The following is a 40,944-nucleotide window of genomic DNA, read 5'->3' as shown; positions in this document are numbered from 1 at the left end:
CGCCCCCGCCCCCCCCGCCCGCCCCGCCGCCCCGCCCCGGCCGGCCCCCCCCCCCCCCCCCCCCCCCCCCCCCCCCCCCGCCCGCGCCCCCCCGCCCCCCCCCCCCCCCCCCCCCCCCCTGGTCGGCATCACCGGCCTGGAGGGCAGCGTGGGCGTCGTCATGCTCGCCGACGCCGTGCCGGAGCGGGTCGGGCCCCGCGTGGTCGACGCGGCCCGCGAGGTCGCCGACGCCCTGCGCTGACCCCGGCCGGCGGACGCGGCCGCGGGCGGCGCGGTCCGCGTGGTCCGGGTCGGTAGATTGGCCGGGTGCTCTCTCGCCTCACACGTCTGCCGCGCCCCACCGCCCTGGCCGTCTGCGCCGCGCCCGTCCTCGCGCTGTTCGCCGTCGCGGCCCTCGCTCCGCTGCCCTTCGTGGTGGCCGTCCCGGGGCCCACGGCCGACGTGCTGGGCTCCGACCAGGGCAAGCCGGTGATCACCGTCACCGGCGCCCCCGTCCGGGAGACCAAGGGCCAGCTGCGCATGACCACCATCCGGGCCACCGGCCCCTCCTCGACCATGCGGCTGCACGAGCTCGTCGACCACTGGTTCAGGAGCGACGAGGCGGTCATGCCCAGGGAGTCGGTCTACCCGTCGGGCGGAAGTGACAAGGAGATCGAGGAACACAACCTGGAGGAGATGAACCAGTCGCAGTCGGCCGCGGAGGCCGCCGCGCTCGGCTTCCTCCACAAGGACCCCAAGTCCGTCAAGGTCGACCTCAATCTCGCCGACGTGGGCGGCCCCAGTGCCGGCCTGCTGTTCACCCTCGGCATCGTCGACAAGATCGACGGCGACGGCAGCGGCGGCGACCTCACCGGCGGCCGCAGCATCGCCGGCACGGGGACGATCAGCGCGGACGGGAAGGTCGGCGCGGTCGGCGGCGTCGGTCTGAAGACCCAGGCCGCCCGCCGCGACGGGGCGACGGTCTTCCTCGTCCCCAAGGCCGAATGCTCCGACGCCAAGTCCGAGCTGCCCGCCGGGCTTCAGCTGGTTCCCGTCACTTCGCTGACGGATGCGGTGAACGCGCTGCGGGCGCTGAACCGGGGTGAGGGCGTTCCGGCCTGTTGACGGGGGCCGACGGCTTGGCGTCCATCTGGCGCCAGGCCGGGAAGAGGACCGGGCTCAGCGTCGTCAGCAGGTAGACGGCGCCGAAGGCGAGCAGGGCCCGGGTGACGCCGAGGGCGTCGACCAGCAGGCCCGCGGCGAGGCCGCCCACCGGCATGGCCAGTTCGCAGCCCGCCGTGGTCACGCCCGAGACCCGGCTGCGCAGTTCCTCGGGCACCCTCTCGAAGATCACCGTGGTCAGGACGGGGTTCAGCACGCCCGCGCCCAGGCCCGCCAGGGCCATCGTCACGGCGAGGGGGAGCGGGGTGTCGGTGACGGCGGCGACGACGTAGCGGGTGGCGCCCGAGACCAGGAAGGCCCCCGCGAACACCGCCCGGCGCGGGAAGCGGTCGCCCCACGCCCCGTAGAGGAGGGCGCCGAGCAGGGCGAAGCCGCCGAAGAGGGAGATCATCAGGCCGAGGGCGGTGGCGCCGCCGAGGTCTTCCCGGCCGTGGACCGGCAGGAGGACGGAGGACCAGCCCTGGTCCAGGCCGTTGGTCGTCATCACCATGAGGGTGATGCCCAGGAGCAGGCGCGAGCGGGTCAGGAACCGCCAGCCCTCGGCGAGTTCGGCGCGGTAGGCGGCGAACGAGGGCTTCTCGGAGCCGCGTTGGGGTTCGGCGGCGGGAAGGCCGCGCACGAAGGCGGAGACCAGCAGTGCCGACACGGCGAAGGTGGCCGCGTCCATCAGCAGGATCGTCTCCGCGCCGAGGACCGCGATCAGCAGGCCGGCGAGGGCCGCCCCGATCATCCGGGCCCCGCGCGAGACGGCGTCGTAGAGGCTCGCCGCCCGGGCGACGGTGGTGCCGGCGTGCTCGGCCAGGTTGGGCAGCAGGACGGAGCGGGCGGTCAGGCCCGGCGTGTGCACGAGGCCGCCGAGGGCCATGAGCGCGCACAGCATCCAGAACTCCAGCAGTCCCGCGTAGTGCAGCAGCGGGATCGCGCCGACCGAGGCGGCGCAGACCAGGTCGGAGGCGGCGGAGACCCGGCGGCGGCCGATCCGGTCGATGACCGGGCCGCCGACCAGGGCCGCGACGACGATGGGCAGGGTGGCGCAGAAGGCGACGACCCCGGCCCGTCCGGCGCTGCCCGTGGTCTGGAGCACGAACCACGGGACGCCGATCAGGGTGAGTGAACTGCCCGCTATGGAGATGGTGTTGGCGGCCAGGACGGCCGCGAACGGGCGCCGGCTCATACGGCGTGCCGGTGGACGCGGGCGCGGAGGTGCTCGGGGCGCATCAGGCGGGTCCCGGCGGCGACCAGGGCCTCGCCGAGCCGGTCGCGCAGGGCGGTGGGCGCGGTGGGCGCGGTGGGCGCGGCGGTCGGGGCGGCGGGGGCGGCGTCGTGGGTGAGGCGCCAGGCGGCGGCCTCGGCGGCGAGTTCGGCGGTGCGGGCGGCGTGTATCCGGGTGTGCGTGAAGGCGTGCATGACAGGACTCCTTCGGAGCGGGTGGAGGAAGGGAGGGGAGGGGGGTGGCGCTACGCGCGGCCGCGGCGCGGGAAGGCGTGCGTGTGGAGGCGGACCGTCTCGGTGTCCTCGGCCTGCGGCAGGTCGCGGTAGCTGTTCACCAGGTCGTGCATCTTGTGGATCAGTTCGGTGGCCTGGGCGGGGGTCAGGCGGAGCGTGAAGTCGCTCATGTCGGTCGAGGAGCGCCACTCCCTCGGCCAGGTGTGGGAGTCGCCGAGCCAGGTGGTGAGTTCCTGGGTGTGGATGGTGGCGATCTCGTGGAGGAAGGCGTCGGCGGCGCCGCGCGTCTCCGGGTCGCTCTCGTCGTACATCAGTGTCTCGTCGAAGGCCGTGCCCTGGTGGACCGCCTGCCACCAGCGCTCGCGGCCCTTGCCGTGGCCGGGCGCGTCCTCGACGAAGCCGTGGGCGGCGAGCTGGCGCAGGTGGTAGCTGGTGGCGCCGCTGGACTCGCCGAGCCGCTCGGCCAGCTGGGAGGCGGTGGCCGGTCCCTCGTGGCGCAGGGCGGCCAGCATGCGCATGCGCAGGGGGTGGGCGAGGCCGCGCAGGGAGCGGGCGTCGAGCGTGCGGACGGCGGGCTGCTTCGGGTCGGCCGGCTGCTGCGGGTTCTCGGCGTTCGTTTCGGGCATGGCTCAACCGTAGGCTTGCAAAGGGTTCTATGCAAGGGTTTCTTTGCAAGCTTTTCTTTGGACGCCGGCGGACGCCGTCAGCGGTCCCCGGCCGCCTGTTCCACCAGCGGGATGATCCGCAGCGGTACCGGGTTCTCCATCACGATCGCCGTCGACGCCCGGACGATCCCCTCGAAGCCGACGACCCGGTCGATGACCCGCTGGAGGTCGGCGTTGGACCGCGCCACCAGCCGGCACAGCATGTCCCCGTGCCCCGTCGTCGTGTGCAGCTCCAGCACCTCCGGCACCCCGGCGAGGTGGGCCCGTACGTCCGCACCCTGCCCCTGCTTGATCTCCAGCGTGGCGAAGGCGGTGACCGGATAGCCCAGCGCCGTCGGGTCCACCTGGGGCCCGAAGCCGCGGATGACCCCGTTCGACTGGAGCCGGTCCAGGCGCGCCTGCACCGTGCCGCGCGCCACCCCGAGCCGGCGCGAGGCCTCCAGGACGCCGATGCGCGGCTCGCGCGCCAGCAGCACGATCAACCGTCCGTCGAGTTCGTCGATAGCCATGGAAACCTTCCCTCGATCGGCTGGTCATACTGCACAGATCTCTCAGCCATCCTCAGGCTCCGCTGGTCAATCTGTACAGCAGAAATGGAAACTATTGCGCAGCTTGTGGAACGGCGGGACGCTGCGCACATGACTGAGACCCTGGACACCACCCCGCAGACCGCGCGTGAGGCGGACCCCTTCCCGGTGAAGGGCATGGACGCGGTCGTCTTCGCCGTGGGCAACGCCAAGCAGGCCGCGCACTACTACTCGACCGCCTTCGGCATGAAGCTCGTCGCCTACTCCGGACCGGAGAACGGCAGCCGGGAGACCGCCAGCTACGTGCTGACCAACGGCTCCGCGCGCTTCGTCCTGACCTCGGTCATCAAGGCGACGACGGACCACGGCCGCTTCATCGCCGAGCACGTCGCCGAGCACGGCGACGGCGTCATCGACCTCGCCATCGAGGTCCCGGACGCGCGCGCCGCCTACGCGTACGCCGTCGAGCAGGGCGCGCGCGGCCTCGACGAGCCGTACGAGGTCAAGGACGAGCACGGCACGGTCGTGCTGGCCGCGATCGCCACCTACGGCCAGACCCGCCACACGCTCGTCGAGCGCGTCGACTACACGGGCCCCTACCTGCCGGGCTACACGGCCGCCGCCCCGATGGTCGAGCCGCCGGCCAAGCGGACCTTCCAGGCGATCGACCACTGCGTCGGCAACGTCGAGCTGGGCCGCATGAACGAGTGGGTCTCGTTCTACAACAAGGTCATGGGCTTCACGAACATGAAGGAGTTCGTGGGCGACGACATCGCCACCGAGTACTCGGCGCTGATGTCGAAGGTCGTCGCGGACGGCACCAAGAAGGTGAAGTTCCCGATCAACGAGCCGGCGATCGCGAAGAAGAAGTCGCAGATCGACGAGTACCTGGAGTTCTACAACGGGCCGGGCGTGCAGCACATCGCGCTGGCGTCGAACGACATCGTCGCGACCGTGCGGACCATGCGCGCGGCGGGCGTGGAGTTCCTGTCCGTGCCGGACGCGTACTACGACACGCTCGGCGAGTGGGTCGGCGACACGCGCGTGCCGATCGACGAGCTGCGCGAGCTGAAGATCCTCGCGGACCGGGACGAGGACGGGTACCTGCTGCAGATCTTCACCAAGCCGGTGCAGGACCGGCCGACGGTGTTCTTCGAGATCATCGAGCGGCACGGGTCGATGGGCTTCGGCAAGGGCAACTTCAAGGCCCTGTTCGAGGCGATCGAGCGGGAGCAGGCCATTCGCGGCAACCTCTAGCCCACGGTCCCGGGTCCCGGTCCGGCCCCGCCGCGCGTCCTGCGGCGGGGCCGGCCGTCCTCCGGGCGGGGTCAGGCGGCCGACGGGCCGGGCTTCGGCTGCCGGGGCTTCGCCGGGGCCGGCTTCGGGTCGGGCTTCTGCGCCGCCGGCTTCGGCTTCGGGCGCGGCTTCGGCATCTCCGGGGCCACCCACGGCGTGCGCGGCTGCATGTTCTCCGGGCCGCCCGGCGCCGGCTGGCCGATCGCCGCCAGGGCCTCCTTCGCCAGGGGCCCCCGTACCGGCGAGAAGTCCGGGTTGGTGCGCGCCACCTCCTGGAGGTGCCGCCGCGCCGCCGCCTCGTCACCGAGCCCCTGCTCGATCACCGCCCGGTGGTAGGCGAACTCCGCGCTCCGCAGCCCCGGTTCCGTCGCCTTCTTCGCGTACTCCAGCGCCGCCGTGTCCTCCCCTCCCCGGTGCAGCGCCCACCCCAGGGCGTCGGCCACCTGCATGCTCTTGTGCCGCTCCCACTCCGCCGACAGGCGGCGCACCGCCGCCGCCGGGTCCCCGTGGTCGGCCTCGAACAGGCCCAGCACCACCTCCTGGTCCACCCCGTCCGCCGTGCTCCGCGCCGCCAGCACCGACACCGCCTCGTACTGCGCCCGCGCCTCCTGCGGCCGCCCCAGCGAGTCCAGCAGCTCGCCCAGCTCCAGCGCCAGCCGCGGCAGCGGCGTACGCCCCAGCGCCAGCCGGTAGTCGCGCACCGCCTCCCCGCTCCGCCCCAGCGCCGCCAGCGCCCGCGCCCGGCCGCCCAGGGCCTCCGCCTGCGCCGGGTCCGTGCGCTGGGCGGCCTCGTACTGGCGCAGCGCCTCGGCCGGGTCACCCCGCTCCCAGGCCAGCTCCCCGAGCCGGAACAGCACGTACGCCTTCTCCGCCGGGGACTTCGCCGCACCCCCCGCCGCCTCCAGCGCCACCACCGCGTCCTCGCGCCAGCCCCGGTCCCGGTACACCTGGGCCGCCCTCAGCTCCGCGGCCAGGCCCGGACGCAGCTCCTGCAGCTGTTCCATCGCCTTCTGGGCGCCCTTGTAGTCGCCCAGGCCCGTGTACGCGTCCACCAGCACGGGGAACGCCGTCCAGCGCCGCGGCGCCTGCGCCCGGACCAGCTCGCCCCACTTGCGGGCCGTCGCGAAGTCCCCCCGGGCGCCCGCCAGGGCGCCCATGCCCGTCATCGCGTCGAAGTTCCCCTTCTCCGCGGGCCGCACCTCCAGCGACCGCTTCAGGGCCCGCTCCGCCTTCGGGAACCAGCCGGAATCGGCCGTCCGCCGGGCCTGCTCCAGGTAGGCGGACCCGAGGACCGCCCACGAAGCGTCGTCGTCCGGATGCCCGGCGAGCCACTTCTCCCGGTCCGCCACCAGCGCCGTCAGGTCCACCGCCGCCACTGGGGCACCCATGCCCACCGCCGACGCGGCCCGCTCGCTCGGCCCCGGCGGGCGCGCGTCGTCGCCCGCGCGGGCGGGGCGGATCAGCAGGGTCGCGGCGATCAGGACCACCGTCACCGCGGCCGCCACCACCGTCTTGCGGCCGGTGAAGGTCACGGGCGGCGCGGGCTGCGGGGAATGCTCGTCGAAACCGTCCATGCGCTCACTGTGCGTCAATATGAAGAGGCGTCCCGGGTGTCCGAAGCCCGCCGCCGCCGTGTTCACACCGATGGCCCCGGCTGCCACTCTGGCCCCATGGACGACGACCTCGCCTCCCCGCCCCCCGGCCTGCTCACACGGCTGCGCGAGGGCCTCCCGCCCGAGGCGGTCCTCACCGACCCGCAGGTGACCGCCTCGTACGCCACCGACATGGCGAGCTTCTGCCCCGCCGGCGCCCCCGCCGCCGTCGTCCTGCCGCGGACCGTGGAGCAGGTGCGGCACGTGATGCGGACCGCGACCGCCCTACGCGTCCCGGTGGTCCCCCAGGGCGCCCGTACGGGCCTCTCCGGGGCCGCCAACGCCTCCGACGGCTGCATCGTGCTCTCCCTGGTGAAGATGGACCGGATCCTGGAGATCTCTCCCGTCGACCGGATCGCCGTCGTCGAGCCGGGCGTGGTCAACGCGGTCCTCTCCCGCGCGGTCGCCGAACAGGGCCTGTACTACCCGCCGGACCCCTCCAGCTGGGAGCAGTGCACGATCGGCGGCAACATCGGCACCGCCTCGGGCGGGCTGTGCTGCGTCAAGTACGGGGTCACCGCCGAGTACGTGCTCGGACTGGACGTGGTGCTCGCGGACGGCCGGCTGCTGCGCACCGGGCGGCGCACCGCGAAGGGGGTCGCCGGATATGACCTGACCCGGCTCTTCGTGGGCTCCGAGGGCACCCTGGGCGTGGTCGTGGGCGCCGTCCTGGGGCTGCGGCCGGCGCCGCCCCGGCAACTGGTGCTGGCCGCCGAGTTCCCCTCCGCCGCGGCCGCCTGCGAGGCCGTCTGCGCCGTGATGGAGGCGGGGCTGGCGCCCTCGCTGCTGGAGCTGATGGACCGGACGACCGTCCGCGCCGTCAACGCCCTCGGCAGGATGGGCCTGCCCGACAGCACGGAGGCGCTGCTGCTGGCCGCCTTCGACACCCCGGACGCGCCCGCCGCCCTCGCCGCCGTCGGCGCGCTGTGCGAGGCCGCCGGCGCGAGCGCCGTCGTACCCGCCGAGGACGAGGCGGAGTCGGAACTGCTGCTCCAGGCCCGGCGGATGTCCCTCACCGCGCTGGAGGCGCTGCGGCCCGCGACGATGATCGACGACGTGTGCGTGCCCCGCTCGCGGCTCGCCGAGATGCTGGACGGCACGGCCGCCGTCGCGCGGGCGTACGACCTGCTGATCGGAGTCTGCGCGCACGCGGGGGACGGCAACACCCACCCGGTCGTCTGCTTCGACCCCGCGGACGAGGACGAGGCGCGGCGGGCCCGGGAGTCCTTCGACGAGATCATGGCGCTCGGACTGGCCCTGGGCGGGACCATCACCGGGGAGCACGGGGTCGGAGTGCTGAAGAAGGAGTGGCTGGCCCGCGAACTCGGTCCCGTCGGGCTGGAGATGCAGCGCGCCGTCAAGCAGGCCTTCGACCCGCTCGGGCTGCTGAACCCCGGCAAGGTGTTCTGAGGGCCGGTCCCGGCGGTCGCCGCCCCTCACAGGTCGCCGTCCGAGGACTCGTCCGAGGGCCACGGGTCGCGCAGCCACAGCTCGTCGGCCGGGGTCGGGGCGAGCAGTTCGGCCAGTGCCTCGTCCAGGCAGAGCCGCTCCGCCTCGGTCCCGGGCGGGACGACGCGCAGGGTGCGCTCCAGCCAGGCCGACACGGCGCCGGCCGGGGCCTCCAGGAGGGCGTCGCCGTCGGGGGAGCTGAGCGCCATGCACAGGACGGACTCGTTGTCGATCTTCGTGGGCCAGATCCGGACGTCCCCGTGGCCGCAGGGGCGGAACACCCCCTCGACGAGCAGCTCGCGGGCGAAGGTCCAGTTGACGGGGGCGCTGGTGCCGGTGTGGAAGGTGATGTGCACGGCGTAGGGGTCGTCGGTGAGGTAGAGGAGCTTCGCGGGGACGCGGATGCCGCGCTCCGGGGACAGGACCAGCCGGAGCTCCAGCTCGCGCTCGATGACGGGGTTGACGGGGTGGTGGTGCACGGCGGCCTCACTTCGCTGCGTCGGTTGCGGTCGCGGGGCGCGGACCGCCCCACGCCCGGAGAGAGCGCCGATGTGCCCGGGTATGACGCGACTTCCGGCACCGATTTCGAGGTTGGCCGAAATCTGTCGGATGACCGGAATCGGTGGGCTGAGGTGAAGGGAGGGCCGGAGGTGGGGTGAGGTTCGCTCAAAGGCTTGGAATCTGCCGTTACCGGACCTGTCGGGAGGGGGTTCTTGGCTATGGTCCTCCCCTTGGGTCCTCCCCTGCACAAGCCTTGAGCCACGATCGGAGTTGGGGACATTGACGGCCTCCCCTGGTGACGGCGAGCACGCGGCCCGCGAGGGCTACTACCCCGATCCGTCCATCCCCGGGTTCGTCCGGTACTGGAACGGCGCCGCCTGGGTCCCGGGTACGAGCCGTCCCGCCCCCGCCCCGGCCCCCGTGTCGGTGGAGGAGACGGGGCCGGTGTTCCTCGACGAGACCTCCGCGTCCGAGGCCCTGCCCGAGCCCTCCTCCGGCGGATGGCGGAAGGAAGCGGCGTCCGGGAGGTGGGAGGACGGGCCCTCATCCGAAAGGTGGGAGGACGAGGCGTCGCCCGCGGGGTGGCGCAAGGAGGCGGCGCCCGCCGACGCCCGGCGGGCCGACGGCGCGCCCGGCACCCGGCGCGACGACCCGTCGCCGCAGGAGCGGCCCTCCGCGCCCGGCGCCGGCCGGGAGGCGCCGTCGGGCGGGGGCTGGCAGGCGGATCCCGCGCACCAGGCAGGGTTCGGCGGGCCCCGCGACGTCCGGGTCTCCTGGGGCGGCCCGGACGTCGGGGAGCCCGAGGACGCCCGGCCCGGCGGGATCTCCCTGACCCGGCCCGCCCCCGCCGCCCCCGCCGCCCGGAGGCTGCCCGCGCAGGCGGCCGCCGAGAGCGTGGGCATCCTCTCGGCCCGCCCGCCGGCCTGGCCCGACGCCCCCGGCACCGGTGTCTCGGGGCTCACGTCCAGCTGGCCCGAGGCGACCCCGCAGGCGACCCCGCAGGCGGCCGCGGCCCCGGCGGCCGCCCCCGTCCGCCCGGCCGGCCCCGACCCGGGCGCACGGGCGGGGAGCCCGCTGCCGGCCCGGTCCTCCGCCCCCGCGCGGACGACGGCCCCCGCACCGGAGCCCTCCGGCCCCGCCGCCGAGCCGGCGTGGCACGGGATCCCGCACCCCGCGGACGACCCCGCCCGGGAGTGGCCCGACGCCCCGCAGCTCCCCTCCGCGCCGCGTCCGGGCCGGAACCGCTCCGACGCCCCGGTGCGGGAGTGGGCCGGCGACCCGGAGGCCGGGGCGCCGGTCCGCTACGGCCGGACGGCGGGGTCCGCGGAGGAACCCGGGCGGGGTGCGCACCCCGGTCCGGCGCGGGGTTCCGTGACGGCCGGGCGGGGCCGTCCGGACGCGGCGGAGGCCGACCACGGCCGGGCTCCGGCTGCGGCCCCCGGTCCGCGGCCGGAGGCTTCGCCGCCCGCCGCCCGCGCCGCGGCCCCCGCCGCGCCGCCCGTCCCCGCGGGGCCCGGCGCGCACGCCCCCGCTTCCGCGCACGCCCCGTCGTCCGCCCCCGCCGTGTCGCCCGAGGCACCCGTACGGGAGGACGCGCGGGCCCTCTTCGAGCGGATGGCGGAACGCGCCGTGCGGCCCGCCGGGCTGGCGCGCAGGGGGCTGGCCAGGACGGTGGACTCGCTCGTCCTCGCCGGAGTGGCCGTAGGCGCCGCGGCGCCCCTCGTACCCGGGGTGAGGGCCCATCTCCAGGCCAAGGTCGACGCCGCCCGGGCCGGCGGCCGCACGACCACCGTATGGCTGCTCGACGCCACCACCGCCGGCCGACTCGGCCTCGTCCTGGCCGCCGTCCTGCTGTTCGCGGTGTTCTACGAGGTGCTGCCCACCGCCCGTTGGGGGCGCACCCCGGGCAAGAAGCTGTGCGGGGTACGGGTGCTGGCCACCGCCACCCTGCGCCCGCCCGGTTTCGGCGCGGCCCTGCTGCGCTGGCTCGTGTACGCCTCCCTGGGGCTGCCGGGCGGCCTCTGGTGCCTCGTCGACCGTCCGCGCCGGCAGGCCTGGCACGACAAGGCCGCCCGGACGTACGTGGCCCGCTGACGGCCCGGGGGCCGCCGGGGGCGTCCCCCGGACGGACCCCGTGGCGTTGCGGGGCCGGTGGGGCCGGGTTCGACTCGGGCCATGAGCACCGACCAGCCGCCGCCGGGCCAGCCGCCCGAGGACGACCCGTTCCTCAAGAAGCCGCAGGAACCGACGCCTCCGGCGGGCGGTTCGCCGTACGGTTCGCCCCCGCCGGGCGGCGGCTACCCGCCCCCGCCCGGCGGCGCGGGCGGCGGGGCCGGCGGAAGCGGGGGGTATCCGCCCCCGCCCCCGCCTCCGCCCCCGTACGGCGGCGGGCCCGGCGATCCGTACGGCGGCGGGCACGGCTACGGCATGCCCGATCCGCTCGCCGGCATGCCCCCGCTGGCGGACACCGGCAAGCGGCTCGTGGCACGCCTCATCGACCTGGTGGTCGTGTTCGTGCCGCTCTGGCTCGTCCTCTTCGCGATCGGTTTCGCCCTGCCGTCCGACACCGACCCGAACGGGCAGATGACCGAGTCCGCCTCGCGCTGGTTCACCGGCGCCGCCCTGCTGTGGTGGCTGCTCTACGTGGCCGTATGGATCGCCTACGACTGGTACTTCACGCAGAGGACCGGCCAGACCCTCGGCAAGAAGGCGATGCGGTTGCGCGTGGCGATGCTCAACGACGGCAGCGTGCCTCCGTCCGGCGCCGCCCTCGGCCGGGCGGCCACCCTCTGGGTGCCGGTCTTCCTGTGCTGCGGCCTGTGGTGGGTCGTCGTGGGCATCTCGATCCTGGTCGACCAGCCCTACAAGCAGGGCCTGCACGACAAGGCCGCCAAGACCGTGGTGGTCTCGGTGCCCTGAGGCCTGCGCCGGGGCGGCGCCTCAGTGGTGAACGGAGTGCTCCACGGGGGCCGTTCGGGGCTCCGGCACCCGGGCGGCGGTGTCGGTGCCCGCGTCGGCCCGTACCGTGCCCGGGACCGCCGCGGCCGGCCGGGTTCCGCGTGCGGCGGCGTGCCGGCCGCGGCGGCGCGGAAGGGGCACGGTGAGGGCGACCAGCAGCCCGAGGGCGAGCGCGGCGGCGGAGATCACCGCGACCCCGACCCCCGTGCTCGTCTGCGAGAGCAGCAGCATGGCGATCGTGGACACGATGACGGTGGCGGAGCCGTAGGCGAGCTGAGCGGCAGTCGGACGCGGCATGACGTGTTCCGTCCTCGGAGGCGGGAGGTGCACAGGTACGTCGGCTCGGAGTCCGCTCGGCGGTCGCGCGCGTCGAGTGGCCCATACGACCGATGCCCGAGGAGGGCCACAGGTAAGCGCGACCTTACCCACGGCGCCGGAGCACGGGGGGCGCACGGGGGTCACAAACCCGGTCACATGCCCGGTCGCACACCTGGTCGCAACGGGACGACATCGACATGTCGGCGGCCCCTTCGCCCCGGAAGGCCCCGATGACTCCAAACGTCCGAATAGCGGAACTGGCTGACCGCATAGTGCAGTTGTAAGGAAGAAGTCAAGGTCTGTCTTTTCTTTAGACTCTCCGGTCAAATGTCGTCACTTGAGACGCGCGCCGCGCGGAACCCCCCACTCCTTTGGAGACGTTCCGACCAAACGCCCGCGGCCGCGGGAGGGGAACGACATCAAGTGACCGGCAACTCCGCAAGGCGTCGCGCGATGCGCGCCGCCGTAGTCGGCGTGACCATGGCGGCAACGGCCGCCTCGGGCGCCTTCTTCGCCACGGCCCAGGCCGACACCAGCTGGGGCGGCGTGCCCGCCTCGGGCAAGCAGGACCCGACCGCTCCTGCCCAGGAGAAGGTCAAGCACGACCTCGAAACCCCGTTCAGCAAGCAGCAGGCGCAGGCGCGCGAGGCTGCCCTTGACCAGGTGCTGGCGGGCAAGAAGCAGGTCGAGCAGCGCGGTGCCTCGAAGGTCGTCAAGCTCGACGACAAGAAGTACGTCGAGCTCGGCCGCGAGAAGACCGACAAGATCTTCACCATCCTCGTCGACTTCGGCGACCAGGTCGACAACACGACCATGTTCGACCCGGACGGCCCGGACGGCCCGAAGCCGCCGCAGCCCAAGTACGGGGGCACGCCCGGCCCGCTGCACAACCAGATCGCGCAGCCCGACCGCGCGAGCAACAACAGCACCGCCTGGCGCAAGGACTTCAGCCGCGACTACTTCCAGGACCTGTACTTCGGTACCGGCCAGGGCAAGAACTCGCTGAAGACCTACTACGAGAAGACCTCCTCCGGCCGCTACTCGGTCGACGGCCAGGTCTCCGACTGGGTCAAGATCCCGTACAACGAGGCCCGTTACGGCTCGAACTACTGCGGCCAGACCAACTGCTCCAACGTGTGGGACGCCGTCCGCGACGGTGTGAACGCGTGGGTGGAGGCCCAGAAGAAGGCCGGCAAGTCCGACGCCGACATCAAGGCCACGCTGGCGCAGTACGACCAGTGGGACCGCAACGACTACGACGGCGACGGCAACTTCAACGAGCCCGACGGCTACATCGACCACTTCCAGATCGTCCACGCGGGCGAGGACGAGTCGGCCGGCGGCGGCGTGCAGGGCACGAACGCGCTGTGGGCGCACCGCTGGTACGCCTACGGCACGGACGTCGGCAAGACCGGCCCCGCGGGCAACAAGGCCGGCGGCACCCAGATCGGCGACACCGGCATCTGGGTCGGCGACTACACGATGCAGCCGGAGAACGGCGGCCTCGGCGTCTTCGCGCACGAGTACGGCCACGACCTCGGTCTGCCGGACCTCTACGACACCTCCGGTGGCGGCGAGAACTCGGTCGGCTTCTGGTCCCTGATGTCGGCGGGCTCCTGGCTCGGCGAGGGCAAGGACTCCATAGGCGACCTCCCGGGCGACATGACCGCCTGGGACAAGCTCCAGCTGGGCTGGCTGAACTACGACACGGCCAAGGCCGCGACGAAGTCCACGCACAAGCTGGGTGTTTCGGAGTACAACACCAAGGACAAGCAGGCGCTGGTCGTCGAGCTGCCCAAGAAGCAGGTCAAGACCGACATCGTCGCTCCCGCCGAGGGTTCCTCGCAGTGGTGGAGCCAGATGGGTGACGACCTCAAGAACACCCTCACCCGCTCCGTCGACCTGACGGGCAAGAAGTCCGCGGCCCTCTCCCTCAAGGGCTGGTGGGACATCGAGCAGGACTACGACTTCCTCTACACCGAGGTCTCCACGGACGGCGGCGCCACCTGGACCGCGCTGGCCGGCACCGCCGACGGTGCGGCCCTCCCGGCCGACGCCTCCGGCGCCCCCTCGCTGACCGGCGTCTCCGGCGCCTGGAAGTCCCTGAACTTCCCGCTCGACGCCTACGCGGGCAAGAAGATCGACCTCCGCTTCCGCTACCAGACGGACGGCGGCGCGGGCGGCAAGGGCTTCACGGCCGACGCCATCACCCTGACCGCCGACGGCGCGGCGCTGTTCACCGACGGTGCCGAGAACGGCGACAACGGCTGGACCGGCAAGGGCTTCCAGCGGGTCGGCGCGGGCTTCACCAAGGAGTACCCGCAGTACTACATCGCGGAGAACCGCCGCTACGTCTCGTACGACCACACCCTGAAGGTGGGCCCGTACAACTTCGGCTGGGCCAACTCGAAGCCGAACTGGGTCGAGCACTACCCGTACCAGGACGGTCTGCTGATCTGGCTGTGGGACAAGTCGCAGAAGGACAACAACACGAGCCAGCACCCGGGCTCGGGCCTGATCCTTCCGATCGACGCCAACGCCAAGCCGATGAAGTGGGCCGACGGCACGCTGCTGCGCAACAAGATCCAGCCGTACGACGCCCCGTTCAGCGCCTACTCGACGGACGCGTTCACCCTGCACAAGAACGGCGAGTCGCTCTTCGTCAAGCCGAAGCCGGCCAACCTGGTCTTCGACGACCACAAGGGCAAGTACTACTACGACGAGAACCCGACCGGCTCGGTGAAGGTCGCTGACACCAACACCAAGATCAAGATCGCGAAGGAGACCTACGACGGCCTCCAGATGACGATCGAGGTCGGCCCCTCGGGCAAGTAATGGCCTGAAATCGCAGGTCAAAGCATGATCGGCCGTCGCCCTCTAGCGGGCGGCGGCCGATCGCGTTTAGATGCGGGGGACGACTGTTCTTATTGACGGGGGAGCTGAGGATCATGCCAGGTGGAGGTTTCGTCAGATTGCCGGGCGGCAGTGTCGTGGTCGCGCTGACGCTGCCGAGGCCGTCCGGCGAGGCCGGGAACGTCCGCGTGCTGGTGCACGCCGCGAACCGGGCCCGCGCCCTGACCAGGCTGCGGAACCTCGGCATGCGGGCGGTGTACCTCCGGGGCAACGCGCAGCCCCCGACCCCGGACGAGATCACGGCGGTGCTCCACCATCCGGACGGCCTCCTGTGGCGGGGCGCCCCGGACGCCGCGGCGGAGCTGTGGCACCCGATCCGGGCCCTGCTGGGGCGGTAGGGGGTCCGCCCCCGGGGCCCCGGGGGCTTCCGCGGCTCCCTGGGGCTTGCGGGGTCAGGCGTGGGGGCGGGCGCCGCCCACGGTGCCGACGAGGGTCACACCGGCCGTCCGGAGGTCCTCCAGGGCCTTCTCGGTGGTGCGGGGGGCCACGGCGGCCGTCAGGTCCAGCAGCACCCGGGTGGTGAAGCCCTCGCGGGCGGAGTCGAGGGCGGTGGCGCGGACGCAGTGGTCGGTGGCGATGCCGACGACGTCGACCTCGCTCACGTGCCGCTCGCGCAGCCACTGGGCGAGGCCGCGGCCGTTCTCGTCGGTGCCCTCGAAGCCGCTGTACGCGGCCTCGTACGCGCCCTTGTCGAAGACGGCGGAGACGGCTCCCGAGGCCACGGCGGGCGCGAAGTTCGGGTGGAACCCGACGCCCTCGGTCCCGGCGACGCAGTGCGCGGGCCAGGAGTTCTCGTAGTCCGGCTCCGCCGGGGGGAGGGCGAAGTGCGGGCCGGGGTCGATGTGGTGGTCCCGCGTCGCCACGACGTGCCGGTAGCCGGCGGTGGCGTTGCCGATCAGCTCGGTGATCGCGGCGGCGACGTCGGCGCCGCCGGTGACCGCGAGGCTGCCGCCTTCGCAGAAGTCGTTCTGTACGTCGACGACGATCAGTGCGCGGTGCATGTCGCGTGCCCTTCGGCTTGGTGTGGATGGTCGTGCGGTGCGGTGCGTCGGGCCCTGCGGGGGCTCTTCCCCCACCCCGCCCCTTCCCGAAACTGGGACCCTGCCCCAGCCCCCGTTCCCTCGGAGTCGGGCGCCTTCCGGCGCCGGCCGGGCGAGCGTCCCGGGGCGGAGCCCCGGGACACGGCTCCGCGCAGCAGCCAGGGCGCCCCCGACCGGGACGGGGGGCCGCCCCGCCCGACCTGCCGCCCTGCGGGCCGGGCCGGACCCGTCGCCGGCCTGGGAGCGCCTGGGCCGGAGCCGGGAGGGCCGGAGCCCGGGCCCCGCAGGGCCGGGCCGCGGCCGTCGCCCGGCCAGGGCCTGCGGGAACGCCGCTGCGGGGAGAGGGCTCCGCGCAGCGGCCAGGGCGGCCCCGAGCCGGGCGAGGGTGGCCCCCCTCGCCCGCCCCGCAGGCATGCCCGGGCCCGCAGGCCGGTCCGGCGCGGGGCCGGTACGGCCCCGGCCCGCAGGGCCGGGCCGGACCCGTCGCCCGGCCTGGGCCTGCGGGAGCGCCGGGGCTGAGCCGGGAGGGCGGGCGCCCCCGCCCGGTCCGCCCGGCCCGCAGGTCCGCCGGGCCTGCGGCCCGTACGGGCCGGGCCGGAGCCGTCGTACGGCCCGGGCCTGCGGGAACGCCGGGGCGGGGGCGGGAGACCGGAGCCGGCGGGGAGCGCCGGGGCTGAGCCGGGAGGCCGGAGCCGGCGGCGAGCGCCGGACGGGGTCGGGGGAGTGGCGCGCGGTTACGCGTACTCCGTGGGGATCACCGGTTCGCCGCGGGAGAGCTGCGTCGCGGACAGGGGGAGGCCCGCGCGGGCCGTGCGGTGGCGGGTGCGGGCCGCGTCCAGGGGCTCGCGGGCCACCACCTCGCCCGCCTTGACCAGCTGGACCAGCAGCTGCCGGTCCGCCAGGGCCGTCGGGACCGGCCCGGTCCCGACCACCTCCGCCTCCGCGACCCCGTCCGCGTCCAGCCTCCGCGCCGCCCACTTGCGGCCGCCGATCGACGTCTTCCCGCCGGAGGACTTCTTCGCCACCGGGACGAGCGGAGCCTTCGGGTCCGCCGACTCCGCCCGCGCGACCAGCTTGTAGACCATCGAGCACGTCGGGTGCCCGCTGCCCGTCACCAGCTGCGTGCCCACCCCGTACGCGTTCACCGGCGCCGCCGCCAGCGAGGCGATGGCGTACTCGTCCAGGTCGGAGGTGACCACGATCCGCGTGTCCGCCGCGCCCAGCTCGTCCAGCTGCTGCCGCACCCGGTGCGCGACCAGCAGCAGGTCGCCGGAGTCGATCCGGACCGCGCCCAGCCCCGTTCCGGCGACCTCCACCGCCGTGCGGACGGCCTCGGCCACGTCATAGGTGTCGACCAGCAGGGTGGTCCCGGAGCCCAGCGAGGCCACCTGCGCGGTGAACGCGTCCCGCTCGCTGTCGTGCAGCAGGGTGAAGGCGTGCGCGCTGGTGCCGACCGTCGGGATCCCGTACCGGAACCCCGCCGCGAGGTCGGAGGTCGAGGTGAAGCCGCCCACGTACGCGGCCCGCGAGGCGGCGACCGCCGCCAGCTCGTGGGTGCGGCGCGCACCCATCTCGATCAGCGGCCGGTCGCCCGCCGCCGAGGCCATCCGGGAGGCGGCGGCCGCGATGGCGGAGTCGTGGTTGAGGATCGAGAGGACGACCGTCTCCAGCAGCACGCACTCGGCGAAGCTGCCCTCGACCCGCAGGACCGGCGACCCGGGGAAGTAGACCTCCCCCTCCGGGTAGCCCCAGATGTCACCCGAGAAGCGGTACGAGGCCAGCCAGTCCAGCGTCCGCATGTCGACGACGGCCCGCTCGCGCAGGAACTCCAGCACGGCTCCGTCGAAGCGGAAGTTCTCCACCGCGTCCAGGACGCGCCCGGTGCCCGCGAGCACCCCGTAGCGCCGCCCCTCGGGCAGCCGCCGGGTGAAGACCTCGAAGACGGAGCGCCGGTCGGCCGTGCCGTTGGCCAGGGCGGCCTGCAGCATCGTGAGCTCGTAATGGTCCGTGAAGAGCGCTGTCGACGGCACGTCCACCGGCAGGCCCAGGTCCGCAGGGTTCATGGCACGGATGCTAGCGCACATTTCGTCAAAGTGACGAGATGTAGGCCGGCAGGTGCTCCCGGCAGGGGCCCGTTTGTGCGACGGGCCTGTCGCAGTGGCAGCATGGGACAAGTGAGTGTTGCTCCGATTGAGATCGAACGGACCGAATCGGCAGAGGAGACCTTCGCGGTCCCGGAACCGGACGTCCCCTGGGTGACCCTGGTCCACAACGACCCGGTCAACCTCATGAGCTACGTGACGTACGTGTTCCAGGCGTACTTCGGCTACCCCAAGGACAAGGCGACCAGGCTGATGCTCGACGTCCACAACAAGGGACGGGCGGTCGTCTCCAGCGGCACCCGCGAGGAGATGGAGCGCGACGTGCAGGCCATGCACGGCTACGGGCTCTGGGCGACCCTCTCGCAGGACCGCACCTGATGGGCGGCGTGTTCGAGCCCCTGAAGGGCGGCGGGGCCGCCGTCGCGCTGGACGAGATCGAGATCTCCATCCTGCGCTCCCTCGCGGTGCAGCTGCTGGAGCTGATCGGTCCGGGCGAGCCGGAGCCCGCCGAGGACGCCGACCCCCTCGCCGTGCTGTTCGCCGCCGAGGGGCCCACCGAGCCCCCGTCCGACCCGGCGCTGGCCCGGCTGTTCCCCGACGCCTACGGGGGTCCCGGCGCAGCCCCGGACGAGGATCCGGAGGAGCTGCGGGCCCGCTCGGCGGAGTTCCGCCGCTTCACCGAGAACGACCTGCGCACCCGCAAGCGGGAGGACGCCTTGGCCGTCGTGCGCAGCCTCGACGCGCTCACCCCGGCCGGTGACGGCGCGGCCGTGCTGGAGCTGGGCGGGGAGCTTCCCCTGCGCTGGCTCGGCGCCCTCAACGACCTGCGGCTGACCATCGCGGCCCGGCTGGAGATCACCGAGGACGAGCAGAGCTCCGAGCTGTACCGGCTGCCGGACGAGGATCCGCGCAAGCCGATGGTGATGGCCTACCTCTGGCTCGGCGGCCTCCAGGAGACCCTCGTCGAGACCCTCTGAGGACCCTCAACTGCGGACACTGTTCGCTCAGCGGACGCTCAAATCCGGATAACGATCAGATCACCGCCATGCGGTGATCTGATTGATTTTACGCCAAATGTCCATATTTGGCCGGTCGCTGTGCGGCCTTTCGACCCTTCCTCCGCCGTTAAGCGCGTGATAAATCTTCACGACCGCCGCCGGGACGCCACCCCTGTCCCCCGGCCCGCTTGAACCGGCTGACCGCCGGGTGCAACTCCATCCGTATCCGGGGGGATCGAGGACCCGATCCGCAGCCGTCTCAGGCGCGGGTCGGCGTGGAGAAAGGCGCACCAAACATGACCTCTGTGCAGGTCGAGCAGCACGACAGGACGCCCGGTGAGGGCGTGCAGGGCGACGGCGACGGCGAGGGTTACCACCGCGCGCTCGGCGCCCGCCAGATCCAGATGATCGCGATCGGCGGGGCCATCGGCACCGGCCTGTTCCTGGGCGCGGGCAAGGCGATCTCCAAGGCCGGCCCCAGCCTGATCCTGGCCTACGCCATCGTCGGCCTGGTCATCTTCTTCATCATGCGGGCCCTGGGCGAACTTCTCATGTACCGCCCCGTCTCGGGCTCCTTCTCCGACTACGCCCGCGAGTTCCTCGGCCCCTTCTGGGGCTATGCCACCGGCTGGACGTACTGGCTGTTCTGGGTCGTCACCGGCATCACCGAGGTCACCGCCGCCGCGAAGTACATGTCGTACTGGACGCACGACAGCTTCCCGCAGTGGGCCTACGCGCTGATCTTCACGGTCATCCTCTACGCCGCCAACCTGATCTCCGTGAAGCTCTTCGGTGAGCTGGAGTTCTGGTTCTCGATGGTCAAGGTCACCGCCATCGTCGGCATGATCCTGATCTGCGCCGGCATCCTCACCGTCGGCTTCTCCGACGCGGCCGCCGGCGCCTCGGTCTCCAACCTGTGGAACGACCGCGGCTTCTTCCCCAACGGCATCGGCGAGACGCTGATGACCCTCCAGATCGTCGTGTTCGCCTTCCTCGCGGTCGAGCTGGTCGGCGTCACCGCCGGCGAGTCCAAGGACCCGGCGAAGACCCTGCCCAAGGCCATCAACACCGTGCCGTGGCGCATCGCCGTCTTCTACGTCGGCGCGCTCATCATGATCATGTCGGTCATCCCGTGGTCGAACTTCAAGGCCGGCGAGAGCCCCTTCGTCCTCGCCTTCGAGAAGATGGGCCTGGGCGTCGGCGCCGCGATCGTCAACTTCGTCGTCCTGACCGCCGCCCTGTCCTCCTGCAACTCGGGCATGTACTCCACCGGCCGCATGCTGCGCGACCTCGCGCTCAACGGCCAGGGCCCGAAGTTCTTCACCAAGCTGACCAAGAGCGGCACCCCGCTCGTCGGCACCACCTTCTCCGCCGCCCTGATGCTCGTCGGCGTCTGGATCAACTACGTCGCCCCCGGCAAGGCCTTCGACTACGTCGTCTCCTTCGCCACCATCTCCGGCATGTGGGCCTGGATCGTCATCCTGCTCTGCCAGATCCGCTACCGCGCCAAGGCGGACCGCGGCGAGCTGCCCCAGTCGACCTTCCGCACCCCCGGCGCGCCGTACACCAGCTACTTCTCGCTGGCCTTCATCGGCATGGTCATCGTGATGATGGCCGTCGACGCGGACTCGCGCGTCTCGCTGTACTGCGCCCCGCTGTGGGGTCTGATCCTCGGCGTGTCCTACCTCGTCCTCAAGGCCCGCAACCCCAGCGGCGCCGCGTTCGCGAAGGCCTCCAGCTCCTCGTAGCCCGGCCGCGCGCCCCTCGCGTCCCGGCCGCCTGTCACGGCCGGGAACCGAGCCCCTCCGGACCTCGTGTCCAGCGGTGCTTGTCCAGGATATGGGCCCTCCCGTACCACACCTCGGTACGGGAGGGCCCGTCTGCTTATCCTGTGGCCCATGCTGACCCTCACCCAGGCCCTGTACGACCAGATCGTCGAACACGCGCGCAAGGACCACCCCGACGAGGCGTGCGGCGTCGTGGCCGGCCCCGCGGGCACCGGCCGCCCGGAGCGGTTCATCCCGATGCTCAACGCGGCCCGCTCGCCCACGTTCTACGAGTTCGACTCGAAGGACCTGCTGAAGCTCTACCGCGAGCTCGACGACCGGGACGAGGAGCCCGTGATCGTCTACCACTCGCACACCGCGACCGAGGCCTACCCCTCCCGGACGGACGTCACCTACGCCAACGAGCCGGGCGCCCACTACGTCCTGGTCTCCACGGCCGACACCGACGGCCTCGGCGAGTTCCAGTTCCGTTCGTACCGGATCGTCGACGGGGTGATCACGGAGGAAGAAGTGCAGGTCGTCGAGGCCTACTGACCACGATGTGGGCGGCAGACGTCCACGATGCGGGATCACACTCCAAACGGGGGACCGGGAATCGTTAACATGACCGCATGGTTTCCCACGACGTGAGCATCGAGACGCCCGGCAGGCTGCTGCTCGTGGCGCGGCTGCACGTCGACCTGTGCCGCCTCGCCAGCGCCATCTGTCCTGCCGCCTGAGCACCACGGCCCCGCGCGCGGGCCGCACGCGAGCGCGCCCTCTTCTCCCGCCTCTCCTTCACGACAGACACTGGAGCCCGCTGCCATGGCCATCGAGGTCCGCATCCCCACCATCCTCCGCACCTACACCGACGGCGAGAAGGCCGTGACCGGTGAGGGCGCCACGCTCTCCGAGCTGTTCGCGGACCTGGAGACCCGTCACAAGGGCATCGAGGAGCGCATCGTCGAGGGCGGCCAGCTGCGCCGCTTCGTGAACGTCTACCTCAACGACGAGGACGTCCGCTTCATCGACGGCATCGCCACCGCCCTCAAGGACGGGGACAGCGTCACCATCCTCCCGGCCGTGGCCGGCGGCTCGAAGTAATGCGGTACGACTCCCCGCTAGCGGCGGTCGGCAACACCCCGCTGGTCCGCCTCCCGCGGCTGTCCCCCTCGGAGGACGTCCGGATCTGGGCCAAGCTGGAGGACCGCAACCCGACCGGCTCGATCAAGGACCGCCCGGCGCTCCACATGATCGAGCAGGCGGAGAAGGACGGCCGCCTCTTCCCCGGCTGCACCATCCTGGAACCCACCTCCGGCAACACGGGCATCTCGCTCGCGATGGCCGCGAAGCTCAAGGGCTACCGGATCGTGTGCGTCATGCCGGAGAACACCTCGCAGGAGCGCCGCGACCTTCTCGCGATGTGGGGAGCCGAGATCATCTCGTCGCCGGCCGCGGGCGGTTCGAACACCGCCGTGCGCGTGGCGAAGGAACTGGCCGCCGAGCACCCCGACTGGGTGATGCTCTACCAGTACGGCAACCCGGACAACGCCGGCGCCCACTACGCCACGACCGGCCCCGAGATCCTCGCGGACCTCCCCTCGGTCACCCACTTCGTGGCGGGCCTGGGCACGACGGGCACCCTGATGGGCGTCGGCCGCTACCTGCGCGAGCACGTGCCCGGGGTGAAGATCGTGGCCGCCGAGCCGCGGTACGACGACCTCGTCTACGGCCTGCGCAACCTCGACGAGGGCTTCGTACCCGAGCTGTACGACGCGTCGGTCCTGACGACCCGCTACTCGGTGGGCTCGGCCGACGCGGTCACCCGCACCCGTGAACTCCTCCAGCAGGAGGGCATCTTCGCCGGCGTCTCGACCGGCGCCGCCCTGCACGCGGCGATCGGCGTGGGCCGCAAGGCGGCCGCGGCCGGGGAGTCCGCCGACATCGTGTTCGTCGTGGCCGACGGCGGCTGGAAGTACCTGTCCACCGGCGTGTACACGGCGGCGACGACGGAGGAAGCGATCGAGGTCCTCCAGGGCCAGCTCTGGGCGTAGCCACCCCTGGGGGCTCTGCCCCCGGACCCCCAGCACCTCACACGCCGGCGGGGCTGCGCACAGCCCCGCCGGCGTGTGAGGCGACCGGGCGCGGAGCGCACGGTGCACACCCGCCCGCCCCCACTCACCGGCACTACTCCGCGAGGTGCTCCGCCAGGATCGCCGCATGGCTGGAGGCCGGGTCACGGACCGCCGTGAGCAGCGTCAGCGGGCCGGACGCCGCCAGGCCCCGGAGCCGGTCGAGTTCCGCCCCCGCCCCCGCGAGCTCCGCCTCGTACCGCCGCCGGAACTCCTCCGCCGAGCCGCCCCCGTGGAACCACTTCCTCAGCTCCGTCGACGGCGCGAGCGCCTTCGGCCACTGGTCGACCGCCGCCGCCTCCTTCGACAGCCCGCGCGGCCACAGCCGGTCGACGAGGACCCTTACGCCGTCCGCCCCAGGCTCGGGGGGATCGTAGACCCGCCGCAACCGGACGCCCCGGCCGCTCATCCGGCACCGCCCCCCAGCCCCTTGGCCTCGTCCCACAGCACCGGGTCCAGCGTCCCCAGCCTGCGCCGGAACTCCCACACCGAGACCTCCTCCGGCCGGTCCGCCTCCAGGAAGCCGCCCCGGCCCCGGACGCCGACCATGCCCGGCGGCAGCGGGATGACCCCGGGCCGCCGGTCGTCGTACTTGCCCACGATCCACGCCACCCGCGCCGACTCCCGGTGCGGCCGCGCCGACAGCACCAGGCAGGGCCGCCCGTCCGCCAGGCTCCACAGCTCGCCGGCCCGCACCCGTGGCGGCGGCCCCAGCCCGTGCGGCGGCGCCGGGGGCGCGCCCGCCCGTCTCCTGACGTGCCGGGGGAGCAGCACCACCCCCACCACGGCGACCGCCGCCACCACGGCGAACCACCAGGACGTGTCCATGGACCGACCGTAGCGGCGACGGCCGCCTCCGGCGCGGCAGCGACGCGGCAACGCCCGTACCCCCCCGTCGCTCCCCTGGGTGACAGCACAGGTGATTCCCCCCACAACGGCCTGCCGCAGAGGAGCGACCGGAGGTTTCGCGCCTTACGCTCGACGCACGCACGGCCCGCACTCCGTCCACGGACCGTCCACGGAGGTTCACGCTCCATGAAGCTCACCGTCGTCGGCTGTTCGGGATCGTTCCCGTCCGCGGATTCGGCTTGTTCGAGCTATCTCGTCGAGGCCGACGGCTTCCGGCTGCTCCTCGACATGGGCAACGGCTCCCTCGGCGCGCTCCAGCGCCACTGCGGTCTCTACGACCTCGACGCGATCTTCCTGAGCCATCTGCACGCCGACCACTGCATCGACATGTGCGCCTACTTCGTCGCCCGCTACTACCGGCACGAGGGCGGCCGCTGCGACGCCCTGCCCGTGTACGGTCCGGAGGGCACCGAGCAGCGCCTGACCACGGCCTACGAGGACGTCCCGGACGAGCGTTCGATGAGCGAGGTCTTCGACTTCCGGACCCTGAAGTCCGCCGCCTTCGAGATCGGACCGTTCACGGTCCGCACCGAGCGGGTCCGCCACCCGGTCGAGTCGTACGGTATCCGCGTCGAGCACGGCGGCCGGGTGCTGGCGTACTCGGGGGACACCGGGGTCTGCCCAGAGCTGGGGATGCTGGCCGAGGACGCGGACCTGTTCCTGTGCGAGGCCTCCTTCACGCACGGCAAGGAGGCCATCCCGGACCTCCACCTCAACGGCCGCGAGGCCGGGGAGTACGCGCGCGCCGGCCGGGTCGGCCGGCTCGTGCTGACGCACATCCCGCCGTGGACGGACGCTGCTCGGAACGTCGCGGACGCCCGTGCGGTCTACGACGGCCGCGTCGACCTCGCGTACGCCGGGGCCGTCTACGAGGTCTGAGCCGGGTCCGGGAGCCCGGCACGACGACGGAGCCCCCGCCTCCCTTCCGGGAGAGCGGGGGCTCCGTCGCGTAGTGCCGCCTACGAAATCTACTTGGCCTCGGCCTTCGCCAGCTCGGCCAGCTCCTCGTCGGACTCGCGGCCCGGCGTCGGGAGGTTCCACTTGGTGATCGCGAAGCGGAAGATCACGTAGTAGAGCGCCGCGAAGCAGAGGCCGACGAGCGCCAGGCCGGCCGGGTTCGTGGCCTTGCCCAGGTTGAGCAGGTAGTCGATGGCGCCGGCGGAGAAGCCGAAGCCGTCCTTCATGCCGAGCGCCCAGGTGAGCGCCATGGAGACGCCGGTGAGGACCGCGTGGACGGCGTAGAGCACCGGTGCGATGAACATGAAGGTGAACTCGATGGGCTCGGTCACGCCGGTGACGAACGAGGTCAGCGCGAGGGAGAACATCATGCCGCCGACGACCTTGCGGCGCTCGGGGCGGGCGCAGTGGACGATCGCGAGGCACGCGGCCGGGAGGGCGAACATCATGATCGGGAAGAAGCCGGTCATGAACTGTCCGGCGCTCGGGTCGCCGGCGAGGAAGCGGGCGATGTCGCCGCTCTTGCCGTTGTACTCGCCCGCCTGGAACCACGGGAAGGAGTTGAGCAGGTGGTGCATGCCGACCGCGATCAGACCGCGGTTGGCGACGCCGAAGATGCCCGCGCCGACGGCGCCGGAACCGACGAGCCACTCACCGAAGTTGTGCAGACCGGTGCCGAGGACCGGCCAGATGAGACCGAAGACGATGCCGATCAGCAGGCCGGCGAAGGCCGAGAGGATCGGGACGAGGCGGCGGCCGCCGAAGAAGCCCGCCCACTCGGGCAGCTTGGTCCGGTAGAACTTCTGGTAGATCAGGGCGACCACGAGGCCCATCACGACGCCGCCGAGGACCTTGGCGTCGACCGGGGCCTCGACCATGGCGATCTTCCCGTCGACCACCTTGGCGATCTTCGGGAGGTTGGAGTCGGTGAACGTGGCGAGCACGTTCTTGAAGACCAGGTAGCCGGTGACGGCGGCGAGGGCCGTCGAGCCGTCCGACTTCTTCGCGTAGCCGATCGCGATGCCCACGGCGAACAGCAGCGCCATGTTGTCCAGGATCGCGCCGCCGCCCGCGGACATGTAGCCGGCGATCTTGTTGATGAACTCCGGCATGGAGGCCGAGCCCAGCATGTCCTTGTCGCCGAGACGGACCAGCAGTGCGGCGGCCGGCAGCACCGCGACGGGGAGCATGAGGCTCCGGCCGATGCGCTGCATGACGGCCATCACGCCAGCGCCCTTCTTCTTCTCCGCAGCGGTCGCTGTGGACATGGGCTTCCTCCAGTGGGCAAGGCGCAGCCAGGGGACAGGGGAAAATGGGGTGGCGGCGTCTCGGAAGAGACCACTGGCTGCTCGGCAGCGGCATGGTCTACACCATTAGGTGGTGTAGACCAGTTGTAGCACGGTCGGGGTTAGATAAGGAACCTTCGATTTTGTGTGGCCTACGCCACAGGACGAAGGGCCTCCGGATCGCTGGATCCGAAGGCCCGGGCCTTGTGTCACAAGGCGGTTCGCGCCGGGGTCACGCCTTGGTGTTGTCCGCCTGCATCGCCGCGATCTCCTCGTCCGACTCCCGCCCCGGCGTCGGGATGTCGAACACCGTGATGGCGAAGCGGAACACCGCGTAGTACACGGCCGCGAAGCACAGCCCGATCGGGATGATCAGCCACGGCTTCGTCGCCAGCCCCCAGTTGATGACGTAGTCGATCAGACCCGCCGAGAAGCTGAACCCGTCGTGCACCCCCAGCCCCCACGTCACCGCCATCGACACCCCCGTCAGCAGCGCGTGCACCACGTACAGCATCGGCGCCACGAAGAGGAAGGAGTACTCCAGCGGCTCCGTGATCCCCGTGACGAACGAGGTCAGGGCCACCGACAGCATCAGCCCCCCGACCTCCTTGCGCCGCAGCGGCTTCGCGCAGTGCGTGATGGCCAGCGCCGCCGCCGGCAGCGCGAACATCATGATCGGGAAGAACCCGCTCAGGAACAGCCCCGCATGCGGGTCGCCGGCCAGGAACATGTTGATGTCCCCGTGCTTCACCACCCCGTCCGGCGTCGTGAAGGAACCGAACTGGAACCACACCGGTACGTTCAGGAACTGGTGCAGCCCGATCACCAGGAGCGCCCGGTTCGCCACGCCGAAGATCCCCCCGCCCAACGAGCCCAGGCCGATCAGCCAGTCCGAGAAGCGCTCCAGCGCGTCACCCACCGGCGGCCAGATCCACAGGCACACCACCGCGAACGCGATCGCCACGAACGACATGATGATCGGGACGAGCCGGCGCCCGTTGAAGAAGCCCAGCCAGTCCACCAGCTTCACCCGGTGGTACCGCTGCCAGAACCACGCGGCCAGCAGCCCCATCACGATCCCGCCGAACACCCCCGGGTTCTGGTACGTGTACCCCGCGAAGGTGTCCGTCGGGGTCAGGCACCCGCCCCCGATGTCCCTCGTCCCCACCGGACACGCCTTCGGGAACGCGTGCAGCACCCCCCGGTAGACGAGGAACCCCGCCACCGCCGCCAGGGCGGTCGACCCGTCCGCCTTCTTGGCCATGCCGATCGCCACACCCACGCAGAACAGCAGCGGCAGCCCCAGATCCGGGTCGAGCAGCGCCCCGCCCGCCCCCGCCATCACCCTCGCCACCGACGTCCAGTCCAGGCCGTCCTTGCCGAACACGTCCGGCTGCCCCAGCCGGTTGAGGATGCCCGCGGCCGGCAGTACCGCGATCGGCAGCTGGAGACTGCGCCCCATCTTCTGCAGCCCCGGGTACAGGCCGCTCCACCACTTCGGCCGGGGTGCCGCCTTGGCACTGCTCGCGCTCATCCGCGTCCTCCGTGGGCCGGCCCGTTTTGGCGGTCGCAGTACGTGCGGCACACTGGTGTAGACCAGTTGTGGGCAGGCTGCTGCTGATCGTCATCATTCGGCAGACGCCTCGCTCGTGCTCGCGTAGATAGGCCAACCGTGAGCTACCGTGACGAAGCGGGCGCGGCTGGTCACGGCCGCCGAGACTCGTTCTTCGCCACACTCAGGGAGAAACACATGGCCACCAAGGCTGAGAAGATCGTCGCCGGGCTCGGCGGGATCGAGAACATCGAAGAGGTCGAGGGCTGCATCACCCGCCTGCGCACCGAGGTCCTCAACCCCGACCTGGTCGACGAGGCCGCCCTGAAGGCCGCCGGCGCCCACGGCGTCGTCAGGATGGGCACCGCCGTCCAGGTCGTCATCGGCACCGACGCCGACCCGATCGCCGGCGAAATCGAAGACATGATGTGAACCGCCCCCGCGGAGCATGACCAGGACCCCGTACCGGCCCGACCGGACGGGGTCCACCCGTACCCCCCGCCCGCCCCCCCCACTGCCCGCACCCGACCCCCGGCCCGCGCCCCCAGCGACTAGGCTCACCACCATGTCTCGCATCGACGGCCGCACGCCCGAACAGCTCCGCCCGGTCACCATCGAACGCGGATGGAGCAAGCACGCCGAGGGCTCCGTCCTCATCTCCTTCGGAGACACCAAGGTCTTCTGCACCGCCTCCTTCACCGAAGGCGTCCCGCGCTGGCGCAAGGGCAGCGGCGAAGGCTGGGTCACCTCCGAGTACTCGATGCTCCCCCGATCCACCAACACCCGCGGCGACCGCGAATCCGTCCGCGGCAAGATCGGCGGCCGCACCCACGAGATCTCCCGCCTCATCGGCCGCTCGCTGCGCGCCGTCATCGACTACAAGGCGCTCGGCGAGAACACCATCGTCCTCGACTGCGACGTCCTCCAGGCCGACGGCGGCACCCGCACCGCCGCCATCACCGGCGCCTACGTCGCCCTCGCCGACGCCGTCGCCTGGGGCCAGAGGAAGAAGCTGATCAAGGCCGGCCGCAAGCCCCTCACCGGCACCGTCGCCGCCGTCAGCGTCGGCATCGTCGACGGCGTCCCCCTCCTCGACCTCTGCTACGAGGAGGACGTCCGCGCCGAGACCGACATGAACGTCGTCTGCACCGGCGACGGCCGCTTCGTCGAGGTCCAGGGCACCGCCGAGGGCGAGCCCTTCGACCGCAAGGAGCTCAACGCCCTCCTCGACCTCGCCGCCGGCGGCTGCGCCGACCTCGAAGCGCTCCAGCTCGGCGCCCTGGAGCTCCAGCTCCCGTAAGGCCCCTCCGGCAACCGCGCGCGGCGGGCCCGCGTCTTCCCCGGTACGGGCGCACGGTCACACGGCCGCGCGCCCGTACCCGTACCCACACCCCCGGGGGGACCGCATGAACCTCACCCAGCCCAAGCTCCGCATGGCCGCCGCGGTCCTCGCCGCCACCCTGGCCGTGCCGGCCCTCACCTCCTGCGACGCCCTCTCCACCGCGATGGACTGCGCCAACACGGCGGTGGCCATAGCCAACAGCGTCGACAACCTCCAGCAGGCCGTCTCCAACGCCGGCAACAGCGTCCAGGACACCCAGAACGCGCTGAACCAGATCGACACGGACCTGAAGAAGATCAAGGACCAGACGGGCAACGCCGACCTCGGCAAGGCCGTCGACTCCATGAGCACGGCCGTCAGGAACGTCCGCACCTCCATCGAGCAGGGCAACGCCGCCCCCGACATCAAGCCGGTCGCGGACGCGGCGGCGGAGATCTCCAAGGTCTGCACCCCGGGCTGACGGCCGGGACCCACCGCGATAATGGCGGTATGACCCGCCTGATCCTCGCCACCCGCAACGCGGGCAAAGTCACCGAACTCCGCGCCATCCTGTCCGACGCCGGCCTGCCGCACGAACTGGTCGGCGCGGACGCCTACCCGGAGGTCCCCGACGTCAAGGAAACCGGCGTCACCTTCGCCGAGAACGCCCTCCTCAAGGCCCACGCCCTGGCACGGGCCACCGGGTACCCCGCCATCGCGGACGACTCGGGCCTGTGCGTCGACGTCCTGGGCGGGGCCCCCGGCATTTTCTCGGCCCGCTGGGCCGGCGCCCACGGCGACGACCGGGCGAACCTCGAACTCCTCCTGAACCAGCTCGGCGACATCGCCGACGGCCACCGCGGCGCCCACTTCTTCTGCGCGGCCGCCCTCGCCCTCCCCGACGGCACCGAACGCGTCGTCGAGGGCCGCCTCCTGGGCACCCTCCGCCACGCCCCGGCGGGCGGCGGCGGCTTCGGCTACGACCCGATCCTCCAGCCGCTGAACGAGACCCGCACCTGCGCGGAACTCACCCCGGCGGAGAAGAACGCCATCTCCCACCGCGGCCAGGCCTTCCGCGCCCTGATCCCGGTCCTGCGCGAACTCCTGGGCTGACGGGGCCGGCCCCCGCAGAGCCCGAAGGCCCCGTACGCGGCTGCGTACGGGGCCTTCGGCGTGCGTGCGGTTGGGGGGACTCGAACCCCCACGGGTTTTACCCCACTGGGACCTAAACCCAGCGTGACTGCCAATTCCACCACAACCGCGACAGTTTGAGCAATTCGGACATTGCCCTTGAGTGGCTCCGCTCAGTCTACGGCGGCGGGTGCCTGAAGGGCGACAGGGTCCCGGCGCCGCTTTCGACGCCACGTGCCGGCGGGGGAGTGGCAAGTGGGGCGCAGGCAGCGGAGGTTCTCGCACCGGTTGTCGCGGCGACCCGCGTGCCACCGGCGCCCGGTCGTTGCGTCCGACGCGCGGAACGGCCCGCGCCGGGAGGTGCGGGCCGTTCCGTGGAGGCGGGGCGGGGTCAGATGCCCAGGTCCTTGATGATCTTCGCTACGTGACCCGTCGCCTTGACGTTGTAGAAGGCGTGTTCGACCTTGCCCTCCTCGTCCACGACCACCGTGGAGCGGATGACGCCGGTCACCGTCTTGCCGTACAGCTTCTTCTCGCCGAAGGCCCCGTACGCCGCCAGGACCTCCTTCTGCGGGTCGCCGACCAGGGTGACCTTCAGGTGCTCCTGCTCGCGGAACTTCGCGAGCTTCTCCGGCTTGTCCGGGGAGACGCCGATGACGTCGTAGCCGGCCGCGGCCAGGACGTCCAGGTTGTCCGTGAAGTCGCAGGCCTGCTTGGTGCAGCCGGGGGTCAGGGCCGCCGGGTAGAAGTAGACGATGACCTTGCGCCCCTTGTGGTCGGCGAGCGAGACCTCGTTGCCGTCCGCGTCGGGCAGGGTGAAGGCGGGGGCGGTGTCGCCCGGCTGGAGTCGCTCGCTCATGTCGACAGTCTCCTCGTGAAGGCAGCGGTACGCCACGAGACTAAGCTGACAGCCTGTTCATGGGGGACCACGCCCCACACGACGACACGACGACGGAGGCAGCGCGGTGCCGGAAGCCAGGACCCCCGCACAGATCGAGGCGGACATCGTCCGCCGCCGCGAGCAGCTCGCCGAGACGCTCGACGAGATCGGCGTGCGCATGCATCCGCAGACGATCATCGGGGACGCGAAGGCCAGGGTCGCCTCGACGGTCGACCACACCGCCGGGCGCGCCGTCGCGGCCGTGAACCGGCTGATCACGGATGTGAAGGACAGCCTGAGGCACGAGGACGGCGCTCCGCGCTTCGAGCGGATCGCCCCCGTCGCGCTGGTCGCGGCCGGCGTGGTCGGGCTGGTCGTGGTCTCCTTGCGCCGCAAGCGGTGAGGCCCGCGTGATGACGACCCTCGGGAGCGCGCGGCGCGCGGCGGCAGGTAGGTTCGTGGCGTGAGCGAGAACACCACCCACGACAAGCTGCCCATCCGCATGCTCCACGACCGCGTGCTCGTGAAGTCCGACACCCCCGAGGGCGAGCGGCGCTCGGGCGGCGGGATCCTGATCCCGGCGACGGCCGCGGTCGGCAAGCGGCTCGCCTGGGCCGAGGTGGTCGCGGTCGGGCAGAACGTACGGAGCGTGGAGCCCGGCGACCGCGTGCTGTACGACCCCGAGGACCGCGCCGAGGTCGAGGTGCGCGGGGCGACGTACGTGCTGATGCGCGAGCGGGACCTGCACGCCGTGGCGGCGGAGCGGCTGGAGGGGTCGAAGGACTCGACCGGGCTGTACCTCTGACGGAGCCGGTACTCAGGGACGGGAAAGGGCTGGTGACCGGGGTCACCGGCCCTTTTGCGCGCCCTTTGCTACGGTGGTGGGGAACCGCCCCGACGAGACGCGCCGTACCGGGCTGCTGGTCGGCCGATCGGCCGATCGGCTCGACGCAAAGACGACGCACCCCCGTTCGCTCTCGTCCCGGAGGTGCCGTCATGGCCTGGGTTCTTCTTCTCGTCGCCGGTCTGCTCGAAGTCGGCTGGTCGATCGGCATGAAGTTCACGGAGGGCTTCACCCGGCTGTGGCCGTCCGTGTTCACCGGTGCCGGGATCGTCGCCAGCATGGTGCTGCTGTCCTACGCGGCCAAGACCCTGCCGATCGGTACGGCGTACGGCGTGTGGGTGGGCATCGGCGCGGCCGGTGCGGCGGTGCTCGGCATGGCGGTGTTGGGGGAGCCCGTCACCGCCGCCCGGATCTTCTTCATCTGTCTGCTGCTGGTCGCCGTGGTGGGGCTGAAGGCCACTTCCGGGCACTGACGGCCGTCCCGGTCATTCGAGGAACACCGACGGCGGGCGGCGGCGCGGGGTGAGGCCGCCGCCGGTGTTCTGGCCGCCGGTGGTGTCGCCGCCCGTGGTCTGGCCGCCGTTGTTCTGGCCCCCGGTGGTCTGGCCGCCGTTCGTCTGGCCCCCGGTGTTCTGGCCGCCGTTCGTCTCGCCGCCCGTGTTCTGGCCGCCGTTCGTCTGGCCGCCGTTGTTCTGGCCCCCCTGGTTCTGCCCGCCGTTGTTCTGGCCGCCCTGGTTCTGCCCGCCGTTCGTGCGGCCGCCGTCCGGCGGGGTCGGCGGGTTGGGCTGCCCGCTCTGGTCCGGGAGCCACGGCGGGCGGCTGCCCTGCGGCTGCTGCGGGGAACTGGGCTGGACCGGCGGCAGGGGCGGGGCCGCGCCCGGCTGGAGGTCCAGGTCGAAGTCCTGCGGCTCGGTGCCCTCCAGGGCCTTCTTCGTGTACGCCGCCCAGATCCGCGCGGGATAGCCGCCGCCTCCGAGGCGGGGCTCGCCCAGGGCCCCGTACAGGGACTGGAGGGTGCCCGTGTCCGGGTCCTGGCCCATGATCGAGACGACCGTCACCAGGTCCGGGGTGTACGCGGCGAACCAGGCGGCCCGGTCGAGCTCGGCGGTGCCGGTCTTGCCGGCCGCCGGGTGGCCGGCCGCGAGGGCCTCCGTACCGGTGCCGTTGTCCACGACGCTGGCCAGCATGGACGTGGTCGTGTCGGCCGCCTCCCGGGAGACGGCCTGCTGCGGGGTGCGGTCGGGCAGGCGCAGGTCGTGGTCCTCCTTGCTGACCTTCTCCACGAGGGTGTACGGGGTGCGCTTGCCGTGGTCGGCGAGGGTGGCGTAGGCCTGGGCCATGTCCAGCACGCTGGCCTGCATGGTGCCCAGCGCCATGGCCGGGACGGCGTCGAAGTTCGGGGTGTCCTCGGGGATACCGAGGTCGATCGCGGTCTGCTTGACCTTCGCGGTGCCGACGTCGACGACCATCTGGGCGAAGACGGTGTTCACGGAGAGGTCGGTGGCGGTGTTGACGGTGATCGGCCCGTACGACTGCTGGCCCTCGTTCTCGGGGGCGTAGGGGATGCGGCTGCCGATCACGCGGCGCCGGTTGTCGCCGTTGTAGACGGTGTTCGGGGTGATCCGCCGGCCGTCCTGCGTGCGCGAGTCGTTCTCGACGGCGGAGGCGAAGACGAACGGCTTGAAGGTGGAGGCCACCTGGTAGTCGTGCCGGGTCGCGTTGTTGACGTACTGCTTGGTGTAGTCGATGCCGCCGTACAGGGCGACGACCTTGCCGGTGGCCGGGTCGATGGAGGCCCCGCCGGCCCGCACGACCCGGTCCGCCGGGCGGCCCGCCGGGTCGAGCTTGTCGACCATCTGCTTCTGGACGGCGTCGACGAAGGCCTTCTCGCGGCGTTTGTCGATGGTGGTGGTGATCCGGTAGCCGCCCTCGGCGAGGGTCTTCTCGTCGAGGATCCCGTTGTCGCCGAGGTAGTCCTTGACGGCCTCCACCAGGTAGCCGCGCTGGCCGGACAGTCCCGCGGCGGGGCGCACCTTGCCCGGCTCGGGGAAGGTGGCCGCGGCCCGCCCCTGGGGGGTCATCCACTTCTTCTTGACCATGCCGTCGAGCACGTAGTTCCAGCGGGCGAGGGCGCGGTCGCGGCTCTGGGGGTGCGAGACGACGTCGAAGGCGCTGGGGGAGTTGAGGAGGGTGGCCAGGTAGGCGCCCTCGGAGGTGGTGAGCTTGTTGACGTCCTTGCCGTAGTAGGCCTGGGCGGCGGCCTGGATGCCGTAGGCGTTGCGGCCGAAGTAGCTGGTGTTCAGGTAGCCCTCAAGGATGTAGTCCTTCGACTTCTCGCGTCCGAGTTTGATCGCGATGAAGAACTCCTTGACCTTGCGTTTGATCGTCTGTTCCTGGCCCAGGTAGTAGTTCTTGACGTACTGCTGGGTGATGGTGGAGCCCGACTGCGTGCCCTTGCCGGTGGCGGTGTTCCAGGCGGCGCGGACCATCGCCTTGGGGTCCACCGCCCGTTCGGAGTAGAAGTCCCGGTCCTCGGCGGCCAGTACGGCTTCCTGGACGCTCCGGGGGACCTGCGACAGCGGGACGTTGACGCGGTTGACCTCGCCGTCGCGGGCGAGCGGGGATCCGTCGGAGTAGAGGAACACGTTGGACTGGGCGGTGGCGGCGGCGTTGGCCGGGGGGATGTCGACCAGCAGGTAGCCGGCGACGAGGGCGCCGCCGATCAGCAGGAGGAGCAGCAGGATCCCGCCCAGCACCATCCGCCAGGTGGGGACGAGGCGCCGCCATCCGGTGCGCTTGCGCCCGTTCCTCCCGCCCTTGGGCCCGCCGCCGCCCTTGGGCCCGCCGCCGTCCTTGCCGCGGGGAGGAGGGCCGCCCCCGGGCCGGGGGGTGTCCGGATCGCGAGGGGTCCAGCCCTGGGGCGGTGACTGGTCGCTCATCTCCGGGACTCCTCGTGACCGTGTGAATTAACCACATTTGTACCTCATGGGGACTGCCCGACGGCCGCTGGCTCCGCTCCGGTCGGGCAGGAAAAAAGGTCGCGCGGCCCGCCCCCGCGCACTAGGCTCGCGCGCTTTGGCCGACGTAGGAACGACGTGGGAAACGGAGGGATACGGTGCGTCTCTATCTCGCCGTCGCGGCGGGCGGGTTCCGGCGCTACGCGGCCTACGGAACGGCGACGGCCGCCGGGGTCTTCACGAACACCGTGTTCGGCTTCATCGTGGCGTACACGTACGTCGCCCTGTGGGACGAGCGTCCCCACCTCGGCGGATACGACCAGGCCCAGGCCCTCACCTTCGTCTGGGTCAGCCAGTCCCTGCTGGCGGCCGGCTCGTTGATCGGCGGCGGCTTCCAGGAGGAACTCCAGGAACGCATCCGCACGGGTGACATCGCCGTCGACCTGTACCGCCCGGCCGACCTCCAGGGCTGGTGGCTCGCGGCCGACCTCGGCCGGGCGGGCTTCCAGCTGCTGGGGCGCGGGCTGCTGCCGCTGGCGGCGGGGGCGTGCGCGTTCACCCTCGCGCTGCCGTCCGATCCGCTGCGCTGGCTGCTGTTCCTGCTGTCGGTCGGGCTCGGGCTGGTGGTCGGGTTCGGGGTGCGGTACCTGCTGGCGCTGGCCGCGTTCTGGCTGCTGGACGGCGGGGGCGTGAACCTGATGGCCACCGTCGTGACCGTCTTCTTCTCCGGCATGCTGCTGCCGCTGACCGTCTTCCCCGGCGGTTTCGGGGAGTTGGTGCGGCTGCTGCCCTGGTCGGCGATGCTCCAGGTCCCGCTGGACGTGCTGCTCGGCACCCACGCCGGATCCGGCGGCGCCGTGCGGGCGCTGGGCTTCCAGGCCGTGTGGGCGCTGGTCCTGCTGGGCGCGGGGCGGCTGGTGCAGTCGGCGGCGACCCGGAAGGTGGTGGTCCAGGGTGGCTGAGGCGACGGCGGACCGTGCGGACGCGGCGGAGTACGGGACGGGTGCGGCCTCGCCGGGCGCGTGGCCGTACGAGGCCGGGGCGGGCCCCGGCGGCCGGTTGCGCGAGGGGCTGCGCGGGTACGGGCTGATCGTCGGGATGTGGATCCGCTCGACGATGACGTACCGGGCCTCGTTCCTGCTGGCCACCGTCGGGAACGCGGCGATCACGGTCCTCGACTTCGTCGCGATCGCCATCATGTTCTCCCACGTCGAGGCGCTCGGCGGCTTCACCCTGCCCGAGGTCGCCCTGCTCTACGGGACCTGCTCGGCCTCCCTGGGGCTGGCGGACCTCCTCCTCGGCAACACCGAGCGGGTCGGCGCGCGGATCCGTGACGGCTCCCTCGACACCATGCTGGTGCGCCCCGTCCCGCTGCTCGCGCAGGTCGCCGCCGACCGGTTCGCGCTGCGCCGGCTCGGCCGGATCGCGCAGGGGCTGGGGGTGCTGGGCTGGGCGGTCTCGGTGCTGGACGTGCAGTGGACGCCGGGCAAGGTGGTGCTGGTGCCGGTCATGGTGGTGGCCGGCGCGGGGATCTTCGGTGGGGTGCTGGTGGCCGGAGCGGCCTTCCAGTTCGCCGCCGGTGACGCGGCCGAGGTGCAGAACTCCTTCACGTACGGGGGCTGCACCATGCTCCAGTACCCGCCGTCGGTGTTCGCGAAGGAGCTGCTGCGCGGCGTGACCTTCGTCGTCCCGCTGGCCTTCGTCAACTGGCTGCCCGCGCTGCACGTGCTGGGGCGGCCCGATCCGCTGGGGCTGCCGGGGTGGGTCGCGTACCTGAGCCCGGTGGTGGCCTTCGCGGTGTTCCTGCCCGCGTCGCTGGCGTGGCGCGCGGGGGTCCGTTCGTACCGAAGCACGGGGAGCTAGTCGTGTCCGATGCCCTCATCTCTGTCGAGGCGGTCGAGAAGGTCTTCGAAGTACGGCGGCGGACGGGACTGATGCGCCGGGAGAAACGCCAGGTCAGGGCGGTGGACGGGATCGGTTTCGAGATCGCGCGGGGCGAGGTCGTCGGCTACATCGGGCCCAACGGCGCCGGGAAGTCCACCACGATCAAGATGCTGACCGGCATCCTCACCCCGAGCGGCGGCCGGCTGCGCGTGGCGGGCATCGACCCCGCGCGGGAGCGGATGCGGCTCGCGCACCGGATCGGGGTGGTGTTCGGGCAGCGCACCACCCTGTGGTGGGACCTCCCGCTGAAGGACTCGTACGGGCTGATGCGCCGGATGTACCGGATCCCGGAGGCCCGCTTCCGGGAGAACCTGGACCGCTGCGTGGACCGCCTGGACCTGGCCGCCTTGCTGGACGTCCCGGTGCGGCAGCTCTCGCTGGGCCAGCGGATGCGCGGGGACATCGCGGCCGCGCTGCTGCACGACCCGGAGGTGCTGTACCTGGACGAGCCGACGATCGGTCTGGACGTGGTCAGCAAGGCGCGGGTGCGGGGCTTTCTGCGGCAGCTGAACGAGGAGCTCGGGACGACGGTGCTGCTCACCACGCACGACCTCCAGGACATCGAGCAGCTGTGCGAGCGGGTGATGGTGATCGACCACGGCCGGCTGATGTACGACGGTGCGCTGGGCGGGCTGCACGCGCTGGGGGACGGCGGCGAGCGGACGCTGGTGGTGGACCTGGAGCGGGAGCTCCCGCCGCTGGAGGTGGCGGGGGCACGGGTCGTACGGGTGGAGGGGCAGCGGCAGTGGCTGGCCTTCCCGGCCCGCGAGTCGGCGGCGCCGCTGGTGGCGGCGGTGGCGTCGCGGTACCCGCTGCTGGACCTGTCGGTGCGGGAGCCGGACATCGAGGACGTGATCGCGCGGATGTACGCGGGGAGGGCGTAGGGGGCCGGGGGCCGGGTGCCGGGTGCCGGCTGTCGGGGGTCTGGGGTCGGGCGTCGGGCGTCGGGGGTCCGGGGTCCCCCGTCCGGGACCAGGGGGAAATCAGGGGCGGAGTCGGGGTCCTCCCCGGGGTCCGGGCCGTTCTGCCGGGGGCCTTCCGCGCCTAGTGTGGCCCGCATGAGCGATGAGCGCCCGGAGCAGGCGACGCCCGAGAAGACATCCCTGGAGAAGGCCCCCCGGCAGAGCGCCGGCGAGGGCGCGGCGGCCCCGTCCCTGCGGGCGTCGGACGCCGACCGAGAGCGCGTGGTCGAGCGCCTGCGCGACGCCGTCGCCGAGGGCCGGATCGACATGGAGGAGTTCGAGGAGCGGCTGGAAGCGGCGTACAAGTCCCGCACGTACGCGGAACTCGAACCCCTGACCCGGGACCTCCCGGCCCCCGAGCCGGGCCCGGTCTCCCGGTACTCCGCCGCGCCCGCCTCCTCCTGGCAGTCCCGGATCGGCGGGATGGCCGGCTCGTCCTCGGCGGTCGCGGTCATGTCCGGGTTCCAGCGCAAGGGGCGCTGGACGGTGCCCGCGCAGTTCAACGCCGTGGCCTTCTGGGGCGGCGGGGAGCTCGACCTGCGCGAGGCCGACTTCGCGGCGCGCGAGGTCGTCATCACGTGCGTGGCCATCATGGGCGGCATCGAGATCACGGTCCCGCCGGGCATCGAGGTCGACGTACGGGGCATCGGCATCATGGGGGGCTTCGACCAGGGAAGGTCCCTGGAGAACCGTCCGGAACCGGGCGCGCCGCGGGTGGTCGTGAACGGCCTCGCCTTCTGGGGCGGGGTGGCGGTCAAGGTCAAGCAGCCGAAGCCGCCGAAGGAGCTCAAGGGCGACAGGAAGCCGGTCGGCGGCGAGCTCCGCAAGGAGCTCTAGCGGGACCCGGTCGGCGGTGGTCAGCGGCGCGCCGGGAACTCCACGGCCCTCCCGGGAGTCGGATGCTATGCAGACAAAACCGGCCATCGGGGGAAGGCAGGAGCACACATGAAGGAACCGGGACCGGCTGCGGCGCCGCCCGCCCGCGGCACGTTCGCCTTCAGCGAGGCGGACGAGGAGCGGCGGCGCGGCGTCCGCCGGATGAAGACCACGGCGACGGGCCTGCTGATCGGCGTCGCCGTCGTCTACGTCCTGGCCACATGCGCCCGCCAGGCCTGGGGCGCGGGCGGCTGGGCCGGGTACGTCGCCGCCGCGGCGGAGGCCGGCATGGTCGGCGCCCTCGCGGACTGGTTCGCGGTGACGGCCCTCTTCCGCCGCCCCCTCGGGCTGCCCATCCCCCACACGGCGATCATCCCCACCAAGAAGGACCAGCTGGGGGTCTCCCTGGGGGAGTTCGTGGGCGAGAACTTCCTCTCCGCCGATGTCGTACGGGCCCGGCTGCACGCCCTCGGCATCGGCGGCCGGCTTGGCGCCTGGCTGGCGGAGCCCGAGCACGCCGACCGGGTGACGGCCGAAGCGGCCACCGCGCTGCGCGGCGCCCTGACCGTGCTGCGCGACGCCGACGTCCAGGCCGTGGTGGGTGAGGCGATCACGCGGCGGGCGGAGGCGGCCGAGATCGCACCGGGGATCGGCAAGACCCTGGAGCGCGTCGTCGCCGACGGAGGCCACCGCCGCGCCGTCGACCTGGTCTGCGCCAAGGCCCACGACTGGCTCGTCACCCACGGGGACTCCGTCGTGGACGCGGTCCAGGGCGGCGCGCCCGGCTGGACCCCGCGCTTCGTCGACCGCAAGGTCGGGGACCGGGTGTACAAGGAGTTGCTGCGCTTCGTCACGGAGATGCGCGACATGCCCGGCCATCCGGCGCGCGGGGCGGTGGACCGTTTCCTGGCGGACTTCGCGGCGGACCTCCAGTCGGACACGGAGACGCGGGCGCGGGTGGAGCGGCTGAAGTCCGAGGTCCTGGCCAGGGGGGAGGTCCAGGACGTGATCGCGTCGGTGTGGACGGCGGTCCGCTCGATGATCATCTCGGCGGCGGAGGACGAGCGCAGCGAGCTGCGCCTGCGCGTCCGCTCGTCCCTGATGTCGCTGGGCGCCCGGCTGGCGACGGACGCCCGGCTGCAGGCCAAGGTGGAGGGGTGGATCGAGGGCGCGCTGGTATACGTCGTCACCACGTACCGCGCGGAGATCACCTCGCTGATCACGGACACGGTGGCGGCCTGGGACGCGGAACACACCTCCCGCAAGATCGAGGCCCACATCGGCCGCGACCTCCAGTTCATCCGCATCAACGGCACGGTGGTGGGCGCCTTGGCGGGCCTGCTGATCTACTCGGTCTCGCGGGCGCTGGGGGGTTAGGGCGGGGCGGTGGAGTCCCGCCGCCTGCCCCGTGGCGCCTGGCGCGCGCTCCAGACGCCGCGGGGCCGCCCTCCGGGCGACGGCGGGACGTTCCCTGTACGGCTCGCGACCGACCGTCGAGCCCCACTCCGGTCCGTCCCCCCGAGGGCGTCCCGCAGCCCGCCGGAGGCCCTCGGGGAACCGGGGTCAGCCTCGGTCGGCCACCGCCCACGCCGTCGCCGCCACGACGCCCGCCGCGCCGACGACGGCCGGCCACGCGCCGACCTTCTTCGCCAGCGGGTGCGCTCCCGCGAAGCCCGCCAGGTACAGCGCCCCCAGGCCGGCCGCCGCGGGGACCCCGCCGCGGCGGTGCCACTCCCGGCCGGCGACGATCCCGGCGGCGCCCAGCACCACACCGCCCAGGGGCCGCTTCTTCGTCCAGCGGGCGACGGCGTAGCCGCCGATCAGCCCGGCTGCCGCCACCGCGGAACTCGGTACCCGCGCCATGTGGAACTCCTCGTCGTGTCATGCGTACCGCGTACGGACGCGCGAACAGGCCAATATCGTGCAATGAGCCGTTGGAACCGTTCGAGCCGTTCGAAAGGTTCGAACCGTCCACGAGGCTAACGCGGGCGCCTGGAACCCCGGCGGACCCCCACCGCCCCGAGCGCGAGCACCGCCCCGCCGACCACGGCGTGGGGCACCGCCTCCCGCAGTCCGCGCGGCAGCAGCGCCACGGTCCCGAGGACGAGCAGGAAGGCGAGCGCGCACCGTCCCACCGCCCGCAGCAGTCTGTCCACGGCTGCTCAACGCCCGGCGCCGCCCCGCGACACGCCCACCCGGCGGCCGATTTGTCGGCACACGCCGGGTTCCTCCTATCCGTGGGGTTCGGGTCCTCCCTGGCCTACTTTCGGTCCACCACCCCACTCCCGCCTCCCCCCGCCCACCGGAGCCGCTCGTGATCTCCTACGGCCGCACCGTCCTCGACCTGGCCGACGAACTCGTGGACGCCTACGCCGACGTCTTCTCCGCCCCGCCCTGGAAC

General features: G+C 72.5%; 45 protein-coding genes, 1 tRNA gene, 1 pseudogene and 1 riboswitch (1 of these 48 running past the window's edge). Of the genes and pseudogenes, 29 read left to right on the top strand and 18 right to left on the bottom strand.

Annotated elements, in window-relative coordinates; genetic code table 11:
* Positions 1 to 115: 115 nt before the first annotated feature.
* Positions 116 to 241: pseudogene (locus WDV06_RS08855) on the top strand (IclR family transcriptional regulator); the annotation flags it as partial.
* Positions 242 to 306: 65 nt separating this feature from the next.
* A complete protein-coding gene (locus WDV06_RS08850) occupies positions 307 to 1,104 on the top strand; it encodes a S16 family serine protease (RefSeq protein WP_395509081.1) in 798 nt (265 codons plus the stop codon).
* Here the strand turns inward: WDV06_RS08850 and WDV06_RS08845 are convergent.
* From WDV06_RS08845 to WDV06_RS08830, 4 genes are all read right to left on the bottom strand, one after another.
* Entirely contained in the window at positions 1,034 to 2,335 is a 1,302-nt protein-coding gene (locus WDV06_RS08845; protein WP_395509080.1) for an MFS transporter, read from the bottom strand. The genes WDV06_RS08850 and WDV06_RS08845 overlap by 71 nt on opposite strands.
* Complete coding sequence (locus tag WDV06_RS08840) at positions 2,332 to 2,568, bottom strand: hypothetical protein (RefSeq protein ID WP_395509079.1); 237 nt, start codon at positions 2,566 to 2,568, stop codon at positions 2,332 to 2,334. The genes WDV06_RS08845 and WDV06_RS08840 overlap by 4 nt, the downstream gene beginning before the upstream one ends.
* Positions 2,569 to 2,618: 50 nt before the next feature.
* Positions 2,619 to 3,233 (bottom strand): ArsR/SmtB family transcription factor, encoded by a 615-nt coding sequence (locus tag WDV06_RS08835; protein ID WP_395509078.1) that lies wholly within the window; start codon positions 3,231 to 3,233, stop codon positions 2,619 to 2,621.
* Positions 3,234 to 3,310: 77 nt separating this feature from the next.
* Entirely contained in the window at positions 3,311 to 3,781 is a 471-nt protein-coding gene (locus tag WDV06_RS08830) for an Lrp/AsnC family transcriptional regulator (RefSeq protein WP_395509077.1), read from the bottom strand.
* A 129-nt stretch (positions 3,782 to 3,910) separates the two neighbouring features.
* On the opposite strand from WDV06_RS08830, the gene hppD reads away from it, so the two are divergent.
* Positions 3,911 to 5,056, top strand: coding sequence for a 4-hydroxyphenylpyruvate dioxygenase (gene hppD, locus WDV06_RS08825; protein WP_395509076.1), 1,146 nt, complete (start codon positions 3,911 to 3,913; stop codon positions 5,054 to 5,056).
* Positions 5,057 to 5,127: 71 nt separating this feature from the next.
* Here the strand turns inward: hppD and WDV06_RS08820 are convergent, their stop codons facing one another.
* Positions 5,128 to 6,669: a tetratricopeptide repeat protein gene (locus tag WDV06_RS08820; RefSeq protein WP_395509075.1), complete on the bottom strand. Its 1,542-nt coding sequence runs from the start codon at positions 6,667 to 6,669 to the stop codon at positions 5,128 to 5,130.
* 96 nt (positions 6,670 to 6,765) lie between these two features.
* Between WDV06_RS08820 and WDV06_RS08815 the strand changes: the two genes are divergently transcribed.
* A complete protein-coding gene (locus WDV06_RS08815) occupies positions 6,766 to 8,157 on the top strand; it encodes an FAD-binding oxidoreductase (RefSeq protein ID WP_395509074.1) in 1,392 nt (463 codons plus the stop codon).
* Between the two features lie 26 nt (positions 8,158 to 8,183).
* On the opposite strand, the gene WDV06_RS08810 is transcribed toward WDV06_RS08815, so the two are convergent.
* The gene (locus WDV06_RS08810; protein ID WP_395509073.1) at positions 8,184 to 8,675 is read right to left on the bottom strand and encodes an SsgA family sporulation/cell division regulator; all 492 of its coding nucleotides are present in this window, start codon (positions 8,673 to 8,675) and stop codon (positions 8,184 to 8,186) included.
* Positions 8,676 to 8,976: 301 nt separating this feature from the next.
* On the opposite strand from WDV06_RS08810, the gene WDV06_RS08805 reads away from it, so the two are divergent.
* Together WDV06_RS08805 and WDV06_RS08800 are read left to right on the top strand one after the other, a co-directional pair.
* Complete coding sequence (locus WDV06_RS08805; protein WP_395509072.1) at positions 8,977 to 10,791, top strand: RDD family protein; 1,815 nt, start codon at positions 8,977 to 8,979, stop codon at positions 10,789 to 10,791.
* An 81-nt stretch (positions 10,792 to 10,872) separates the two neighbouring features.
* Entirely contained in the window at positions 10,873 to 11,616 is a 744-nt protein-coding gene (locus tag WDV06_RS08800) for an RDD family protein (protein ID WP_395509071.1), read from the top strand.
* A 21-nt stretch (positions 11,617 to 11,637) separates the two neighbouring features.
* Here WDV06_RS08800 and WDV06_RS08795 read toward each other — a convergent pair whose 3' ends face one another.
* Entirely contained in the window at positions 11,638 to 11,952 is a 315-nt protein-coding gene (locus WDV06_RS08795; protein ID WP_395509070.1) for a hypothetical protein, read from the bottom strand.
* A 501-nt stretch (positions 11,953 to 12,453) separates the two neighbouring features.
* On the opposite strand from WDV06_RS08795, the gene WDV06_RS08790 reads away from it, so the two are divergent.
* A complete protein-coding gene (locus WDV06_RS08790) occupies positions 12,454 to 14,808 on the top strand; it encodes an immune inhibitor A domain-containing protein (RefSeq protein ID WP_395509085.1) in 2,355 nt (784 codons plus the stop codon).
* Positions 14,809 to 14,921: 113 nt separating this feature from the next.
* Positions 14,922 to 15,224, top strand: a complete 303-nt coding sequence (locus WDV06_RS08785; RefSeq protein WP_395509069.1) for a hypothetical protein — start codon at positions 14,922 to 14,924, stop codon at positions 15,222 to 15,224.
* A 54-nt stretch (positions 15,225 to 15,278) separates the two neighbouring features.
* On the opposite strand, the gene WDV06_RS08780 is transcribed toward WDV06_RS08785, so the two are convergent.
* A complete protein-coding gene (locus tag WDV06_RS08780; RefSeq protein ID WP_395509068.1) occupies positions 15,279 to 15,887 on the bottom strand; it encodes an isochorismatase family protein in 609 nt (202 codons plus the stop codon).
* 773 nt (positions 15,888 to 16,660) lie between these two features.
* Positions 16,661 to 17,989 carry a nicotinate phosphoribosyltransferase gene (locus tag WDV06_RS08775; RefSeq protein WP_395509067.1) on the bottom strand — a complete coding sequence of 443 codons (1,329 nt, stop codon included), beginning with the start codon at positions 17,987 to 17,989 and terminating at the stop codon, positions 16,661 to 16,663.
* A 102-nt stretch (positions 17,990 to 18,091) separates the two neighbouring features.
* Between WDV06_RS08775 and clpS the strand changes: the two genes are divergently transcribed.
* The 7 genes from clpS (at position 18,092) to WDV06_RS08740 (ending at position 22,846) form a co-directional block, all read left to right on the top strand.
* Positions 18,092 to 18,406, top strand: a complete 315-nt coding sequence (clpS, locus tag WDV06_RS08770; protein ID WP_366452208.1) for an ATP-dependent Clp protease adapter ClpS — start codon at positions 18,092 to 18,094, stop codon at positions 18,404 to 18,406.
* Complete coding sequence (locus WDV06_RS08765; protein ID WP_395509066.1) at positions 18,406 to 19,005, top strand: DUF2017 domain-containing protein; 600 nt, start codon at positions 18,406 to 18,408, stop codon at positions 19,003 to 19,005. The genes clpS and WDV06_RS08765 overlap by 1 nt, the downstream gene beginning before the upstream one ends.
* A gap of 317 nt (positions 19,006 to 19,322) precedes the next feature.
* Positions 19,323 to 20,774: an amino acid permease gene (locus WDV06_RS08760; protein ID WP_395509065.1), complete on the top strand. Its 1,452-nt coding sequence runs from the start codon at positions 19,323 to 19,325 to the stop codon at positions 20,772 to 20,774.
* Positions 20,775 to 20,924: 150 nt separating this feature from the next.
* Positions 20,925 to 21,347, top strand: a complete 423-nt coding sequence (locus tag WDV06_RS08755; RefSeq protein WP_395509064.1) for a M67 family metallopeptidase — start codon at positions 20,925 to 20,927, stop codon at positions 21,345 to 21,347.
* Positions 21,348 to 21,424: 77 nt separating this feature from the next.
* On the top strand, positions 21,425 to 21,532 hold the full coding sequence (locus WDV06_RS08750) for a putative leader peptide (RefSeq protein WP_311736929.1): 108 nt from the start codon (positions 21,425 to 21,427) through the stop codon (positions 21,530 to 21,532).
* 85 nt (positions 21,533 to 21,617) lie between these two features.
* A complete protein-coding gene (locus tag WDV06_RS08745; protein ID WP_362066082.1) occupies positions 21,618 to 21,896 on the top strand; it encodes a MoaD/ThiS family protein in 279 nt (92 codons plus the stop codon).
* A complete protein-coding gene (locus WDV06_RS08740) occupies positions 21,896 to 22,846 on the top strand; it encodes a PLP-dependent cysteine synthase family protein (RefSeq protein WP_395509063.1) in 951 nt (316 codons plus the stop codon). Before WDV06_RS08745 ends, WDV06_RS08740 begins: the two co-directional genes overlap by 1 nt.
* Before the next feature lie 133 nt (positions 22,847 to 22,979).
* Here the strand turns inward: WDV06_RS08740 and WDV06_RS08735 are convergent, their stop codons facing one another.
* Positions 22,980 to 23,333: a DUF488 domain-containing protein gene (locus tag WDV06_RS08735; RefSeq protein ID WP_395509062.1), complete on the bottom strand. Its 354-nt coding sequence runs from the start codon at positions 23,331 to 23,333 to the stop codon at positions 22,980 to 22,982.
* The gene (locus tag WDV06_RS08730) at positions 23,330 to 23,752 is read right to left on the bottom strand and encodes a hypothetical protein (RefSeq protein WP_395509061.1); all 423 of its coding nucleotides are present in this window, start codon (positions 23,750 to 23,752) and stop codon (positions 23,330 to 23,332) included. Before WDV06_RS08730 ends, WDV06_RS08735 begins: the two co-directional genes overlap by 4 nt.
* Before the next feature lie 207 nt (positions 23,753 to 23,959).
* Between WDV06_RS08730 and WDV06_RS08725 the strand changes: the two genes are divergently transcribed.
* Complete coding sequence (locus WDV06_RS08725; protein ID WP_395509060.1) at positions 23,960 to 24,712, top strand: MBL fold metallo-hydrolase; 753 nt, start codon at positions 23,960 to 23,962, stop codon at positions 24,710 to 24,712.
* Between the two features lie 89 nt (positions 24,713 to 24,801).
* On the opposite strand, the gene WDV06_RS08720 is transcribed toward WDV06_RS08725, so the two are convergent.
* A complete protein-coding gene (locus WDV06_RS08720) occupies positions 24,802 to 26,058 on the bottom strand; it encodes a PTS transporter subunit EIIC (protein WP_366452197.1) in 1,257 nt (418 codons plus the stop codon).
* Positions 26,059 to 26,308: 250 nt separating this feature from the next.
* The gene (locus tag WDV06_RS08715) at positions 26,309 to 27,610 is read right to left on the bottom strand and encodes a PTS transporter subunit EIIC (RefSeq protein ID WP_395509059.1); all 1,302 of its coding nucleotides are present in this window, start codon (positions 27,608 to 27,610) and stop codon (positions 26,309 to 26,311) included.
* Positions 27,611 to 27,748: 138 nt separating this feature from the next.
* On the opposite strand from WDV06_RS08715, the gene WDV06_RS08710 reads away from it, so the two are divergent.
* The 4 genes from WDV06_RS08710 to rdgB all read left to right on the top strand — a co-directional run bounded on the left by WDV06_RS08710 (position 27,749) and on the right by rdgB (position 30,062).
* Entirely contained in the window at positions 27,749 to 28,060 is a 312-nt protein-coding gene (locus tag WDV06_RS08710; protein ID WP_395509058.1) for a glucose PTS transporter subunit EIIB, read from the top strand.
* Between the two features lie 133 nt (positions 28,061 to 28,193).
* Positions 28,194 to 28,928: a ribonuclease PH gene (gene rph, locus WDV06_RS08705; RefSeq protein ID WP_395509057.1), complete on the top strand. Its 735-nt coding sequence runs from the start codon at positions 28,194 to 28,196 to the stop codon at positions 28,926 to 28,928.
* Positions 28,929 to 29,034: 106 nt separating this feature from the next.
* Entirely contained in the window at positions 29,035 to 29,430 is a 396-nt protein-coding gene (locus WDV06_RS08700) for a hypothetical protein (RefSeq protein ID WP_395509056.1), read from the top strand.
* 29 nt (positions 29,431 to 29,459) lie between these two features.
* A complete protein-coding gene (gene rdgB, locus WDV06_RS08695) occupies positions 29,460 to 30,062 on the top strand; it encodes an RdgB/HAM1 family non-canonical purine NTP pyrophosphatase (protein ID WP_395509055.1) in 603 nt (200 codons plus the stop codon).
* Between the two features lie 65 nt (positions 30,063 to 30,127).
* Here the strand turns inward: rdgB and WDV06_RS08690 are convergent.
* Together WDV06_RS08690 and bcp are read right to left on the bottom strand one after the other, a co-directional pair.
* Positions 30,128 to 30,211 (bottom strand) — tRNA-Leu (locus WDV06_RS08690).
* Positions 30,212 to 30,471: 260 nt separating this feature from the next.
* The gene (gene bcp, locus WDV06_RS08685) at positions 30,472 to 30,939 is read right to left on the bottom strand and encodes a thioredoxin-dependent thiol peroxidase (protein ID WP_395509054.1); all 468 of its coding nucleotides are present in this window, start codon (positions 30,937 to 30,939) and stop codon (positions 30,472 to 30,474) included.
* A gap of 106 nt (positions 30,940 to 31,045) precedes the next feature.
* Here bcp and WDV06_RS08680 point away from each other — a divergent pair, with 106 nt between their 5' ends.
* The 3 genes from WDV06_RS08680 (at position 31,046) to WDV06_RS08670 (ending at position 32,277) form a co-directional block, all read left to right on the top strand.
* Positions 31,046 to 31,363, top strand: a complete 318-nt coding sequence (locus WDV06_RS08680) for a DUF3618 domain-containing protein (protein WP_395509053.1) — start codon at positions 31,046 to 31,048, stop codon at positions 31,361 to 31,363.
* A gap of 60 nt (positions 31,364 to 31,423) precedes the next feature.
* Complete coding sequence (locus tag WDV06_RS08675; RefSeq protein WP_079427293.1) at positions 31,424 to 31,765, top strand: GroES family chaperonin; 342 nt, start codon at positions 31,424 to 31,426, stop codon at positions 31,763 to 31,765.
* 70 nt (positions 31,766 to 31,835) lie between these two features.
* Positions 31,836 to 31,926: riboswitch (guanidine-III (ykkC-III) riboswitch) on the top strand.
* Positions 31,927 to 31,956: 30 nt separating this feature from the next.
* Positions 31,957 to 32,277, top strand: a complete 321-nt coding sequence (locus WDV06_RS08670) for a DMT family transporter (RefSeq protein ID WP_030158619.1) — start codon at positions 31,957 to 31,959, stop codon at positions 32,275 to 32,277.
* A 12-nt stretch (positions 32,278 to 32,289) separates the two neighbouring features.
* Here the strand turns inward: WDV06_RS08670 and WDV06_RS08665 are convergent, their stop codons facing one another.
* Positions 32,290 to 34,743: a transglycosylase domain-containing protein gene (locus WDV06_RS08665; protein ID WP_395509052.1), complete on the bottom strand. Its 2,454-nt coding sequence runs from the start codon at positions 34,741 to 34,743 to the stop codon at positions 32,290 to 32,292.
* A gap of 176 nt (positions 34,744 to 34,919) precedes the next feature.
* On the opposite strand from WDV06_RS08665, the gene WDV06_RS08660 reads away from it, so the two are divergent.
* The 5 genes from WDV06_RS08660 to WDV06_RS08640 all read left to right on the top strand — a co-directional run bounded on the left by WDV06_RS08660 (position 34,920) and on the right by WDV06_RS08640 (position 39,920).
* A complete protein-coding gene (locus WDV06_RS08660) occupies positions 34,920 to 35,723 on the top strand; it encodes an ABC transporter permease (RefSeq protein ID WP_395509051.1) in 804 nt (267 codons plus the stop codon).
* 136 nt (positions 35,724 to 35,859) lie between these two features.
* A complete protein-coding gene (locus WDV06_RS08655; protein WP_395509084.1) occupies positions 35,860 to 36,624 on the top strand; it encodes an ABC transporter permease in 765 nt (254 codons plus the stop codon).
* Between the two features lie 2 nt (positions 36,625 to 36,626).
* Positions 36,627 to 37,589, top strand: coding sequence for an ABC transporter ATP-binding protein (locus WDV06_RS08650; protein WP_395509050.1), 963 nt, complete (start codon positions 36,627 to 36,629; stop codon positions 37,587 to 37,589).
* A 174-nt stretch (positions 37,590 to 37,763) separates the two neighbouring features.
* Entirely contained in the window at positions 37,764 to 38,504 is a 741-nt protein-coding gene (locus tag WDV06_RS08645; protein WP_395509049.1) for a DUF1707 SHOCT-like domain-containing protein, read from the top strand.
* A 108-nt stretch (positions 38,505 to 38,612) separates the two neighbouring features.
* Positions 38,613 to 39,920 carry a DUF445 domain-containing protein gene (locus tag WDV06_RS08640; RefSeq protein ID WP_395509048.1) on the top strand — a complete coding sequence of 436 codons (1,308 nt, stop codon included), beginning with the start codon at positions 38,613 to 38,615 and terminating at the stop codon, positions 39,918 to 39,920.
* Between the two features lie 186 nt (positions 39,921 to 40,106).
* On the opposite strand, the gene WDV06_RS08635 is transcribed toward WDV06_RS08640, so the two are convergent.
* Together WDV06_RS08635 and WDV06_RS08630 are read right to left on the bottom strand one after the other, a co-directional pair.
* Positions 40,107 to 40,406: a hypothetical protein gene (locus WDV06_RS08635; protein ID WP_395509047.1), complete on the bottom strand. Its 300-nt coding sequence runs from the start codon at positions 40,404 to 40,406 to the stop codon at positions 40,107 to 40,109.
* Between the two features lie 116 nt (positions 40,407 to 40,522).
* A complete protein-coding gene (locus tag WDV06_RS08630) occupies positions 40,523 to 40,699 on the bottom strand; it encodes a hypothetical protein (RefSeq protein ID WP_395509046.1) in 177 nt (58 codons plus the stop codon).
* A gap of 158 nt (positions 40,700 to 40,857) precedes the next feature.
* Between WDV06_RS08630 and WDV06_RS08625 the strand changes: the two genes are divergently transcribed.
* Positions 40,858 to 40,944, top strand: partial view of an N-acetyltransferase gene (locus WDV06_RS08625; RefSeq protein WP_395509045.1) — the 5' end (the start) only. The gene runs 453 nt beyond the window's last position; only the first 87 of its 540 coding nucleotides appear in the window; it begins with the start codon at positions 40,858 to 40,860; the stop codon falls past the right edge of the window.

It is taken from the genome of Streptomyces racemochromogenes (assembly GCF_044129415.1).
GTDB lineage: Bacteria > Actinomycetota > Actinomycetes > Streptomycetales > Streptomycetaceae > Streptomyces > Streptomyces racemochromogenes_A.
This window is presented reverse-complemented; position numbering and strand designations above follow the sequence as displayed.

Excerpts from the sequence above, each read along its gene's own strand:
- WDV06_RS08820 (WP_395509075.1), bottom strand. The coding sequence starts at position 6,669 with ATGGACGGTTTCGACGAGCATTCCCCGCAGCCCGCGCCGCCCGTGACC.
- WDV06_RS08670 (WP_030158619.1), top strand. The coding sequence starts at position 31,957 with ATGGCCTGGGTTCTTCTTCTCGTCGCCGGTCTGCTCGAAGTCGGCTGG.
- WDV06_RS08720 (WP_366452197.1), bottom strand. The coding sequence starts at position 26,058 with ATGTCCACAGCGACCGCTGCGGAGAAGAAGAAGGGCGCTGGCGTGATG.
- WDV06_RS08790 (WP_395509085.1), top strand. The coding sequence starts at position 12,454 with ATGGCGGCAACGGCCGCCTCGGGCGCCTTCTTCGCCACGGCCCAGGCC.
- WDV06_RS08830 (WP_395509077.1), bottom strand. The coding sequence starts at position 3,781 with ATGGCTATCGACGAACTCGACGGACGGTTGATCGTGCTGCTGGCGCGC.
- rph (WP_395509057.1), top strand. The coding sequence starts at position 28,194 with ATGTCTCGCATCGACGGCCGCACGCCCGAACAGCTCCGCCCGGTCACC.
- WDV06_RS08640 (WP_395509048.1), top strand. The coding sequence starts at position 38,613 with ATGAAGGAACCGGGACCGGCTGCGGCGCCGCCCGCCCGCGGCACGTTC.
- WDV06_RS08725 (WP_395509060.1), top strand. The coding sequence starts at position 23,960 with ATGAAGCTCACCGTCGTCGGCTGTTCGGGATCGTTCCCGTCCGCGGAT.
- WDV06_RS08780 (WP_395509068.1), bottom strand. The coding sequence starts at position 15,887 with ATGCACCGCGCACTGATCGTCGTCGACGTACAGAACGACTTCTGCGAA.
- WDV06_RS08800 (WP_395509071.1), top strand. The coding sequence starts at position 10,873 with ATGAGCACCGACCAGCCGCCGCCGGGCCAGCCGCCCGAGGACGACCCG.
- WDV06_RS08740 (WP_395509063.1), top strand. The coding sequence starts at position 21,896 with ATGCGGTACGACTCCCCGCTAGCGGCGGTCGGCAACACCCCGCTGGTC.
- WDV06_RS08745 (WP_362066082.1), top strand. The coding sequence starts at position 21,618 with ATGGCCATCGAGGTCCGCATCCCCACCATCCTCCGCACCTACACCGAC.
- WDV06_RS08840 (WP_395509079.1), bottom strand. The coding sequence starts at position 2,568 with ATGCACGCCTTCACGCACACCCGGATACACGCCGCCCGCACCGCCGAA.
- WDV06_RS08715 (WP_395509059.1), bottom strand. The coding sequence starts at position 27,610 with ATGAGCGCGAGCAGTGCCAAGGCGGCACCCCGGCCGAAGTGGTGGAGC.
- WDV06_RS08735 (WP_395509062.1), bottom strand. The coding sequence starts at position 23,333 with ATGAGCGGCCGGGGCGTCCGGTTGCGGCGGGTCTACGATCCCCCCGAG.
- bcp (WP_395509054.1), bottom strand. The coding sequence starts at position 30,939 with ATGAGCGAGCGACTCCAGCCGGGCGACACCGCCCCCGCCTTCACCCTG.
- WDV06_RS08730 (WP_395509061.1), bottom strand. The coding sequence starts at position 23,752 with ATGGACACGTCCTGGTGGTTCGCCGTGGTGGCGGCGGTCGCCGTGGTG.
- WDV06_RS08655 (WP_395509084.1), top strand. The coding sequence starts at position 35,860 with ATGTGGATCCGCTCGACGATGACGTACCGGGCCTCGTTCCTGCTGGCC.
- WDV06_RS08760 (WP_395509065.1), top strand. The coding sequence starts at position 19,323 with ATGACCTCTGTGCAGGTCGAGCAGCACGACAGGACGCCCGGTGAGGGC.
- WDV06_RS08635 (WP_395509047.1), bottom strand. The coding sequence starts at position 40,406 with ATGGCGCGGGTACCGAGTTCCGCGGTGGCGGCAGCCGGGCTGATCGGC.
- WDV06_RS08755 (WP_395509064.1), top strand. The coding sequence starts at position 20,925 with ATGCTGACCCTCACCCAGGCCCTGTACGACCAGATCGTCGAACACGCG.
- WDV06_RS08815 (WP_395509074.1), top strand. The coding sequence starts at position 6,766 with ATGGACGACGACCTCGCCTCCCCGCCCCCCGGCCTGCTCACACGGCTG.
- WDV06_RS08765 (WP_395509066.1), top strand. The coding sequence starts at position 18,406 with ATGGGCGGCGTGTTCGAGCCCCTGAAGGGCGGCGGGGCCGCCGTCGCG.
- WDV06_RS08700 (WP_395509056.1), top strand. The coding sequence starts at position 29,035 with ATGAACCTCACCCAGCCCAAGCTCCGCATGGCCGCCGCGGTCCTCGCC.
- rdgB (WP_395509055.1), top strand. The coding sequence starts at position 29,460 with ATGACCCGCCTGATCCTCGCCACCCGCAACGCGGGCAAAGTCACCGAA.
- WDV06_RS08785 (WP_395509069.1), top strand. The coding sequence starts at position 14,922 with ATGCCAGGTGGAGGTTTCGTCAGATTGCCGGGCGGCAGTGTCGTGGTC.
- WDV06_RS08845 (WP_395509080.1), bottom strand. The coding sequence starts at position 2,335 with ATGAGCCGGCGCCCGTTCGCGGCCGTCCTGGCCGCCAACACCATCTCC.
- WDV06_RS08775 (WP_395509067.1), bottom strand. The coding sequence starts at position 17,989 with ATGAACCCTGCGGACCTGGGCCTGCCGGTGGACGTGCCGTCGACAGCG.
- clpS (WP_366452208.1), top strand. The coding sequence starts at position 18,092 with ATGGGACAAGTGAGTGTTGCTCCGATTGAGATCGAACGGACCGAATCG.
- WDV06_RS08750 (WP_311736929.1), top strand. The coding sequence starts at position 21,425 with ATGGTTTCCCACGACGTGAGCATCGAGACGCCCGGCAGGCTGCTGCTC.
- WDV06_RS08665 (WP_395509052.1), bottom strand. The coding sequence starts at position 34,743 with ATGAGCGACCAGTCACCGCCCCAGGGCTGGACCCCTCGCGATCCGGAC.
- WDV06_RS08835 (WP_395509078.1), bottom strand. The coding sequence starts at position 3,233 with ATGCCCGAAACGAACGCCGAGAACCCGCAGCAGCCGGCCGACCCGAAG.
- WDV06_RS08795 (WP_395509070.1), bottom strand. The coding sequence starts at position 11,952 with ATGCCGCGTCCGACTGCCGCTCAGCTCGCCTACGGCTCCGCCACCGTC.
- WDV06_RS08645 (WP_395509049.1), top strand. The coding sequence starts at position 37,764 with ATGAGCGATGAGCGCCCGGAGCAGGCGACGCCCGAGAAGACATCCCTG.
- hppD (WP_395509076.1), top strand. The coding sequence starts at position 3,911 with ATGACTGAGACCCTGGACACCACCCCGCAGACCGCGCGTGAGGCGGAC.